The sequence below is a fragment of the Tumebacillus avium genome, assembly GCF_002162355.1.
GTDB classification, from domain to species: domain Bacteria; phylum Bacillota; class Bacilli; order Tumebacillales; family Tumebacillaceae; genus Tumebacillus_A; species Tumebacillus_A avium.
The window spans coordinates 2,910,001-2,966,021 of the sequence record NZ_CP021434.1; the positions used below are offsets into that span (position 1 = coordinate 2,910,001).

58 protein-coding genes (2 of these 58 only partly in view) are annotated in these 56,021 nt (G+C 55.8%); 43 read left to right on the top strand and 15 right to left on the bottom strand.

The features are described from left to right. The 4 genes from CBW65_RS13915 to CBW65_RS24265 form a co-directional block, all read left to right on the top strand. Positions 1-204, top strand: the final stretch of a protein-coding gene (locus tag CBW65_RS13915; protein WP_087457339.1) for an ATP-grasp domain-containing protein. The gene continues 1,029 nt to the left of window position 1, outside the view; the window shows 204 of its 1,233 coding nt (coding positions 1,030-1,233); its start codon lies off the left edge, out of view; the stop codon is at positions 202-204. After that, the gene (locus CBW65_RS13920) at positions 201-1,226 is read left to right on the top strand and encodes a YheC/YheD family endospore coat-associated protein (protein WP_087457340.1); all 1,026 of its coding nucleotides are present in this window, start codon (positions 201-203) and stop codon (positions 1,224-1,226) included. The genes CBW65_RS13915 and CBW65_RS13920 overlap by 4 nt, the downstream gene beginning before the upstream one ends. Next, positions 1,223-1,792, top strand: coding sequence for a GNAT family N-acetyltransferase (locus CBW65_RS13925; RefSeq protein WP_087457341.1), 570 nt, complete (start codon positions 1,223-1,225; stop codon positions 1,790-1,792). The genes CBW65_RS13920 and CBW65_RS13925 overlap by 4 nt, the downstream gene beginning before the upstream one ends. A 106-nt stretch (positions 1,793-1,898) precedes the next feature. Continuing rightward, a complete protein-coding gene (locus tag CBW65_RS24265; protein WP_157721945.1) occupies positions 1,899-2,063 on the top strand; it encodes a hypothetical protein in 165 nt (54 codons plus the stop codon). 62 nt (positions 2,064-2,125) lie between these two features. Here CBW65_RS24265 and CBW65_RS13930 read toward each other — a convergent pair whose 3' ends face one another. Then, positions 2,126-2,734: a sterol desaturase family protein gene (locus CBW65_RS13930; RefSeq protein ID WP_087457342.1), complete on the bottom strand. Its 609-nt coding sequence runs from the start codon at positions 2,732-2,734 to the stop codon at positions 2,126-2,128. Between the two features lie 76 nt (positions 2,735-2,810). Here CBW65_RS13930 and CBW65_RS13935 point away from each other — a divergent pair, with 76 nt between their 5' ends. After that, positions 2,811-3,518: an NUDIX hydrolase gene (locus tag CBW65_RS13935; protein WP_087457343.1), complete on the top strand. Its 708-nt coding sequence runs from the start codon at positions 2,811-2,813 to the stop codon at positions 3,516-3,518. Positions 3,519-3,572: 54 nt separating this feature from the next. On the opposite strand, the gene CBW65_RS13940 is transcribed toward CBW65_RS13935, so the two are convergent. Next, entirely contained in the window at positions 3,573-4,400 is an 828-nt protein-coding gene (locus tag CBW65_RS13940) for an MBL fold metallo-hydrolase (protein ID WP_087457344.1), read from the bottom strand. 101 nt (positions 4,401-4,501) lie between these two features. On the opposite strand from CBW65_RS13940, the gene CBW65_RS13945 reads away from it, so the two are divergent. Both CBW65_RS13945 and CBW65_RS13950 read left to right on the top strand, forming a co-directional pair. Continuing rightward, the gene (locus CBW65_RS13945; RefSeq protein WP_087457345.1) at positions 4,502-5,062 is read left to right on the top strand and encodes a cob(I)yrinic acid a,c-diamide adenosyltransferase; all 561 of its coding nucleotides are present in this window, start codon (positions 4,502-4,504) and stop codon (positions 5,060-5,062) included. Continuing rightward, positions 5,059-5,853: a TIGR01457 family HAD-type hydrolase gene (locus CBW65_RS13950; RefSeq protein ID WP_087457346.1), complete on the top strand. Its 795-nt coding sequence runs from the start codon at positions 5,059-5,061 to the stop codon at positions 5,851-5,853. The genes CBW65_RS13945 and CBW65_RS13950 overlap by 4 nt, the downstream gene beginning before the upstream one ends. A gap of 36 nt (positions 5,854-5,889) precedes the next feature. Here the strand turns inward: CBW65_RS13950 and CBW65_RS13955 are convergent, their stop codons facing one another. Next, complete coding sequence (locus CBW65_RS13955) at positions 5,890-6,495, bottom strand: hypothetical protein (RefSeq protein ID WP_087457347.1); 606 nt, start codon at positions 6,493-6,495, stop codon at positions 5,890-5,892. Between the two features lie 102 nt (positions 6,496-6,597). On the opposite strand from CBW65_RS13955, the gene CBW65_RS13960 reads away from it, so the two are divergent. From CBW65_RS13960 to CBW65_RS13975, 4 genes are all read left to right on the top strand, one after another. Beyond that, positions 6,598-7,863: an acetylornithine deacetylase gene (locus CBW65_RS13960; protein WP_087457348.1), complete on the top strand. Its 1,266-nt coding sequence runs from the start codon at positions 6,598-6,600 to the stop codon at positions 7,861-7,863. Positions 7,864-8,207: 344 nt separating this feature from the next. After that, the gene (nrdR, locus tag CBW65_RS13965) at positions 8,208-8,666 is read left to right on the top strand and encodes a transcriptional regulator NrdR (protein WP_087457349.1); all 459 of its coding nucleotides are present in this window, start codon (positions 8,208-8,210) and stop codon (positions 8,664-8,666) included. A 20-nt stretch (positions 8,667-8,686) separates the two neighbouring features. After that, complete coding sequence (locus CBW65_RS13970) at positions 8,687-11,881, top strand: adenosylcobalamin-dependent ribonucleoside-diphosphate reductase (RefSeq protein WP_087457350.1); 3,195 nt, start codon at positions 8,687-8,689, stop codon at positions 11,879-11,881. Positions 11,882-11,979: 98 nt separating this feature from the next. Further along, positions 11,980-12,474, top strand: a complete 495-nt coding sequence (locus tag CBW65_RS13975) for a DUF1643 domain-containing protein (protein ID WP_087457351.1) — start codon at positions 11,980-11,982, stop codon at positions 12,472-12,474. A 129-nt stretch (positions 12,475-12,603) separates the two neighbouring features. Here the strand turns inward: CBW65_RS13975 and CBW65_RS13980 are convergent, their stop codons facing one another. The 5 genes from CBW65_RS13980 to CBW65_RS14000 form a co-directional block, all read right to left on the bottom strand. Then, positions 12,604-13,182, bottom strand: coding sequence for an HNH endonuclease (locus CBW65_RS13980; RefSeq protein ID WP_198299620.1), 579 nt, complete (start codon positions 13,180-13,182; stop codon positions 12,604-12,606). A 110-nt stretch (positions 13,183-13,292) separates the two neighbouring features. Next, a complete protein-coding gene (locus CBW65_RS13985; protein ID WP_087455883.1) occupies positions 13,293-14,093 on the bottom strand; it encodes an ExeA family protein in 801 nt (266 codons plus the stop codon). Next, on the bottom strand, positions 14,086-15,441 hold the full coding sequence (locus CBW65_RS13990) for a DDE-type integrase/transposase/recombinase (RefSeq protein ID WP_087455884.1): 1,356 nt from the start codon (positions 15,439-15,441) through the stop codon (positions 14,086-14,088). The genes CBW65_RS13985 and CBW65_RS13990 overlap by 8 nt, the downstream gene beginning before the upstream one ends. Before the next feature lie 44 nt (positions 15,442-15,485). Continuing rightward, positions 15,486-16,022, bottom strand: a complete 537-nt coding sequence (locus tag CBW65_RS24875; RefSeq protein ID WP_232463330.1) for a DUF6431 domain-containing protein — start codon at positions 16,020-16,022, stop codon at positions 15,486-15,488. 144 nt (positions 16,023-16,166) lie between these two features. After that, entirely contained in the window at positions 16,167-16,808 is a 642-nt protein-coding gene (locus CBW65_RS14000; RefSeq protein WP_087457352.1) for a hypothetical protein, read from the bottom strand. 503 nt (positions 16,809-17,311) lie between these two features. Here CBW65_RS14000 and CBW65_RS14005 point away from each other — a divergent pair. The 3 genes from CBW65_RS14005 (at position 17,312) to CBW65_RS14015 (ending at position 20,087) form a co-directional block, all read left to right on the top strand. Continuing rightward, positions 17,312-18,055, top strand: a complete 744-nt coding sequence (locus CBW65_RS14005) for a GTP cyclohydrolase II (protein WP_087457353.1) — start codon at positions 17,312-17,314, stop codon at positions 18,053-18,055. Between the two features lie 177 nt (positions 18,056-18,232). After that, positions 18,233-18,997: a GIY-YIG nuclease family protein gene (locus CBW65_RS14010; protein ID WP_232463538.1), complete on the top strand. Its 765-nt coding sequence runs from the start codon at positions 18,233-18,235 to the stop codon at positions 18,995-18,997. A gap of 118 nt (positions 18,998-19,115) precedes the next feature. Continuing rightward, complete coding sequence (locus tag CBW65_RS14015; protein ID WP_087457355.1) at positions 19,116-20,087, top strand: DUF3231 family protein; 972 nt, start codon at positions 19,116-19,118, stop codon at positions 20,085-20,087. A gap of 18 nt (positions 20,088-20,105) precedes the next feature. Here CBW65_RS14015 and CBW65_RS14020 read toward each other — a convergent pair whose 3' ends face one another. Together CBW65_RS14020 and CBW65_RS14025 are read right to left on the bottom strand one after the other, a co-directional pair. Then, positions 20,106-20,747: an SdpI family protein gene (locus tag CBW65_RS14020; RefSeq protein ID WP_198299621.1), complete on the bottom strand. Its 642-nt coding sequence runs from the start codon at positions 20,745-20,747 to the stop codon at positions 20,106-20,108. A 5-nt stretch (positions 20,748-20,752) separates the two neighbouring features. Further along, a complete protein-coding gene (locus CBW65_RS14025) occupies positions 20,753-21,022 on the bottom strand; it encodes an autorepressor SdpR family transcription factor (RefSeq protein ID WP_087457357.1) in 270 nt (89 codons plus the stop codon). A 137-nt stretch (positions 21,023-21,159) separates the two neighbouring features. Here CBW65_RS14025 and CBW65_RS14030 point away from each other — a divergent pair, with 137 nt between their 5' ends. Then, positions 21,160-22,722 carry a cation:proton antiporter gene (locus tag CBW65_RS14030; RefSeq protein ID WP_087457358.1) on the top strand — a complete coding sequence of 521 codons (1,563 nt, stop codon included), beginning with the start codon at positions 21,160-21,162 and terminating at the stop codon, positions 22,720-22,722. A 513-nt stretch (positions 22,723-23,235) separates the two neighbouring features. Beyond that, a complete protein-coding gene (locus CBW65_RS14035; RefSeq protein WP_157721948.1) occupies positions 23,236-24,180 on the top strand; it encodes a cation diffusion facilitator family transporter in 945 nt (314 codons plus the stop codon). 134 nt (positions 24,181-24,314) lie between these two features. Here the strand turns inward: CBW65_RS14035 and uvsE are convergent, their stop codons facing one another. Beyond that, on the bottom strand, positions 24,315-25,283 hold the full coding sequence (gene uvsE, locus CBW65_RS14040; protein WP_087457360.1) for a UV DNA damage repair endonuclease UvsE: 969 nt from the start codon (positions 25,281-25,283) through the stop codon (positions 24,315-24,317). A 159-nt stretch (positions 25,284-25,442) separates the two neighbouring features. On the opposite strand from uvsE, the gene CBW65_RS14045 reads away from it, so the two are divergent. From CBW65_RS14045 to CBW65_RS14060, 4 genes are all read left to right on the top strand, one after another. Next, entirely contained in the window at positions 25,443-26,630 is a 1,188-nt protein-coding gene (locus tag CBW65_RS14045) for an NAD(P)/FAD-dependent oxidoreductase (protein ID WP_087457361.1), read from the top strand. A 151-nt stretch (positions 26,631-26,781) separates the two neighbouring features. Beyond that, positions 26,782-28,212 (top strand): phosphoglucomutase/phosphomannomutase family protein, encoded by a 1,431-nt coding sequence (locus CBW65_RS14050; RefSeq protein ID WP_087457362.1) that lies wholly within the window; start codon positions 26,782-26,784, stop codon positions 28,210-28,212. Between the two features lie 74 nt (positions 28,213-28,286). Continuing rightward, complete coding sequence (gene holA / locus CBW65_RS14055; protein ID WP_087457363.1) at positions 28,287-29,321, top strand: DNA polymerase III subunit delta; 1,035 nt, start codon at positions 28,287-28,289, stop codon at positions 29,319-29,321. Positions 29,322-29,362: 41 nt separating this feature from the next. Beyond that, positions 29,363-29,650 carry an alpha/beta-type small acid-soluble spore protein gene (locus CBW65_RS14060; protein WP_087457364.1) on the top strand — a complete coding sequence of 96 codons (288 nt, stop codon included), beginning with the start codon at positions 29,363-29,365 and terminating at the stop codon, positions 29,648-29,650. Positions 29,651-29,749: 99 nt separating this feature from the next. On the opposite strand, the gene rpsT is transcribed toward CBW65_RS14060, so the two are convergent. Next, positions 29,750-30,016, bottom strand: a complete 267-nt coding sequence (gene rpsT / locus CBW65_RS14065; RefSeq protein WP_087457365.1) for a 30S ribosomal protein S20 — start codon at positions 30,014-30,016, stop codon at positions 29,750-29,752. Between the two features lie 174 nt (positions 30,017-30,190). Here rpsT and gpr point away from each other — a divergent pair, with 174 nt between their 5' ends. The 5 genes from gpr (at position 30,191) to CBW65_RS14090 (ending at position 34,110) form a co-directional block, all read left to right on the top strand. Beyond that, the gene (gpr, locus tag CBW65_RS14070; RefSeq protein WP_232463331.1) at positions 30,191-31,249 is read left to right on the top strand and encodes a GPR endopeptidase; all 1,059 of its coding nucleotides are present in this window, start codon (positions 30,191-30,193) and stop codon (positions 31,247-31,249) included. A 60-nt stretch (positions 31,250-31,309) separates the two neighbouring features. Then, positions 31,310-31,762 (top strand): DUF4871 domain-containing protein, encoded by a 453-nt coding sequence (locus CBW65_RS14075; protein WP_087457366.1) that lies wholly within the window; start codon positions 31,310-31,312, stop codon positions 31,760-31,762. Positions 31,763-31,870: 108 nt separating this feature from the next. Further along, positions 31,871-33,043 carry a stage II sporulation protein P gene (gene spoIIP / locus CBW65_RS14080; protein ID WP_087457367.1) on the top strand — a complete coding sequence of 391 codons (1,173 nt, stop codon included), beginning with the start codon at positions 31,871-31,873 and terminating at the stop codon, positions 33,041-33,043. 64 nt (positions 33,044-33,107) lie between these two features. After that, positions 33,108-33,467, top strand: a complete 360-nt coding sequence (locus CBW65_RS14085) for a DUF3679 domain-containing protein (protein ID WP_087457368.1) — start codon at positions 33,108-33,110, stop codon at positions 33,465-33,467. 124 nt (positions 33,468-33,591) lie between these two features. Further along, the gene (locus tag CBW65_RS14090) at positions 33,592-34,110 is read left to right on the top strand and encodes a hypothetical protein (RefSeq protein WP_087457369.1); all 519 of its coding nucleotides are present in this window, start codon (positions 33,592-33,594) and stop codon (positions 34,108-34,110) included. 1 nt (position 34,111) lies between these two features. Here CBW65_RS14090 and CBW65_RS14095 read toward each other — a convergent pair whose 3' ends face one another. After that, positions 34,112-34,525, bottom strand: a complete 414-nt coding sequence (locus CBW65_RS14095) for an Lrp/AsnC family transcriptional regulator (protein WP_087457370.1) — start codon at positions 34,523-34,525, stop codon at positions 34,112-34,114. Positions 34,526-34,650: 125 nt separating this feature from the next. Here CBW65_RS14095 and CBW65_RS14100 point away from each other — a divergent pair, with 125 nt between their 5' ends. The 5 genes from CBW65_RS14100 (at position 34,651) to CBW65_RS14120 (ending at position 40,827) form a co-directional block, all read left to right on the top strand. Beyond that, positions 34,651-35,406 carry an MBL fold metallo-hydrolase gene (locus CBW65_RS14100; protein ID WP_087457371.1) on the top strand — a complete coding sequence of 252 codons (756 nt, stop codon included), beginning with the start codon at positions 34,651-34,653 and terminating at the stop codon, positions 35,404-35,406. A 77-nt stretch (positions 35,407-35,483) separates the two neighbouring features. Then, the gene (gene lepA / locus CBW65_RS14105) at positions 35,484-37,292 is read left to right on the top strand and encodes a translation elongation factor 4 (RefSeq protein WP_087457372.1); all 1,809 of its coding nucleotides are present in this window, start codon (positions 35,484-35,486) and stop codon (positions 37,290-37,292) included. Between the two features lie 96 nt (positions 37,293-37,388). Then, on the top strand, positions 37,389-38,708 hold the full coding sequence (locus tag CBW65_RS14110) for a tetratricopeptide repeat protein (protein ID WP_087457373.1): 1,320 nt from the start codon (positions 37,389-37,391) through the stop codon (positions 38,706-38,708). A gap of 13 nt (positions 38,709-38,721) precedes the next feature. Continuing rightward, on the top strand, positions 38,722-39,858 hold the full coding sequence (gene hemW / locus CBW65_RS14115; protein ID WP_087457374.1) for a radical SAM family heme chaperone HemW: 1,137 nt from the start codon (positions 38,722-38,724) through the stop codon (positions 39,856-39,858). 36 nt (positions 39,859-39,894) lie between these two features. After that, complete coding sequence (locus CBW65_RS14120; protein WP_087457375.1) at positions 39,895-40,827, top strand: PD-(D/E)XK nuclease family protein; 933 nt, start codon at positions 39,895-39,897, stop codon at positions 40,825-40,827. 29 nt (positions 40,828-40,856) lie between these two features. Here the strand turns inward: CBW65_RS14120 and CBW65_RS14125 are convergent, their stop codons facing one another. Further along, positions 40,857-41,954, bottom strand: coding sequence for an AbrB family transcriptional regulator (locus CBW65_RS14125; protein ID WP_157721949.1), 1,098 nt, complete (start codon positions 41,952-41,954; stop codon positions 40,857-40,859). 163 nt (positions 41,955-42,117) lie between these two features. Between CBW65_RS14125 and hrcA the strand changes: the two genes are divergently transcribed. The 9 genes from hrcA to deoC all read left to right on the top strand — a co-directional run bounded on the left by hrcA (position 42,118) and on the right by deoC (position 52,492). Next, the gene (gene hrcA, locus CBW65_RS14130; protein ID WP_087457377.1) at positions 42,118-43,158 is read left to right on the top strand and encodes a heat-inducible transcriptional repressor HrcA; all 1,041 of its coding nucleotides are present in this window, start codon (positions 42,118-42,120) and stop codon (positions 43,156-43,158) included. Between the two features lie 104 nt (positions 43,159-43,262). Beyond that, positions 43,263-44,813, top strand: a complete 1,551-nt coding sequence (locus CBW65_RS14135) for a TCP-1/cpn60 chaperonin family protein (RefSeq protein ID WP_087457378.1) — start codon at positions 43,263-43,265, stop codon at positions 44,811-44,813. Positions 44,814-44,845: 32 nt separating this feature from the next. After that, positions 44,846-45,406, top strand: coding sequence for a nucleotide exchange factor GrpE (gene grpE / locus CBW65_RS14140; protein ID WP_232463332.1), 561 nt, complete (start codon positions 44,846-44,848; stop codon positions 45,404-45,406). An 86-nt stretch (positions 45,407-45,492) separates the two neighbouring features. Next, positions 45,493-47,319, top strand: a complete 1,827-nt coding sequence (dnaK, locus tag CBW65_RS14145; protein WP_087457380.1) for a molecular chaperone DnaK — start codon at positions 45,493-45,495, stop codon at positions 47,317-47,319. 10 nt (positions 47,320-47,329) lie between these two features. Further along, positions 47,330-48,451, top strand: a complete 1,122-nt coding sequence (gene dnaJ, locus CBW65_RS14150) for a molecular chaperone DnaJ (protein WP_087457381.1) — start codon at positions 47,330-47,332, stop codon at positions 48,449-48,451. 83 nt (positions 48,452-48,534) lie between these two features. Then, on the top strand, positions 48,535-49,479 hold the full coding sequence (gene prmA, locus CBW65_RS14155) for a 50S ribosomal protein L11 methyltransferase (protein WP_087457382.1): 945 nt from the start codon (positions 48,535-48,537) through the stop codon (positions 49,477-49,479). Between the two features lie 6 nt (positions 49,480-49,485). Next, entirely contained in the window at positions 49,486-50,229 is a 744-nt protein-coding gene (locus CBW65_RS14160; protein WP_087457383.1) for a 16S rRNA (uracil(1498)-N(3))-methyltransferase, read from the top strand. Positions 50,230-50,232: 3 nt separating this feature from the next. After that, the gene (mtaB, locus tag CBW65_RS14165) at positions 50,233-51,612 is read left to right on the top strand and encodes a tRNA (N(6)-L-threonylcarbamoyladenosine(37)-C(2))-methylthiotransferase MtaB (RefSeq protein ID WP_087457384.1); all 1,380 of its coding nucleotides are present in this window, start codon (positions 50,233-50,235) and stop codon (positions 51,610-51,612) included. A 226-nt stretch (positions 51,613-51,838) separates the two neighbouring features. Further along, the gene (gene deoC / locus CBW65_RS14170) at positions 51,839-52,492 is read left to right on the top strand and encodes a deoxyribose-phosphate aldolase (protein ID WP_232463539.1); all 654 of its coding nucleotides are present in this window, start codon (positions 51,839-51,841) and stop codon (positions 52,490-52,492) included. Positions 52,493-52,502: 10 nt separating this feature from the next. Here the strand turns inward: deoC and CBW65_RS14175 are convergent, their stop codons facing one another. Beyond that, entirely contained in the window at positions 52,503-53,444 is a 942-nt protein-coding gene (locus tag CBW65_RS14175) for a Na/Pi cotransporter family protein (RefSeq protein WP_087457386.1), read from the bottom strand. A gap of 99 nt (positions 53,445-53,543) precedes the next feature. Between CBW65_RS14175 and CBW65_RS14180 the strand changes: the two genes are divergently transcribed. From CBW65_RS14180 to CBW65_RS14195, 4 genes are all read left to right on the top strand, one after another. After that, positions 53,544-54,755: a class I SAM-dependent rRNA methyltransferase gene (locus tag CBW65_RS14180; protein ID WP_087457387.1), complete on the top strand. Its 1,212-nt coding sequence runs from the start codon at positions 53,544-53,546 to the stop codon at positions 54,753-54,755. Positions 54,756-54,926: 171 nt separating this feature from the next. After that, positions 54,927-55,103: a 30S ribosomal protein S21 gene (gene rpsU, locus CBW65_RS14185; RefSeq protein ID WP_038086206.1), complete on the top strand. Its 177-nt coding sequence runs from the start codon at positions 54,927-54,929 to the stop codon at positions 55,101-55,103. 15 nt (positions 55,104-55,118) lie between these two features. Then, on the top strand, positions 55,119-55,562 hold the full coding sequence (locus CBW65_RS14190; protein ID WP_087457388.1) for a GatB/YqeY domain-containing protein: 444 nt from the start codon (positions 55,119-55,121) through the stop codon (positions 55,560-55,562). Between the two features lie 121 nt (positions 55,563-55,683). Continuing rightward, positions 55,684-56,021: the beginning of an NfeD family protein gene (locus CBW65_RS14195; RefSeq protein WP_087457389.1), read on the top strand. Its footprint extends 1,027 nt past the window's final position; the window shows 338 of its 1,365 coding nt (coding positions 1-338); its start codon is at positions 55,684-55,686; the stop codon falls past the right edge of the window.

The window sequence follows — 56,021 nt, forward strand, 5'->3', positions numbered from 1 at the left end:
AAAAAACGGGCAGCCCGCATCGACGGGGTGCGCGAGGTCTTCGTCAAGCCGCGCAAAGGGCAGAAGCTCTACGTGCCGGAATCGATGGGCCACCGTTACGCCTATATCATCGCGATCGGGGAGACCAAAGAAGAAGCCAAGTCAGCAGCCAAACGCGCGGGTGATGAGATCAAGTTCACGCTGACAAGGAGGTGGAACGGATGACGCTGGTCGGATTTTTACACACGCGCAAAGACCCGCGGAAGATCTTAAAACTCTACGCCTTTGCCGCTGCTGCCAAGGCGGAAGGGGTCGAATTTTTCTACTTTACCGCAGGCCGGGTCAATCTGAATGAACGGACGATCCGCGGGCTCGTTTTGGAAAACGGCAGCTGGGTCGAGCAGAACTTTCCGTTTCCCGATGTCGTGTACAACGACAGCTCTCCCAGCGGTCCGGGCGAGGAAGTCATCGACGAACTGCGCGAGATCATTCCGTTCACCGCCCGTTCCGTCGGCGACAAGATGACCGTCTACGAGCGCATCGAAGAGGGCAGGAGATTCGACCAGTATCTGATCCCTTCGCTGGAAGTGCGCGATCCTCAGGAGGTGCTGCGCTACCTGAAAAAGCATGAAATGGTGATCTTCAAGCCAGTCTGGGGGCACCAAGGGATTGGTGTTGTGCGCTTGGAGAAAAAGGACGGGGACTATACGTGCCTGGAGAAGGGCGTTTCTGTCACTTATAACAAGCAGGAGCTCTCGCAGTTTCTGCAAGAGCGGCTCGATGAGGTCGTACACCTCGTACAGCCGTTTATCATCACGAAAACACGGGCAGGCCAGGCTTACGATTTTCGCCTGCACGTGCAGAAAAACGGCTCGGGCGACTGGGTGATCACCTCGATCTATCCCCGGGTCGCGCCGTCGGGCAGCATCATCGCCAACTTGAGCAGCGGCGGTTATGCGGCGATCTTGCGCTCGTTTTTGGAGCATGAGTTCGCAGAGCAGGCGTATGACATTCAACGCGACTTGGAGCAGTTCGCGCTGGGAATGGCGGCGCACATGGATGAGATCTATGACGAGTCGTTTGACGAGCTTGGCATCGACGTAGGACTCGATGAAAAGGGGAAGATCTGGCTGTTCGAGGTCAACTGGAAGCCCGGTGTGCCGCCCGTGTTTTATCTGGAGCTCGATGTAGCGAAAAACTCGATCGGCTATGCGGCTTACCTTGCCGGAAGGAAGGGACGCAAATGAAAAAACGCCAGCAAAAACAGGCCAATTCCCCGCGCGCTTCAGCAAAATCGCCAAAAACAGCAAAGCACGCCAAACGCACAACAAAACCCGCTGCCCCATCCACAGCCCCCGCTACGACACCAAGCCTTACCTTTCGCCCGCGCACCGACAGCGACGACAGCTTTATCTCCAGCGTCACGCTGCTCACCTTAAAAGACGTCTTCGAAGCCTCCACCAGCCAGCCGCTCACCGAACAGATCATCCTCCACCTCGTCAACCAAACGGACACCTGCGTCATCATCGAGCAGCGCGGCAAACCGATCGGCTACTACTGCTATGACCGCACCTCCTCGGACCGCATCTACTGGGGGTCGCTTGTCATCATGCCCGGCAAACAGGCGCGCGGCCACGGCAAACAAGTCGTCGAGCACTTTGTCGCCGAAGCCAAAAAACAAGGCGTGCGCCGCATCGACGGGCACGTGCAGGTCAAAAACGAAGACGCCTACCATTTTTGGATGGGCAACGGCTTCCAAGTCGCCGGACGAGAACAGAACGGCTCGGTGCCAATCCAGCTCCAGCTCGACTAAAATGCAGGCGAAAACGCGGGCTGGAAGAAAATAAAGCAAGATACACTATTGTCCTTTTCGAAGCCATCCTTTAAAATCTTCTATAGATATAAGGGGGTGGCTTCACATGGCACAAATCGGCAACCCGAATCCGGTAACCGATAACAACGCGAAGCAAAAAGGTCTGCTGGACGTTGTCCTCGCACCGCTGCTCGTAGTTGGCGTATCGATCGGCCTCATCGCGATCTTCGCGCAAAACGTTTCGCACGTGACGACGACTGTCGGTCATTAATTCAAAAATCCCTGGTGGCAGATTGACAGATACGTGCCAATTTGCCGCCAGGGATTTTTTTATTACCCTTGCAGTTTGCGGGCGGTCGGGCTGAGCTCGACGCCTTTTTCTTCTTTGAACGTGCCGATCAGATAGTCCATCGACGGATTGCTCACGCCAAACCAATAATTCTCGTTCTTATAATGGTGCCAGAGATGCACCTTCTTCATCCAACGCCCCCACGTCGTCAGCGGCTTGATCGGACGGTGCGCCACGAAATGCACCCACTCATAATACAGCAGCGCCCCGATCGCTCCGGTCACCACCGCAAAGGCGGTCAACACATCCCACGTCAGCAGATAGGTGATCAGCCCCAGCAGTCCATAGTTCGGGATGCTGTACCAGACCGGCAAAAACAGCAGATCCAGATCATTTGGCACCTCATGATGATCGTAATGCAGCTTCTTCATCATTTTCAAAAGAGTCGGATTTTTAGGCGGCTTCATATGGAACAAAAAGCGGTGCGTCGTATATTCGCTGACAAAAAACAGCCCGGCGCCAAGCGCAATCACCAGCCAGACCGAACCGACGGCCAGCCCGCCGCTTACTGTCACAACAGCCAGACAGGAGAGAAAAATAAGTCCCATGATCCAAACGCTCCGATGGCTGATAAAGTCACGTAGATGTTTCATCTGCGAAGTCCCCCTTTGCTTTCATTATATTTGACCCTATATTAAAATGGGAAGAGACAAAGGAGCGTGAAGGACGGTGCAAGAGCAGGAAGTGATCGTGCAAGCTGCGACGACGATTTTTGTGCGGGACAAAAAGGGCGGCGGCGTGGAGACGTATTTGACCAAGCGACCGGAGACGATGCGGTTTTTGCCAGGGCATTATGTGTTTCCCGGCGGCACGATGGACGAGAGCGACAACGACCCGCGCTTTGCAGCGCTTGCGGCCCCGGTCGCGTTGGAGCACAACCCGGTCGGGCTGCCCCTCGGCTATTGGATCACCGCCTTGCGCGAGTCGTTTGAAGAAGCCGGGATCTTGTTGGCGCGCGATCCCAACGGCCGGCTGGTCACACCGGAAGAGCTGGCCGCAGAGCGCGAGCAGCTGCTGAAGGGCGAAGTCGCTTTTTACGACGTGGTCGAAGGGGCCGGGCTTACGCTGGCGACCGATCTCTTGCGCTATTTCGGCCATCGCATCACCCCGCGCCGTCTGTCCAAGCGGCGTTTTGAGACGCGCTTTTTCCTGCTGGTGCTGCCGGATGGAATGGAGCCAATTCCGCATGCAGGCGAAATCGCCGAAGCCGGATGGACCGATGCGGCCGCCGCTTTGGAAAAATACGACGCGGGCGACTACGACATGGTGCCGCCGACGGTGAAAGCGTTGCAGACGATCGGCAGTTATCCGGACGCAGCGAGCCTGTGGCACTCCACGGAAGGCGTCGGCACCCCGACGGCGATGGAACTGGAATAAGAAAAGGAACCGTGTGTGCGCAAAGCACCCGGTTCCTTTTTCGTTCCTTTTCATTTAGACCACTTCGTACCGATTCCCATCCGCTTTCCGCACGCGGCCGTCTCCGGCGAGCTTCAACAGGTGCCCTTGAATCGTCCGCTCCGCCACCCAGATCACGCTCGGATGCACCGTGTCGCGATAGACGGCCTGCACCAGCTCATCCACCGTCCGTGGACGCTCGGCGACCAGGCTGTAAATCTGCTCTTCCCGCTCCAAGCGCCGTCCGATAAAGAAGTCGATCTTCTCCTGCACATCGGCGATCATCTCGCCATGCCCCGGCGCGATCCAGCGGGCCGGGTAGCTTTTCAACCGTTGCAGCGTGTGCAAATACGCCCGCAGATCTCCGTCGGGCGGCCCGATCCAGGTCGTTCCGGCACCGACGATGTTGTCGGCGGTAAACAGCACTTCATCCTCCGGCAGCCAGAAGTTCAGACAGCCGTGCGTATGCCCCGGCGCATGCAGCACGTGCAGGTTTAGACGGCCGACCTGCACCACATCGCCGTCGAGCAGTGTATGTTCTACGCGCACAGGCGCGATCTCTCCTTCAATAAAAGCCGCTTCGGCCGGATGTGCGTACACGGGGCAGTCAAAATGCGCCGTGAAAAATTTGGCCCCCGGCGAGTGGTCGCGGTGGTAATGGGTGAGCAAAATTGCTTCGACGTTTGGCGATCCGATTTTTTCCAAGTATTCAACCACCGTTTGGTGCGCACCCTCATGCTCGTAGCCTGCGTCGATCAAAACGGCCGAATTCCCTTCGGTCACCACATAAATGTTGGTGGTGGTCGCCGGGAACAGGGTTGGCGTCGTCACCGGCAGTTGGTGCACGTGCTGGGTCACTTTCATCTGGAGCAGCCCCTTTCGAAACCCGATTTCTGTTTTCCATTATATCGAAAAGGTTCCATTTTCGTATATGATAAAGGGAGATGGAAGGAGAGTGGCAGTTTATGAAAATCTACACCCGCTCCGGCGATAAAGGGGAAACCAGCCTCATTTACGGGCACCGCATCCCGAAAGACTCGATTCGCGTGGAAACGTACGGCACGATCGACGAAGCCAACTCGATGATTGGACTTGGCGTTTCGTACCTTCGCGACGCCAGCTTTAAAACGGATGACCTGATCGATCAACTGCTGATCATCCAACGCGAGCTGTTCGACCTCGGCCGCGACCTGGCGACGCCGGTCGAAAAAGTGCAGGCGAGCGGCTATCATGTCGGCGGCGACAAGACGGCGCGTCTGGAGACGTTTATCGACTCGTTTGACGCAGAAGTGCCGCCCTTGACCAAGTTCATCTTGCCGGGCGGCCACACCGCTGCATCCGCCTTGCAGACGGCCAGAACGATCACCCGCCGTGCCGAGCGCATCGCGGTGTCGCTGGGCAAGGAAGAGCAGGTCAATCCGGAGATTCAGCGCTATCTCAACCGCCTGTCCGACTACCTGTTTGTCGCAGGCCGCGCGATCAACTATCGGGCAGGGGTACATGAACCGGAGGTTGATTTTTCTTGAGCGAAACATCTTGGTTGAAAGAAACGGAAGCGTTTCTGATCGACTTGGACGGGACGCTGTACCGGGGCAACGAAGTGATCCCCGACGCGCCCGCATTCATTCGCTGGCTGGAAGACACCGGCCGCAAGTACCTGTATGTCACCAACAACTCGTCCCGCCGTCCGGAGCAAGTGGCGGAACATCTGCGCGGGCTGGGGATTCCGGCGGAGACCCGGCACGTGTTCACGTCGAGCATGGTCGCCGCGCAGTACATCAAAGAACATGGCGGCGCAGGCAAAAAGGCATTTGTCATCGGCGAAGAAGGTCTGTGTGACGCCTTGACCGACGTCGGGATCGAGCTGACCGAGGAGCGTCCCGACTACGTGGTGCAAGGCATCGACCGCTCGTTTTCGTATGACAAATTAAAGACAGCATCGCTGAGCATTCAAGCCGGTGCCGTCTATCTCGCCACCAACGTCGACAAAGCCCTGCCGACGGAAGAGGGCCTCTTGCCCGGCGCCGGGTCGCTGTTGGCTGCTGTGAAAACCGCGTCGGGCACCGACCCGGTCGTCATGGGCAAACCGGAGGCGCGGATGATCGACTATGCAGCCGAACTGCTCGGCGTTGCCAAAGACCGTGCGGTCGTCGTCGGCGACAACCTGGATACCGACATCCTAGCGGGCGTCAACGCAGGGGTGCGCACGGTGCTGGTCTTGTCCGGGTTTTCCAAACAGGAGCATGTAGAAGCGGCTGTTGGCCAGCCGACGGTGATCGTCGATTCCTTGACGAACTTGATGAAACTGGCAGAGTAACGAACAGAAAAAAACCGTTCCGATCGCATGTGCGAATCAGGGACGGTTTTTTCGTATTTCCACAGAACGGGGGTTGAGCGCATCGGCGTTGATGATTTGCAGGTAATAGGTCGGTCCTGTTTTTTCGTCCAACGTGAGAAAGATGCTGGTTACGCTTCGCGAATAGGTGCCGACTTTTTTCCCCGATTCGTCATACAGGTGCGTGTACAGGCTGTACAGCTCCTCTTCGTTCGTGAACTTCATTTCCAGTTGCATCGGGCTGTCGGCTGCAGCATGGATCGTAAAGCGCTTTTCTTCCCCGGGAACAAACGAGTGCGTGCCTTCGGTCAGTTCCTGTGCGGCAGAAAAATCAATATTTCGGCCCGGATGGGACGACTCGTACATAAAATACCCAAAACGCCCTGCACCGGCCAGCACCAGCGCTCCCAAGAGCAGCAGAAGCAGCTTGACCAGCTTTTTCCGATTCCGGGAGCGGTAGAGCAGATAGCCGATCAGGAAATACAGAGCAAAAAATCCGCCGCCGACGATCGCGACCAGATAAGCGAGCAGGATTTCCATCTCCTTAAATGTCACAAACGCAAACATCAGCCACAGCAACCAGAGTCCGAACAGCGCCAAGCCAATTTGAAAATATCGTCTCATCCGCAACACCCTCCTTGCTCTTCCTATTTTATGCGAGTATGCTGGCAAAAGGAAATGAATCAGCAATCTGTACTTGTGAAACTGGATTGGAGTGAACAGTACATGAAGGAGATCAATACGTTTATCGACCAGCATCAGGACGACCTGATCGAACTGGTCCGCACGCTCGTTCGCTTCCCGACGGTCAGCCCGCCAGCGCGCAACACAGCCGTAGCGCAGCAGTTTGTGGCGTCCTATCTGCAGGAACTGGGCTACGCAACTGACATGTGGGACGTCTATCCGGGCGACCCGAATGTCGTCGGGGTGAAAAAGGGAGACAGCGCCTACCGCTCGATCCTGCTGAACGGGCATATCGACGTCGCAGAAGTCGGTGATGACTCCGGGTGGACTTACCCGTCCTTTGATGTCACCCGCGTCGGGGACAAGCTCTACGGGCGCGGCACGGCCGATATGAAAGGCGGGCTGGCTGCCGCTTTGTTTGCGTTGAAGGCACTCCAGGCGTGCGGAGTGGACGTGCCGGGCGAAATCATCTTCGAGTCGGTGATCGGGGAAGAGGCAGGAGAAGCGGGCACGTATGACTGCATCGAGCGCGGGTATCGCGCCGACCTCGCCATCGTGCCTGATACGTCCAACCTGCGCATCGAAGGGCAGGGTGGAGTGATCACCGGCTGGATCGTCGTCAAATCGCCGCAGACGTTTCACGACGGCATGCGCGCCAAGATGATTCATGCGGGCGGCAGCGTGCACGGGGCGAGCGCGATCGAAAAGATGATGGTGCTGCTGCAGGGCTTGCAAAGCCTCGAACGCCACTGGGCGGTGACCAAGTCCTATCCGGGTTTTGCTCCCGGCTCAAACACGATCAACCCGGCGGTGATCGAAGGCGGCCGCCACGCCGCGTTTGTGGCCGATGAGTGCCGGCTGTGGGTCACGGTGCATTTCTACCCCAACGAGTCCTATGAAGGAGTTGTGGAGGAGATTGAGCGCCATCTGCACGGCGTCTGGATGGGCGATCCGTGGCTGCGCGACCATCCGCCACACTATATCTGGGGTGGCAAGTCGATGATCGAGGAACGGGGCGAGATCTTCCCGGCCTTGGAACTGCAGCAGGAGCATCCAGGGATTCAACTGCTGGCAACCATTCACGAAAAGGTGACCGGGGAACAGGCATCGTTTGGCATGTCGCCGACTGTGACCGATGCCGGATGGCTTGGGCGCGCAGGCATGGCAACGGCTCTGTACGGACCGGGACTTTTGAAGAATGCCCATGCGGTTGACGAGCATTGCGAGCTGCAGGAAATCATCAATATAGCTAAAGTTTTGGCGCAGACGATTTTACAGTGGTGTAATCAAAAACGAGACCCGGCCTGAATTGGCCGGGTTTTTGCGTGGAAAAAGGGGGAACGGGGGACTTTTTGACAGCGTCTAGGTCTTTTTTCCTGAATTGCAATGTCGAAAAACTTTTCCCATTTGTCGAAACTGAGCCCTGATGCGGTCTCCTCTCCGTCAATTTCCCCTATCAACCCTCACGGTCGAAATAGAGGATTCAGGGCGATTCTGGAACGAAAACTTCCAATCTAGCACTCTCTGAGACGTTATTTCGAGGTATTTGGTTATCTTGACCAGCTCAAAATCTAGTGGGTATAATCCTCTTTGTTGTCTGCTAAGACACTATATATAGTGTTTGCATGATTGAAAGGAGTTGTCGGGCACTTATGAACTGCCCCTACTGTTCGCATGACAGCACAAGGGTGATCGAATCCCGCTCGACAGACGAAGCGGTCAGACGACGACGCGAGTGCGACAATTCGGAGTGTCAGCGCCGCTTTACTACATACGAGAAAGTGGAGATGGCGCCGCTCCTGGTGGTAAAAAAGGACGGCAAGCGCGAGGAATTTTCCCGTGAGAAACTGCTGCGGGGCATCATTCGCGCTTGTGAGAAGCGCCCGATCGGAGTCGAAGAGATCGACAGTCTGGTCGATGCGGTCGAACGCGAAGTGCGCCGGGAATTTGAAAAAGAAGTTCCGGTCGACCGGATCGGTGAAAAAGCGATGGACAAGCTTCGCACCATCGACGGCGTCGCCTATGTGCGGTTTGCCAGTGTGTATCGGCAATTTAAAGATGTCGAGACTTTTGCACAAGAAGTGCTCGGCCTTTTAAATCATAAATCATAGAAGTCTAGGGGGATCGGCGAATGACAGCAGAGATTCAAGGCAGCATACTTCCGTTTAACGATGAGGACTACTTGGCGCCAACAGGGGAGCGGATCGTGTCGGACCGCTACTTGCTCAAAGACACCAAGAAAGAGACGCTTTCTGTCGGCTCTTTGGTGGTTGCAGTCATCGACAAGAAGCGCGCGTTCCACGAACTGGCACGCGTGATCGCAGTCGATGCGGCAGGCAAAGAGGTCAAAGTGGAACTGCGCGACGGCTTCCAGCTGGAGCTGCCGGTCGATCAGATCGACGTGCTGCAGGAGACGGCGCCGCGCCAGATGTGGCAGCGTATCGCACGCGGGGCGTCGGTGGTGACCAATGACCCGCAGCTGTGGGAAGAGCGTTTCTACAACCTGCAAGCCGGTTGGAAGTATGTGCCGGGCGGCCGGATCAACGCGTCGCTGGGTACGGGGGTGCAGACCACCTCGTACAACTGCTTTGTCATTCCGAACGTCGGGTCCGCGCCGCGCGACTATGCGAACTCGTTTGGCCAGACGCTGGAGATTCAAGCACGCTCCGGCGGGGTGGGCATGAACCTGTCGCAAGTACCGCCGCAAGGGTCTTTGACGCCGGTGCGCGATGTGCGCAAAGCGGATCTGCAATTGGTGCTGGACGTTTGGCATGCCGATCTGCTCGACTTTTTGAACGAACCTTATAAAAACTCGACCAAGGTCGTCCGCGTCTCCCGCGAGTTTTTGCGTGCGGTGGAAGAGGATGCGGAATGGACGTTCGTGTTCCCGGATACCAGTGTGGATCACTACGATGAGCTCTGGAACGGCAACCTGACCGAGTGGCAGGAAAACGGCTATGCGGTGCTGGTCGGCGAAACGGTCCGTGCGGAGTCGCTCTATGAGAAGATCTTGGAAAGCGGCGTGATGGTCGTGCAAGACGTGATCGGCATGACGCTGGTGCCGGGCGATCGCCGCGGCACGATCGCAGCGACGCTGGGCGACATGTGGGAAGCGATGGAGCGCGGCAAGCGCGTCTCGGTCATCCTCTCCTCGCTGCGCCCGCGCTACAGCTATGTGCGCGGCGTGAACGGGCGTTCGTCCGGGGCGTATTCCTGGGGCAACTTGTTTGACAAAGGGAACTATGTGTTTGCGAACGGTTTTGGCCCGGTCGGCGTGGGCGAGATCATGAGCGTTGGCTGCCAGCTGACCCTGCAGGGCGGTTCCCGCCGCGGGGCGCTGATGCTGATCCTGAACGACCGCCATGCGGACATCCGCAATTTCATCACCTGCAAGCAGGTGGACGGCGTGATCACCGGCGCGAATCTTTCGGTTGGCGTGTCAGAAGAGTTTATGGCAGCGAAAGCGAGCGGCGAGGCATGGCAGGTCGGCTACCCGCATTTGGAGGAAATGTCCGACTTCGACGGCGACTTCCACAAGTGGGAAGCGTACGGCCGCGAGCTGAACGTGAGCGAAGAGATGAAGGCGGAAGAGCTGTGGGATGAAATGATGGAATCGGCGTGGAAATCGGCCGAGCCGGGCGTTGTGTTCCTTGGACGTTACAATGCGATGTCCAACTCCAATTACTTCAACCCGATCATCGCGACCAACCCGTGCGGTGAGCAAGGGCTGCCGGCGTACGGCATCTGCAACTTGGGCGCGGTTGTGCTCTCGCGTTTTGCGGCGGGCTTTAAAGGCGCGTCGGAGCGCGTGGCGTTTGTCAACCCGATGCTGGAAGCGCAGATTCGCGATGAGCTGAAGAAGCAATTTGCCGAAGAGCAGGCTGAATTTTTGCTGCATCACATCAAGTGGGAAGAGCTGGAGACGGCGGTGAGAACCGGTCTGCGCTTCCAGGATGCTGTTATTGATGCGACCTACTATCCGTTTGAAGAGAACCGCCAGAACCAGATGGCGGAGCGCCGTGTCGGCCTTGGCATCATGGGTCTGCATGACCTGATGATCTTCAGCGGGATCACCTATGGTTCGGACGAGTCGACCCGCTTCATCGAGGTGCTGCTCGGCATGATCGCGGAGTGGACGTACCTGGAGTCGGTGGAACTGGCGAAAGAGAACGGGCCGTTCCCGATGTTTGATGCTGATCTGTACCTGCAGTCCGGCTACATGCAGCAACTGGCGAAAGAGAAGCCGCATGTGACCGATGCGATCCGCAAATACGGCGTGCGCAACGTCACCACGATGACGATCGCCCCGACCGGCACCACCGGCACGATGGTTGGCTGCTCGACCGGCTGTGAGCCGTACTATGCGTGGTCGTACTACCGCAACTCCCGTCTGGGGATGTTTGAGGAGAATGCGAAGATCGTCGATGATTTCTACAGCGCGTTCCAAGGCGTGGAAGAGCTGCCGGAGTATTTCGTGACGGCGATGGATCTGTCCCCGGTGGATCATGTTCGCGTGCAGGCGGCGTTGCAAAAGTGGATCGATTCGTCGATCTCGAAGACTTGTAATGCGCCGAACTCCTACTCGGTGGAAGATACGAAGAAGCTGTACGATCTCGCCTACGAGCTCGGCTGCAAAGGCGTGACCATCTACCGCGACGGTTCCCGTTCCGAGCAGGTGTTGTCGCTGAAGGAAGAAAAGGCGGAGGAGCAAGCGCAGGAAACGGTTGCGGAAGAGATGAAAGTGCTGACGCCGGCAGAAATCCTCGCGCTGGCGAACCAACCGTACAAGCGCAAGCCTCGTCCGGATGTCCTGTATGGGGCGACCTATAAGAAGGACACGCCGCTCGGTTCCGCGTACATCACGATCAACGACGACCCGGACATGGGTCTGGCGCGTGAGGTGTTCGTGAATATCGGCAAGGCAGGTTCGGATGTGTATGCGTCCAACGTGGCACTGGGCCGTGCGATCACCTTGTACCTCGCCGATTCTCAAAACCCGAACAAAGAAGCCGAACTGGTGAAAACCTTCTCCGGCATCGGCGGTTCCTCTTCGGTCGGTTTTGGCGAGCGCAGAATTACATCTGTCCCGGATGCGATCGCGAAGTCGCTGATCGAGCATTCCGAGACCTTCCCGTTGCGTCATATTGAGGAACTGCTGGCGGGGAAAGAAGTGGCGTGTGGGCACGAAGGCCATTCGAACGGCAATGGCAAGTCATTGCGTGAATACAACGTAGGTAAGGACTACTGCCCGCAGTGCCACCAGCATACGTTGGTGCGTCAGGGTGGTTGCAGCGAGTGCGAGGCGTGTGGGTTTAGTAAGTGTTAAGAATGCTTTAATAATTATGTTGACTATAAGGTTTTATGGCATATGCACTTTGCATATGCCTTTTTAAACCTTGATATTCTTTTGTATCAGGAGGAAGCATGAAAAAGAGAGCATGGTTTAATGACAATGATACCAAGGAGTATAGATACCTTCTTCGCTACAAATGGGACAGCCGAAAATTAAGGGTATTGTTCATCATGTTGAATCCAAGTTGGGCCGATGCGACAAGGTCAGACCAGACGGTTGATAATTGTATTGAATATGCCAAAAAATTGGGTGGAGGTACACTTGAAGTGGTTAATTTATTTGCGTATGTGTCACCTTCTCCAAAGGCAATGTTTAGGCTAAAGAATCATGATATCATTGGTAAAAGGACGGATGTATTCATTGCGAGAGCAATTAAGAGAGCTGAAAAAATTGTAGTTGCTTGGGGAGCAAAAGGACATGGGTTTCATCGAAACCATAAGGTGCTGAATATGTTGGAGGAGAGTGGGAAGGACTTGTTATGCCTAGGAATATCTAAGTATGGTCATCCGGTACATCCAGGATATATTCCTGGGGCAGACAAGAAAATCGTACCTTTTGTTTACTAAAGCAGATCAATATTCATAAAGTCTCCAAGAGAAAATGCTAAGGCGGATGAAGCATTATTGGTTACTGTCCGCCTCTTATTTTGTAGCATTTTAAATTTGAAGTTATTCCGTAGCGAGAGTTGTTCTTCATTAGGATTCTAGAATTTCACTAATTTCTATCAACAGATCTTCTCTATCAGCTATGTCTGAAGCAGAAATCTTTTCAAAAACACGAATTAATAATTTGTGCATGACTACACTTTTCTCAAACAAATCAAGTCTTTTACGAAACCGTTGAGGCGTGATGCCTGCATGGCGCAACGCATTTTTAGTGCAAATGCGTATTGCATGTCGCTCATTACGTGTTTCAACCGCACGATGACAGGAAGAGCATAGAGTAATAAGATTATCTTCGTTATGACTTCCACCAAATTGACGAGGCACGATATGATGTACTTCCAAATCTAGGTCGTTATAACATATTTGGCAAGCATAGTCGTCCCTAATTTTTGCCTCGTGTTTTACACTTTCAGGGAATGGGATATTCCAATAGTTTATTGATGTTGGCATTTGCAATCCGCGTTTTATTAGGCTTTTTACTATAGAATCAACGTGTTCGGATATAATTTTCTCATTTTTTGGGAGGGTTATTTCACGTTTCTCACGCTCGATCTCCTCTTTGCGACTCTTTTTCTCTTTAGCCTGTTCCCGTCGAAGTTCTGCCTGCATTGTTACTACTGCCCTATAATGTCCGTAAATTGACAGGCTCTGCTGTCCAAGAATTGACGAAAAAGATGACCGCGTGAGCGATGTTAAACCTGAAAGAAAAAACGGGAGAATCAAGTCAATTCTCCCGCGATTACCCGTTTCACCATGTGGTCGTCAATGATTCGATGCTTATTTGCTGCTCCATAGATCAGACTATGTGTGGCAGCCTTATTAACCAAGCGAATCGTACCACTTGAATAACGATAGATCTCATCGACCGCACCATCCGTGAAAATGTCACGGCTAACGCCCGCATATTCCAGATGACGAGCTATGTACGCCCCAACCTGTGCGCGGTCGTAGTGAACCAGTTTGCACTGTAGATCAATCCTTTGCCGAATGGCCGTAAACATCTGGAGTTGAAGGCGATCCCACAGTTCATTTTGTCCGACCAGGATCAGAGCCATTGGACTCTGGGCATCCATTTTGAAGTTCAGCAGAAACCGTACTTCTTCAAACATTTCTTTGTCTAGCAGATGCGCTTCATCGACCACCACGACTGGTTGCAGGCGATGAATCCCCCGCATCAGCTCAATTTCCCGATGCAGTTGTCTCTTGCTGTCCCCTCGATAAAACTTCGCTTCACACCCCAACTGTTCAAGCAATCCCTTGTAAAAATGGCGAGGCGTTAGCTTTGAATCGGATAGGTACAACAGTTTAAATCTCGATGTGTCGAGCACATCCGCGAATCGGCGGATGGTCGTTGTTTTACCAGTTCCGCAATCGCCGGTCACAACGGAGAACCATTGCCTTTCGGCCGTATATTCCAATCTCTCAAGCGTTTCTTCCAAAACATCCGACGCATACAGCTCATGGGTAGGCATATCACGAGAAAAAGGGGTTCTCGCCATTTCATAAAACGCCTCAAACATCTCGCTTCGCCTCCTCCCGAATTTTGCGGAATGAGACGGCGCGTGTTTGACGTTCTTTCCTGACTTGATTCTTCTTCTCCGCAGCGTCCAGTAACCGTGAACCTTCGACTATAAGCGGTTCAATTGTCGACGGGATAGAGGGGCGTCTTCCTGCCCATTCACCTATGATCAGTTCTTTCGCCTGCCACGGTGTATGGCTGCCATACTCAATTGTAATCGTCGAGATGTCACGCGGGTCGTAGACGACTTCAACCTTTTGTCCAATGAAAGAAAGCCCGACCTCGTATTTCTTCCCCATAAAACTAATACAGCCAGCCTTGTCCACTTTTCTCGTTTCGCTGTGTAAAAACGCATCCGCAATGAGAGATTCCTCGGCGAGCCGGAGCGGCGTCGAGCCGCTTCGAAATGCCACCTGCGGGCTAGAATTGTCATCGAGTGCGGAATGGGGTTTGGTCTGGTAACATTCGGTGAGCCAAACTTGGAACAACAGATTGAGCTGGTCGAGTGTCTGGGGCTTTTCAAGCGCAGCTTCCGTTAGGAAACTGTCTATGACCCGGTTGAAGCGCTCGATTTTCCCTTTGGATTCGGCTGCATATGGCCTAGTAAAGCGAAGACGTATGCCAAGTTTTGCACATGTACGAGTCATACTTTTGGTTCGAAATTGCTTGCCGTTATCAAAGTAGACAGAATCAGGTACGCCATTTGTTTGTATTGCGAAACGGAAGCAGTCTTCTACGATCGTTTGGTCGAGTGTTGGATAGAAAGCCGCATGCAACACATAACGAGTCGCATCGTCGATGAACGCAACGAGATAGACTTGCTTGTTGGCTCCGCCTTCACCAATCGGTAGATACGGCCCGAATTTTATGTCAGCTTGCCACAGTTGGTTACGCTGTTTGTGTTGAAAGCGTCTGGCCGCAAGGCCAGAGGTTGAGTATAGTCGCATGTGGCGAGTGCTGTAGCCGTTCTCCATCAATTTTTCCTGCAAGGTGCTGCGCTTGATCTCACCGGGCTTCGCTAAACCTTCCCACTCCAAGATCTGAATGATTTGTGCAACACTGCGGCTGGGTACTTCTCGGCGAAGCAGGATGGCTTGCTCAAGGAGATAGGGAGTAATTGCTTCGGCTGTTTGCCTTTGACCCTTCCCTTGAGGTCGAAGTCCGGCGAAACCTTCGGCCCGGTAGGCAGATAGATAACGACGGAGAGTTCTTTCGGATAAGCCGGTTTGTTCACAAATGGCTTTCTTCAGCTCTTTGGCTTTTCCAGGGTCAATACCATCGGCCAACAGAGGAGAGATCAACTGCATCCGTTCGACGGCGATCTCTTCTGCCTTTTTGTCGTTTTTCATAGGAATCTACAGTCCTTTCCAATAGGATGTAGATTCACGATACCTTAGGGAATCGCGGACAAGAAGGCGAAACGGGTATGTACCCATAATTGAGAATGAACGATGGGTCGGACAACTCTCGCCAGCCAACCTGCCTCTTGTCCAACGTAATGTCCGATCCTTTGGAGTGCAGACGGTGAAGGTACGGACAATGGCTCCACCGGATTTTCTTGACGCGCTGCAACCGTTGATAAACAATTAACCCAGTATTGCCAGCACACCTTGAACCAAATGTGCCAGCGATACAGGGTTGATTCATCAGCGGCTACGTCTGAGGTCTGCGCCTGAGACAAGACTGCTTCAAGGCATTCGGCTTCATAACGTTTATAAGGAACGAGCAGGTCCGGCAACTCATGATGGATCTTCCCGCACCCCTTGCAACGCAAACGACGAATGATATAGGTGACCCGTTCACTGGTTGGCTTACGCCCAATGCGACTCCTGCTACCGATCACGAACAGTTCATGCTCACAGACAGGGCAGATATGCTGCTCTGCACTCCTAACGAAAAACACCACGTTTTCTATTTTCTTCGAGCCCATAATTTGATAAAATGATCATGCGATTTTTTGGGACGACTCTGGTGCAACTGTTAGCGCAGCGGCACATCATACAGAGTCGTCTTTTTCCTTTTTTTAATTTGTACGTGGTCATTATATCCGTCAATTTTTGGACAGGCAATAGCGTCAGCTTTTGGTCAATTGGCATTGGCTGTAACACTGCATCTCTGCTTCCATTTCCCGTCGTGCGTCTTCTTCTGTAATTTTGGGGTTTCTAAAAGTATTTGGACGTGTTGTTGTACTTGAAAGTGTCTGATCAGTGTCTGTCTGCATTCCGATGTTTACCAGAGATGGGCTATCATTTTCATGTTCAGGAATATTCTCGTCCACATAGATGTGAAGACCACTTTTTTGATCAAATACAAGTTTTATATTATCACTAACTTGTTCTTGCTTTTTTATTTCAAAATTTTCTAGTGTAACAGGCTTACCTTCTGAACTTACTCCTCTTTGTTTGCGTCGCTGAGCAGTTCTCTGTAAAACCTCAAGATTATCATTGGCAAATACAGTGTCGATGTATGGTTCATTTTCAACGAAGAGTATATTGGATTGATTGACGATGAGTGCTACTATATTATGTTTGCTAATTCTAACACGTTGGTTTGTCATGGGGTTAATAACGATTACATGTTCGTTACTAATCTCAACTACATGAGTACGCTTACCGTTAAGAGAACGAGAGATGTGACGATTCTGGTGAGATTTCATGACGATCTCATCGCCCGTAGTAAGTTTATGTACTTTTCCACCTTTCAGTTCAATCTCCATGATGGACCTCCTGACATACTGAACTCTATTTTCTCTTAATATTAGCTTATTACCAATATTATTTGTAGATAACTGAAACAAATCAAAGTATGAGTATTATTGCCATGAAATTAGTGTATTGGCGGTGGCTTGGATATTGGCTAGAGAGAGTTCGGTGGTGTCAGCAGCTCGGTACTTTTTGTCGTCGGGTAGCAGGACCGGGTTATGGACTTGTTCTAAGTTATGGAGACCAAGGTGGGCCAAAGGGCAAGAGTTCCAAACGGTTGCCAAGTGTCCCGTGGTCGGTTGACTCTTAAAGGAGATTGGTGCCATCTGGGGAAATCGTCATGTGCTAAATGATGTTAATAAGCCCCTGCTCATTGTCTGGTTTTGATGTTGGATAGTATTGACAAGTATCCGGTACCGGATAAGATACTGTATAAAAGTAACTTGGTTACATAAGTGAATCACAGGCATACGATATCCTATTCATGCAAAACTAAAGACAAAAAGGGGATCTTCTGATGATCGATCCGAAAGTGCTATCCATCCTTCAAGATAAAATCAAAGTGCTGGAATCGGCTGAACATATGACGTACCTTGTTGGGCCGATTCGGCTGCCGGTGAATTTGGGTGGGGAGACGGTGGTGTTTCAGTGGTATTGCTGGCTGAACTGCACGGAACTTACGCGGGACACGACGCGGATGATTGAAAAGCTGTCCGACGCGAAGCTGGCGGAGTTTCAGCAGTCGAGCGTTTTGGTCTACGGCGATTTTGAACATGACGAGGAAGCCTTGATCCGCTTCCACAGCATCTGCCACACAGGGGACATCTTTGGGAGCAAACGCTGTGACTGCGGATACCAGCTCACCCAGTCGATGAAGGAGATCGTGGAGCACGGCTGTGGGGCGCTGTTCTACCTCGCCAACCACGAAGGGCGGGGGATTGGGCTGTACAGCAAGGCGATGGCTTATATCCTCCAGGAAAACGGCTACGACACGGTCGATGCCAATCTGGCGCTGGGCTTTGTTGATGACGCACGGACGTATGATGACGCGATTCGCGTGCTGAAATCGTTGCGTCAGAAGCCGGTCACGCTGATGACGAACAACCCGCGCAAGCTGGACGCCCTAATCGGTGCGGGCTTGAACGTATCGGAACGCAAGCCTCTATGGGGCGATGTGTCGGAGTTTAATGAGAAGTATCTGCAGACGAAGGTCGAACGCTCCGGGCATCTTGGGGCGGCGGCACAAGACTTGGAGCAGTAACAGTAACGACTTCATAAGAAAAAAGAGACCGGGCCGCTTAGCAAAGCGCACAGCTCGGTCTCTTTTTGTTGACAAAAACAAACGACGACATATAATGTCTATATAAAACCAAACGAATTTGAGGTGCGTCTAGTGGATTCTGTTTCGGACCTGTTTTGGGAGGCCACGGTGGACGAAATGAAGCGGGGCTACCTGCACCGGGCGGAAGACGGGGAGTATGTGTGCCTGATGTGCGGGGAGACGTTTGAGGAAGGCGTGATCTACCCTGCGGACGGCAAACTTTATGAAGCGGGCAAATTCGCGGGGGTGCATGTGGAACGGGAGCACGGGTCGGTGTTTGAATTTTTGCTGGGACAAGGGAAGAAGCTGACCGGGCTCACCGACCTGCAACGCAAGCTCTTGCACTACTTTTACTACGGATACACCGACAGCGAGATCGTGGACGCGATGGACGGCGGGAGCACGTCGACGATTCGCAATCACCGCTTCTCGCTGCGGGAGAAGGAAAAGCAGGCCAAGGTCTTTCTGGCGATCATGGCCTCGATCGACGGGAAATCGCAAAAGGAGAGGAAGGTGGAACATATGTCTCGTGAACGTCGCGCACAATTGAAAGAGGAATATCTGAACACACCGAAACAGATGGGGATCTTCCAGATTCGCAACCTGGTGAACGGGAAAATTTTTCTCGGCAGCTCGCCGAACCTGCCGGGCAAGGAGAACTCGGTGTTGTTCCAACTGCGCATGGGCAGCCACTACAACAAAGCGTTGCAGCAGGAATACAAGGAGTTTGGTGTCGAGAATTTTGTCTTTGAAACGGTGGCCGAGATCAAGCACCGCGAGGAGGCAACATCGGAAGAGTACAAAAAAGAACTTGAAGAGATGCTGGAAATGTGGATGGAAGAACTCCAGCCCTATGGAGACCGCGGCTATCATAAAAAGTAAAATACTTACAAAAAGGCAGGTATTCCAAAGTGAATGCTTGTCTTTAATTTTGTGAATAAAGAGTGTTGCAAAGGGGAAGCTAGATGTAGTTGTGAAGGGGATTGGAGGTAAAAGCAGGATGGGACATACTCATGTGAGACTTACATCGGCTGAAATCTCGCTCCTCTGGGGCAGTTACATAAGTGACAGCATGGCCAAGCAGATGTTTGAATATTTTCTGGCGACCTCAGAAGATGATGATGTCTGCAAACTGCTGCAAGAGGCATACACCGCTTGTGAAGAAGATTGCTCCTCCGTAGCAGACATTTTTCACAGGGAAGGGATCTCCAAGCCGCTGGGGTTTACAGATTCGGATGTACGCCGGGATGCGCCGCGGTTGTATTCGGACATCACGTTGCTGTTCTATTTGAAAAACAGGACGATGATCGTCCAGAACATCAACTCGATGTCCGCTTCTTTGTCGGCACGGGAAGATGTGCGGCAGTTTTTTTCGAAGCGGTTGGTGCGGTTCAACGAGATGAACAACCGGCAGATCACGATGATGCTGGAAAAAGGCGTATACATTCGACCGCCTTTTATCTCCCTGCCGGAAAAAGTGGACATCGTGCATCAAGAAAGTTTTCTGAACGGATTGTGGAACAAGCGCCCGCTGCTGGCACAGGAAGCGGCGAATCTGTTTTTGAATCAAGAGATCAATTCGCTTGGCGCCACGGTGCTGAACGGCTTTCTCCAGACCGCTCAGGATGAGGATGTGCGCAAGTACATGCAGCGGGGCTATGAGCTGTCCAAGAAGTTTGCTTCGCTTTTTGCCGATGCATTAAATGAGGAAGGGGTCGTGTTCGCTGTCAATCCTTATCTTGAGGTCACCGACTCGCATGTGCCGCCGTTTTCGGACAAGCTGATGCTGGCACACGTCGATGCGCTGAACACAGCCGGGATCAGCAACTACGGGGTGGGGCTGTCCTCAGCGTTTCGCCGGGACCTCGGGGCTTTGTACACCAAGTGCATCGCGCAGACGTTAGAATACGCATCTGACGGCGCACAGCTGGTCATTAAAAAGGGATGGCTGGAGCAGCCGCCGCAAGTATGAAGCAAAAGGCAATGTACATTAATGTACATTGCCTTGTTTTTTGAAGAAGTAATAGGAACTGGCCATGATCAGCAGCGCACTGCCGATGAGGAGGAACAGCAGGATCGGAAGCATCCACGCGGTCGGCAGGAGCAGGCTGAGCAGAAGCAGCACGCCGGTGCTGACAAAGACTCGGCCGGCGAATAGGTGGGTCTTGCGCCAGACTTCCGGGTTGGTCAAGGTCCACGGCGTCTTGATGCCAAAGTAATAATTCTGCTGAAAGCGCGGCAGGTAGTTGCCGAGGATCAGGTAGATGATGCCGACAAGCCCCGGTGCAAAGCGCGACATGTTGAACTCATAGCCGAGCCATTGCGAGATGACGACAGCTTGAATGCCGAGGAAGACGAGCATGAGCAAGGTGTTGACGAGATACAGGCTGGATGCGAAGCGCGGGTAATTGGCGCGTTTCGGATCGATTTTCGGCATCAGGATCAGGACGGCGTAGACGATGACCATGATCGCCGGGCCCATCCAGACGGCCGTTTGTTTGGAGGAGTAGTCGTCGACTTCTCCGTTTGCTCCCCAGTGCGTGGGAATCTGGTCGGGCAGCTGCGGGTAGACCCAGATGCTGGCCACGATGGAGATGAGAATGATCAGAAGCGGAAGAATGTGTTTTTTCATCGGTATCAGTCCTTTTCTGCGGAGAATTGGAGCACCCATTTGAGCAGGTCTTGGAACACGGTGGTGTTTAAGGAGTAGTAAATATGCTGGCCGTGGCGTTCGTCCCAGACGAGGTCGGCTTGCTTGAGCAGGCTGAGATGATGGGAGATGCTCGGCTTGGTCATTTGAAACTGGTCGGCGATCTCGCCGGCCGTCATGTCCCGCTCTTTGAGCAGATCGAGGATCTTGCGGCGGGTGGGGTCGGACAGAGCCTTGAAGGCATGGTTTAAGGTCAATGGGTTCGCTTCCCTTCGAGATTTAGAAAAATGTCTAAATATCTAATTCCATAAAAACACATTCGTGGCAAGGTGTCAAGAAGGGTATGACTAAAAGGGGTCTGTATGGTAGGATTTGGGGTGAAGGAGGGTGTGTCATGCACGGGAATTTTGAACTGATCTTATTATTGATGGCGTTGGCAATCGGAATCACGGCGGTGGCAAAAAAGCTGAATCAGCCGTATCCGATCGCGCTGGTGATCGTTGGCGCGGTGATCGGACTGGTGCCGATTCCGGGCTTGGAGGAACTGAAGCATTTTGTGGCGGAAGATGAAGTGTTCCGCTTTGCGATCATCTCGCTGTTTTTGCCGGCATTGCTGGGGGATGCGGCGTTTAAAATGCCCTGGTCGCATCTGCAGGCCAATCGTCAGCCGGTGCTGTTGCTGGCGTTTTTGACGACGCTGTTGTCGTTTGTGATCGTAGGAGTCACAGCAAATCTGTGGCTGGGGCTGAGTTTGCAGGTGGCGTTTGTGTTTGCGGCTTTGATGGCGGCGACCGACCCGGTGAGCGTGATTTCGATCTTTAAAAGCCAGCGGGTGGATCATCGGCTGGCGACGGTGATTGAAGGGGAAAGTTTGCTTAATGACGGGATTGCGGTGGTGCTGTTCCAGATTTCCGCGTATTATCTCGTGGAATATATGGCGCAGGGGGCGCTTGGATTTGCGCTCGGCGGCTGGATGTTTGTCAAAGTGGCGCTTGGCGGCGCGGCGATCGGCGCGGTGCTGGGGTATGTGTTCTCGCAGCTGACGAGGCTGTTTGATGATTATCCGCTGGAGATCTTGTTTTCGATGCTGCTGTTCTATGGGGCGTTTTTCCTCGCGGAGTCGATCCACGTGTCGGGCGTGATCGCGGTGGTGGTCGCAGCGATCATTTTTGGGAATTACGGGGCGGCGATCGGGATGTCCCCAACGACGAAGCTGAACATTCGAAGCTTCTGGGATGTGACGGCGCAGTTGGCCAACTCGCTGGTGTTCTTGATGGTGGGGCTGGAGATCACGCGGATCGATGTGCTGGACCGCTGGTGGCTGATCGTGGCGGCGATTCTTGCGGTGCTGGTCGCGCGGGCGGTCGGGGTCTATGTGGCGCTGGCGTTTGCGAAAAAGTTTCCGGGGAAATGGCAGCACATTTTGAATTGGGGCGGCCTGAAAGGGTCGCTGTCGATCGCGCTGGCGTTGTCTTTGCCGCTGTCGTTTGCAGGGCGGGAAGTGGTGCTGCTGCTGGCGTTTAGCGTGGTGTTGTTCTCGCTGGTCGTGCAAGGCTTGACGGTGAAACCGCTGATCGCCTGGCTGGGCGTGAGGGCGGAAGAGGCCGGGATGCCGGAGTATGAGCAGGCGATTTCGGAGATTCAGCGCTGCAAGGCGGGGCTCGCCCGGTTGAAGGGGATGAAGGAGGAAGCGTTGATCTCCGGGGTGGTCTATGAGCGGCTGAAGCAGGAGTATGAGGAACGGCTGCGCGGCTCCAAGGCGGAGCTGGAAGCGCTGTATGCACGCCATGGAGAGCTGCAGGAGGAGCAGTTGGAACTGGCGCGGGAGCAGGCGCTGTACTCGGAGTATGAAGCGGTACAGGAGCTGGCGAAGCGGCATGTGATCTCCGATGTGACCCTGGAGGAGGAGCAGGAGCGGATCAGCGACTTGCTTGAAGAGATGAGGAAAGAGCATTAGGAAGATGCATGAAAAAGGCACATGGGTAAATGGGGGCCGCTTCGATCGGGAGCGGCCTTTTCTGTTGCCTATTTTGCATGGACAGGGACAAGTGCCTTTCCGAATCGGCGGGAAGGTGCATTAGATAGGAGTGTGAAGTGAAACACAATATTTTTGAAGGAGTGTTGCAAAACATGTACGGTACTTTTGGCAGCTATACTCGTTGGGCGGTCGTGTTCCTGATTATCTTTGTTCTGTTCTTCCTGCTCGTTCCGAATTGCTACCCGGTTCAAACCACGCAAATGCGTTGCGACTAATCTATCCCTTATCCTTCAGGAGTCCTCGATTTTTCGGGGGCTCCTGTTGGTTTTTGTACTGATAAAGATTATCAATGTCAATTATCTGCCGAAAATGACGATGACAATCATTCTCGGTTGAAAATATAGGGTTTATCTTTTGTTTTTGTGGAATTTCGATGGTTATCGTGATAATATGATGGTAACAAGAAGTTGGGAAAAGGAGGTCGAGATTTCTATGCATCTGTCAGCAAAGTCGGAGAAATTGATTCGGTATGGGATGATTCTGACCTTCCTGGTATTTTTAATTAAGATTATTGGCGGCTATATGACGGGGTCGCTGGCCTTGATTTCGGATGGATGGCATCTGGCCGGGGATCTGGTGACGCTGGCGCTGTCGTGGTGGGGGCTGAAGCAGTCGGTGAAACCGGCGACCCGCAAGCAGTCGTTTGGGATGTACCGGGCGGAGATCGTGACGGCGTTTATGGCCAATCTGCTGCTGGTCGGCGTTGGGGTGTACATCGTGATTGAAGCGGTGCAGGCGTTTTTCCATCCGGTCGCGGTGGAAGGCGGCTGGGTATTTGGACTGACAGCTGTGGGCCTGGTGATTTATACGGCGCTGACGTGGCTGCTCGGTCAGGAGAAGGACAACATGAACGCGAAGTCGGCCTGGCTGCATTTTATGGGCGACGCGCTGGCATCGGTGGCGATTTTGATCGGCGCAGCGTTGATCTATTTTACCGGCTGGTATTGGGTCGACGCGGTGCTCGGCGGGCTGGTTGGCGTGGTGATCATCGCAGGCGCTGCCAAGATGGCGTGGGAAGGAGCGCACATTTTGCTGGAGTTTGCTCCGGAACACATTGAGCCGGAAGAGGTGGAGCAACAGCTGCTGGCGATTGATGATGTGACGGCGGTGACCGACTTGCACATTTGGAGTCTGACGCCGACGCAGCATTTTATGAGCGTGCATTTAGCAGTTGGCGTGGAGACGATCTCGGAAGGGGAAAAGGTGATTCGGGACGCGCAGAAGATGATGCTGGAGAAGTTTGGGGTGCATCATGTGACGGTGCAGTTGGAGACCGGGTCGTGCCGGACTTGTTTCCACACGGTGGTGGAGATGAACGGGCATTGTGTGGCTTGTCCGGAGATGAAGGGTGAGGGCGGGTTGATCATGGTGCAGTAGATGGCAGAGGATGGGGCCGGGTGCTCCTCCCTGCGGGGGACACCCCCTGTGCTTCTGGTCGGAAAAAGTCGCGCATGGGGTGTCTCCTTTGGTCGGAAACGCAGTTGGTGCCGGGATGGCGCTGAGTGCGTTTTTTATTTTTCGTAGGTGAAGGTGGCGCCGTCGTGTTGGGTCATGCCGGGGACTTGGGACAAGTCTTTGGCGAGACGCATGGCGGCGTCATCTTTTTGTTTGGCTTCGACCATGATGTCGAGATCGCTGCCGCCGAGCTCGTGGACGAGGTCGAGGAAGGGCAGGAGATCGTTCAGGTCGATGTAGTCGGCATGGTGGAGGGGCTTGGCCTCGTCTTTGGGGGACGAGACGTGGATTTTCGGCGGGAGGCCGGTGTCGTCCCAGAGGCGGAAGATGCGGGGCACAAGGTCGCGCAGCTCATCGCTTCCGGGGTTGCAGCGGTGATGGTGGATGTCAAGCACCATCGGGACGTTTAATTGCTCACAGAGCTGCAGCGTCTCCGCTGCGGTGTAGGTTTTGTCGTCGTTTTCGAGGGTGATGCGGGCTTGGACTTGCGGCGGGACGAGGTGCCAGTTGTCGGCGAAACGGGCGAGGGACTCGCCTTTGTCTTTGTAGCTGCCCCCGACGTGCATGACCAGCTTGGCCCGCTCGTCGAGGCCCATCATGTTGAACATGTGGACATGGCGCTCGAGGTCGCGGACGGAGTTTTCGACCACCTCTTGGGACTTGGAGTTGATCAAGGTGAAATGGTCAGGGTGGAAGGAGACGCGCATCGATTTAGCTTTGATGAAATCGCCGACTTCGCTGAACTCGGGGCCAAGCTTGCCCCAGAAATCCCAGTCGGCGGTCAGTTCATGCCCAAGTAACGGGACCAGCTTGGACGTGAAACGGTAGATGTGCAGGCCGTGGGCATGGGCGTGGCGCAGCACGCGCAGGGAGTTCTGGATGTTGGAAGCGGCGATGCGGGTCAGCTTGCGCAGGCCAACTTCGCGGTCGATGATCTTTTGGAAATTGGTCACGGTCATCGTTTGCGACGGTGACGCATTTTTCAGGTGCTGGGACATAGCGACGAAACCTAAGCGGATTTTCATAACGTTTCCCCCAATTTGGTTGTGAAAAAAGGAACATTCTGTGACAATGCTGTGTATACTGGTGATGGGTGAATAATTTCACAATGTTGGATAGCATGAGTTTTCTACTTCGATGCAACAATAGATGATAGAGAGTCTAAACGGATAGGAGTGGTGTGTATGGCGAACATCGTGATTCTGGGCGCCGGTTACGGCGGCATGGCAGCGGCGGTGGAACTGGAGAAGAGCGGGCTGCCGTTTACGCTGGTCAACAAGCATGACTATCACTATTTTACCACGTTACTGCACGAGCCCGCAGGCGGGCGCAATGAATTTGAACAATACTATGTAAATCTGCACGATGTGCTGCGCCGGGAGTCTTCCCTGGTGCAAAAGGGCATGGTCAAGGAACTGCGCCCAAAGGAAAACAAAGTGGTGACGGAACAAGGCGAGCTCTCGTACGACTATCTGGTCGTGGCGCTTGGCAACGCGCCGGAGTTCTTTGGGATTCCGGGCATGAAGGAGCACGCGCTGCTCTTGCGCTCGCTGGAGACGGCGCAGCAGATTCATGATCATGTGGAGCGGGCGTTTGCTTCGTATCATCAAGATCAGGATGAAAGCAAACTGCGCATTCTCGTCGGCGGCGCAGGCTTGACCGGCGTGGAGCTGTGCGGCGAACTGGCCGAATGGCTGCCGGAGCTGGCCGGGCAGTACGGGGTCCCTTTTTCCAAGATCGAGCTGATCAACATCGAAGCGGCTCCGACGATCCTGCCGATGCTGTCTGACGAACTGCGCGAGGCGGCGGAAAGCGCCCTGCGCAAAAAAGGCGTCAAGCTGCTGACCGGCGTGGCGATCACCAAGGTGAACCGGGATCAGGTGGAACTGAAGACCGGCGAGGTGATCGACGCCAAGACGATCATCTGGACGGGCGGCGTCCGCGCCAACCCGCTGATCGCCGAAGCCGGGCTGCAGACCGATCCGCGCGGGCGCGCTATGGTCAATGAATACCTGCAGTCGGTCGACTTCTCGAACGTGTTTGTGATCGGGGACTCCGCTTCGTTTACAGGTGAAGACGGCCGTCCGCTTCCGCCGACCGGGCAGGCTGCCGCACAGATGGGCGACCATGCCGCGCAGAACTTGACCCACATTTTGCAGGGCCGCCCGCTGGAGCCGTTCCGGTTTGTGAACATGGGGACGCTCGCTTCGATCGGGCATGAGTTTGGCGTCGGCAGCGTAAAAGGCCTGAACGCGGTGGGCGTTCCGGCGTCGTTGATGAAGGAGGCGTCGAAAGTAAAATACCTCTGGAGCCTCGGCGGGCTGCGCATGGTGTCGCTGAAGCGCGGACAGTTGAAACGCAAAGGATCGTAGCTCGATGGAAAAGCTCTCTTCTATAGGAAGAGGGCTTTTTTTCTGCTGTTCTTTAGTTTGCTCATCTGTCGCAATTTTTTACGCATGCTGTCGGACATTGTCCACTATACATTTGACAGAAGGCTGGGAAGTCAGTGAGGGGGAGCAGAAGATGTCTGTGATTAAATTTGGCACCGACGGTTGGCGCGGTGTCATTGCGAAGGAGTTTACATTTGCCAATACTGCGATCGTGACACAGGCGGTCGCTTGCTATATCAAGGCGCACGGACTGGACGGCAAGCCGGTCGTCATCGGTTTTGACAACCGCTTCCTCGGCAATCTGTTTGCGGAGCGGGTGGCAGAAGTGCTGGCCGGAAACGGGATCTCCGTTTTGCTGTGCGACGCGCCTGCGCCGACGCCTGCGGTGGCGTCGATGATCGTCTCCCACGGCTTGGCCGGAGCGGTGATGGTGACGGCGAGCCACAACCCGCCGGAGTATAACGGCATCAAGTTCATTCCGGAGTATGCCGGACCTGCGACGCCGGAGATCACCGATGAGATCACCCGTTATGTGCGGGAGGTCGAATCGGGTCGAATCCACGTGCATGTAACACCTTATGCACGGGCGTCGCGGGCGGGTACGATTTTGGCCGTATCTCCACGTGAAAGTTACGGCAAGATGCTGAAAAAAGTGGTCGATGGCGAGCTGATTCGCAAGGCCGGCCTGAAAGTGGTGCTCGATCTCATGCACGGGGCGGGGATCGGGTATCTGGAGCCGATTTTGCAGGAGCTGGGCGTGGAAGTGCTGGCCTGTCTGCGCAATACGCCCGACCCGATGTTTGGCGGCAGCTTGCCGGAACCGTCGGCCGAGCGGTTGAAAGAGCTGGCCCGGCTGACCAAGGAGAAGGGCGCAGACCTTGGGCTGGCCTTGGACGGGGATGCGGACCGCTTTGGCATTTTGGACGGGAGCGGGGAGTATGTGACGCCCAATGAAGTGCTGGCGCTGTTGACCCATGCGCTTTTGCAGCGCAAGGGCGGGATGAAAAAGGTGGCGCGGACGGTGGCGACGACACATTTGATCGACCGGATCGCGGCGGCCCACGGGGTGCCGGTGGCGGAGACGCCGGTCGGATTTAAATATATCGGGCAGGAGATTTTGAGCGGCGCGGGCATCGGCGGCGAAGAGAGCGGCGGGCTGTCGGTGGCGGAGCATTTTCCGGAGAAGGACGGACTGCTGGTCGCCTTGCTGATGCTGGAGCTGGTGGCAGGCTCTGGGCGGTCGCCTAAGGCGCTGCTGGCCGAACTGGGTGCCGTGTATGGGTCGGTGGTCAATGAGCGCGTAGACGTCCACCTGACGCCGGAGCAGAAGGATCTGGTGTTGCAGGTGATGCAGGACTGGAGCGATACGCGGCTCGGGCTGTGGGATGTGACCGGCAAGACGGCGATCGACGGGGTGAAGCTGACGTTCGCCTCGGGAGCGTGGCTTTTGGTGCGCCCGTCGGGGACGGAGCCTTTGGTGCGGATTTATTTGGAGGCGCAGGATGCAAAGGAACTCGAAGGGCTGAAAAGGGCGTTGCTGGAGGCGCTGGGGCTGTCCTTGTAAGGAGAGGGCTGGTTTGACGGGGGTGGCTCCATCTCTTACAATTCTTCTATTGGAGTTGTGATAGGAGGAGAGAGATGGGCGCGCTCAGTTTTCGCGATGTGATGGGGGAACTCAAGAAGGGTGTCCTGCGCGGGGTGTATCTGCTGTACGGCACCGAGGCGCTTTTGATCGATGATCTGGTGCAGAGGATCCAGCAGCAGGCCTTGCCGGGCGGGGTCGATGACTTTAACTATACGCGGATTCATTATGATGAAACGCCGATCCAGATGGCGGTGCAGGAAGCGGAGACGATTCCGTTTATGTCGGAGCAAAAAGTGGTACATGTGCAGAACTGCCTGGCTTTTACGGCCGGCAAGTCGCCGCGCGTCGATCACGACCCGGACGCGCTGCAGCGCTATATTGAGAATCCGGCTCCGTACACGACGCTGATTCTGACCGTGAATGCGGAAAAGCTCGACGAGCGGAAAAAGCTGACCAAGGCGGCGCAGAAAAGCGCTTGTGTGGTGCAGTTCACGGCCTTGAAGGAGAATGAGTGCCGGGACTGGATCGCAGCCGAGGTGCGCCGCCAGGGCGTCGGGATCACGCCGGACGGGATCGCGCGGCTGATCTTATCGGTCGGAACGAACCTGCGGCTGCTGCGCAGCGAGATCGAGAAGCTCGCCTTGTATGCGGGCGAAGGCGGCACGATCGACGAAGCATCGGTCGATGCGCTGGCGACACGGACGATGGAGCAGAATATTTTTGTGTTCATCGACGAAGTGGTGCGCGTGCGGATCGACAAGGCGATGCGGATGATGTACGACTTGCTGAAGAATAAGGAAGAGCCGATCAAACTGCTCTTCATGATCACGCGCCAGGTGCGGATCATGCATCAGGTCAAGGTGCAGAGCGGGCGCGGCTATTCGCTGCAGCAGATCGCGCAGCAGGTCGGGGCCCATCCGTATGCGACAAAAGTGGCGAAGGAGCAGGGCAACCGCTTTTCGGCGAAGGTGTTGGAACGCTTGCTGCAGGATTTGGCGGAGATCGACTATAAGATCAAGACGGGGCAGTTGAATGACCGGACGGCCTTGGAGATGTTTTTACTGTCTTTGCCGCAAAAGGTGAGTTAAAGGGAAAAAATCGGGGACACTACGGGTGGAGGTGACGGTGGATGGCACGTCGCAAACGCAGACGGCTTCTCGTTCCGGAAGCCCGCAGTGCGCTCGATCAGTTGAAGGCGGATGTGATGAACACGATCACGCCGGAGCAGGCCAAGTTTGAATCGGCGCAGCGTCAGCAGATCCCGTTGCAGCGTGATGGCGATAACGGGGAACTCACCGCGCGCGAAGCCGGCAAGGTCGGCGGACCGATCGGCGGGCAGATGGTGAAGAAGCTGATCGCCAGGGCACAAATGCAAATGATGAACGAACAGCAAGAGCGTGATCGTTCGAACCAATAAAAAAACGACCCTTCCTCATGAAAGGGTCGTTTTCCCGTTACAGTAAAAGCCTCACTGCTTTGGCGCCAAAGCGATAAAGCCATCACTATCATTACGCCATTACGCGATGTTCGACTTGTTGAACTTCTTGGTCAGGCGGGATTTCTTGCGAGCTGCAGTGTTCTTGTGAACCAGGCCTTTGGTTACAGCCTTGTCCAGGGAACGCATTGCTTGCTTCAAGAACTCAGCAGAGTTCGCATCGTTGGAAGCCAGAGCTGCTTCGAACTTCTTGATGGAAGTGCGGAGAGCAGATTTAGCAGCAGCGTTGCGCAGCGTGCGGATGTTAGTGGTCTTTACGCGCTTTACAGCGGACTTAATGTTCGGCATCTATTTTCACCTCCATATCGAGTGCAATATCCACAAAAAGGACAAGTGATATTTTATCATGGGCATCGCTATAATGCAACCTTTCTGCCGATATGCATATTTTTGCAGGAGATTTGTAACTCTACTGGATAAGTCTGTTGCATCGAATCTACGTTGATAAATGAGGTGGAAGCTGTGGGAAGAGAGTATCGTTTTCCGAACAAAAAGCACAAGCAGCGCTACGATCTGCATGCAGGGCAAACGGAGATTGACTGGAATTCGTACAGTGTGAATACAGACCTGGCGCTGGAAGCGCATCAGATTTTTTCGCCGCAGCATGGCGGCTCGATTCCGGGCGTGAAGACGTCGACAGAAGAGCTGGACGGGGTCACGATCACCCGGCTGTCGATCGAGGATGAGGTCGGGTCGAAGATCATGGGCAAGATGGTGGGGAATTATTTGACGTTTGAAGTGCCGGGGCTGCGCTATAAAGACCCGGATCTGCAAAAGCGGGTCGCGGAACAATTTGCTGAGGAACTGAAAAAATTTGTTGCGCTGCCAGAAGACGCGACCGTGCTGGTGATCGGGCTTGGCAATCGCAAAGTGACGCCCGACTCGCTGGGGCCGCTGGTGTGTGATAATTTATTTGTCACGCGCCATCTGTTTGACCACATGCCGGAGCTGGTCGAACAGGGCGGCTATCGTCCTGTCGCGGCGGTGGCGCCGGGCGTCTTGGGCATCACCGGGATTGAGACCAGTGAGATCGTACACGGGATCGTGAAGAAGATCAAGCCGGATCTGGTGATCGCGGTCGACGCGCTGGCCGCCCGTTCGCTGGAGCGGGTGAATACGACGATTCAAGTCGCCGACGTGGGCATTTCGCCGGGGGCCGGGGTTGGGAACAAGCGCAAAGGCCTCAATAAGAAGTCGCTGGGCGTGCCGGTCGTCGCGGTCGGGGTGCCGACGGTGGTCGATGCGGTGACGATCACTTCGGACGCGATGGACCTGCTGGTGCAGCGTCTGGAACAGGATGTGCCGGGCAATGGCATGACGAAATTGATCGGCGGCTTCGATGAAGGGGAGAAGAAGCAGCTGATCTTTGAACTCCTGCAGCCGCTTGGGCAGAACCTGATGGTCACCCCGAAGGAAGTGGACACGTTTGTCGAGGACATCGCAAACGTCTTGGCCAACGGGTTAAACGTGGCGCTGCATGATGCGATCACGATGGAGGATGCCAGTCTCTTCACGCATTAGAATATTTTTGTAACCTCCTGCCGGTGTTGTGCGTCAGATGAGGCAGGAGGTGTGAAGGCAATGAAAAAGATGGTTGTGGCGCTGGCGTTTGCCGTGGTGCTGAGCGGATGCTTCGATGAAGAATTGGGGCTGACCGAACCGCAGGCTGCTGTGACCGACAGTGATGGATGGACGGAGAGCCCTGTCTTTACGGCAGGGAATTATAGAATGCGTGGCATCGAAGGCAAGGTCGCCTTCATCGATGCGACGATGACGTCGAATGGACAGAAGCTGATGTGGCATTTCTGGGGCGACCCCCAGGTGCTGCAGGGGTCGTTTCGCGTCGTCGCGGTGAGCAAGGAGGCGGGCGAGCAGGTCGAAGTCTACCAGGGGCCGCTTGGCGGGGAACTGAACGGGGCGACGGCTCATGCTCCGTCCTTGGTGAAATTGCCGGCGCGTGGGATCTGGAGGCTCGACGTGTATGTCGGGGAGAATGCCGATACGCATTATGGAAGCATTGTGATTCATGCATAGGCAGGGACAAGGTGAGGGCAAATGCCCTCACCTTTTTATTTGCTGTCATATCTAGCAATCAAAGTTCATAGAGTAGGGATATGAACAAGCCAGAGGAGGTCGGACGGTATGAAACGTGATGAAGACCGAAAGCGGCGCTTTCGCTACTATACGCTGAATTTTTCCGGGCATAAGGCCCGCACGACGATCGTGACGATGACGCTGGCGGTGGCCGCGTTTGCGATCATCACCGGGATTCTCTCGGTGCAACTGATCGCAGGCGCCGGGCAAAAAGGCATCGCCGGCCGAATTCTGCACAGCATCTCCGGGCAGTCGCTGGGGACGATGCTGTCCCAGGAGATCCCGATGTTTGCCTCCTCGGTGCCGGCGGCAAAGACGGCCGAAGCCAACCCGTATCCGAAAGGCATTGCCAACATGCTGCTCTATGTGTTTACCGACATTGATACAACCAATCCGCTGACCTTGCTCGGCTATCAGATTCCCGGCATGGCGGTCGCAGATTTTAAACTTTTGACGCCCGACCCGGCGTATGACACGCCGCCATCCGATCATGACTTCGGCGAACTGCCGCCGAACTTAAACCCCAAACCGCGTGAAAAAGTAGAACCTGTGAAAAGCGACAAGCCGCAGGTCTATGTGTACCATTCGCACAACCGGGAGTCGTTCTTGCCGGACATCGGGAAGACCAATCCCAGCCTCGCCTATGACGGCAAAAAGAACATCGAGCAGGCCGGCAAATGGCTGCTCGGCGAGTTGCAGACCGCCGGGATTCAAGGGATGCAGACGACGGAGGACTACTGGCAGTTCCCGTTTGAAGATGCGTATGACTTCTCGCGCAAGACGGTGGAAAAAGTGCTTGGCGAACAGCAGGATCTCAAGCTGGTCTATGACATTCACCGCGATGCCGGGGAGCGTGAAGCGACAACGCGCAAAGTGAACGGCGAAGATTATGCGGCCGTGTACTGGATCGTCGGCGGAGGCAACCCGAACTACAAGAAAAACGCCGAAGTGGCGACCAAGCTGGACGGCTATTTGAAACAGATGTATCCGGGGCTGTCCCGCGGGGTGTGGGCGCGGCCGTACAATGCGAATTTTGACACGCGCTACAACCAGGACCTCAGCCCGAACATGGTGCTGATCGAGATCGGCGGCCCGTACAACACGCTGGCCGAAGTCGAGCGCACGTCAAAAGCGCTGGCCAAAGTGACGGAAGCGTATCTGAAAGAGCTGGCCCAAGCGGACTCCGGCGTGAAGGTCGAGGAAGTTCCGGCACAAAAGTAGGGTATAGAGGAAGCTTTTGGCTGGGGATACTGATGTACCAAGGGATGAGAGAGGAGTTGAGCGTATGTTGAAAAACGCAATCGAACAAACCGCTCTGTACGGCGTGTTGCTGGTGCTCCTGGCGCTGATGGTGCTGTTTGGCATCGCGACGGCGGAAAAAGGCGTAAACTCGCTCGTCGGTACGGACGATCCTCAGGCGCTGGCCGTGCAAAGCACCAAGAGCGGAGAAGTCGACCTGAAGATCCTCGGCAAAAATGTCCCCGGCACCAAAGTGCCGTGGGCAGATGAGCTGAGCAACTCGCTGGAGGGCCGTGAAAGTGCGGTCGCCGACACGCTGGACGAAGTGTCGATGGACATCGGCACCTGGATGCAGGCCGGGGCGCAATCGGTGCTTGGGAAGTTGGAAGAGTGGGTGTTGAAGTAAACTGTGAAGCAAACCCTTGAAGTAAACATCACAAAGCTCTGCAGATCGCTGCAGGGCTTTTTTCTTGTCTTCAAAAGTTCCCAACATTGTGCTGGTAAAGTAGGGGGCAAAGGAGGCGGATGAAATGGCAAAAAAACTTACGCTCAAGCAGAAAAACTGGCTGTTGTCGCTGCATCTCTTGTTTATCGTCGCGTGGATGGGCGGCGCGATGTGCATGCTGGTGCTGGGAATCTACGGCTTGAATGTGGAAGCAGGCGAACGATTGGCTTTTACGTATGAGATCATGCATGTGGTGGATGAAGCGATGCTGAAATATTCGGCGCTGGGGACGCTGTTCACCGGCGTGCTCTTGTCGGTGAAAACGCATTGGGGCCTGACGAAGCATTATTGGATCATCGTCAAGGAAGTGGTGACGGCGGGGCTGATCATGCTTGGGATTTTCGGGCTTTCGAACTGGCTTGGCGAATCGGTGTTGATCGCGGGGGCAGAAAAAGCGGCGGCGCTGCAAAACGATGACTTCGTGCTGAACAGCAGGCGGCTGGTCGGCGGAGCGGCGATCAACATCATCTGGATGTTTGTGCTGATCGCCATCTCGTACTTTAAACCGTGGGGCAAGCGGAAAGAGCGGAAGAAGCAGGCGTAGGCTACTTGATCTGGTTCATCGACATGTTGACGCGGCAGTTGCCGAACTGCAGCAACTCGTCTAAGAAACGGACCACGTCGTCTTGCGAAGGGACGTTGATCTTCAGCCAGTAGCAGCCTTCGCCGCTGATCAGGTGCGCTTCGCTCACAAAGGTCTTGGTTTTCAGAAACGTGTGGAACGACTTGTGATTGGTGCAGGTCATGAACATGGTGATCAGCGCGGTGACGGAGTTGCCCAGTTTCGCCTCGTCGGTGGAGATGGTAAATCCTTTGATGATGCCGGCGTCTTCCATCTTGCGGATGCGGGCGGAGACGGCCTGGCCGGTCAAGTGCACGAGTTCGCCGATCTCTTTCCATTGCCGGCGGGAGTCTTCTTTTAAAAAGTGCAGAATCTGCAGATCCAGTTCATCGATCATTGGCTGGCACCATCCTTTTCATCGTGAAAGCGATTGGCGGCGAACGCTTACGCCGCAATATGGAATCGTTCTGTTTTTCCCGATATGCTTGAAGAAACGAAAACAGTATAGAGGGGAAGTTGTTTATGAACATTCAATTGATTCGCCACGCCACCTTGCTGATCACGGTGAACGGACGCAACATTTTGGTCGACCCGATGCTGGGCGAGGTCGGCAGCATGCCGCCGATTCCGAAGACGGCCAACCAGGTGCCGAATCCGACGGTGCAGTTGCCGGAGAGCTTTGATCTGCAGCAGTTGCAACAGTTGGACGCGGTGCTGATCACACATACGCACGCCGACCATTTTGACGAAGCGGCCGTTCAGCTTTTGCCAAAAGGGCTGCCGGTGTTTTGCCAAAGAGAAGATGTGCAGAAGCTGCAAGAGGCAGGGTTTACGGACGTTCGGCCGGTCGCTGAGTCTGTGGTTTGGGAAAACATTACCATGCACAGAACAAACGGGCAACATGGAACTGGTGAAATCGGCAAACTGATGGGCATCGTCTCCGGGTTTGTCCTGCAGACGGACGAGGAGCCATCGCTTTACATTGCCGGGGATACGATCTGGTGCTCCGATGTCGAGGAGGCGCTCGACGCGTATCGTCCGGACATCACCGTCCTGTTTGCAGGCGGCGCACAGTTCCTGCAAGGCGGCCCGATCACCATGACCAAGGAAGATGTCGAAAAGGTCTGCCTGCATGCCCCGTACACCCGCGTCCTGCCGGTGCATCTGGAAGCGATCAACCATTGCGGGCTGACGCGAGAGGAACTGCGCGGCTATCTCGCGGGAAAAGGGCTGGAATCGCAAGTTGTGATCCTGCAGGACGGCGAAACGGCGCTCTAACTTTGCCCAGTGGTACTCCCCTGACTTATCGTGTATAATGATGGGCAGTATGCTTGACGAATGAAGGAGTGCACTTGATGGACGCCAAGAAACGCCAGGAGAAGATCCGCAATTTCTCGATTATTGCACATATCGACCACGGGAAGTCCACGCTGGCTGACCGTATTTTGGAATATACCGGCGCGATTACCTCTCGCGAAATGCAAGACCAGTTGCTCGATAACATGGATATTGAGCGGGAGCGCGGGATCACGATCAAATTGCAATCGGTCCGCTTGAACTACAAGGCCAAAGACGGGGAAGAGTACATCCTGCACCTGATCGACACGCCGGGACACGTCGACTTCACTTATGAAGTATCGCGTTCCCTCGCGGCTTGCGAAGGCGCGCTGCTCGTCGTCGACGCGGCGCAGGGCATCGAAGCGCAGACGCTGGCGAACGTCTATCTGGCGCTGGACAACGATCTGGAGATCGTGCCGGTCGTCAACAAGATCGACTTGCCGTCCGCTGAGCCGGAGCGCGTGAAACAAGAGATCGAAGATGTGATCGGCCTCGACGCATCGGACGCGGTGCTGGCTTCTGCGAAGTCGGGCATCGGCATTCAGGACATCCTGGAGCAGATCGTGGAGAAAGTTCCGGCTCCGCAAGGCGACCCGAACGCTCCGCTGCAGGCGCTGATCTTCGACTCGCACTTTGACCCGTACAAAGGCGTTATCGTCCAGATTCGGATCATCAACGGCACCTTGAAAGCGGGCATGAAAGTCCGCATGATGGCGACTGGCGCAGAGTACGAAGTGGTGGAGTGCGGCATGCTGTCGCCGCGAGCAACTCCGGTTAACGCACTGATGGTCGGCGATGTCGGCTACTTCCACGCTTCGATCAAGAACGTGCGTGACACTCGTGTCGGCGACACGGTCACGCTGGTTGAAGATCCGGCGCAAGAAGCCTTGCCGGGCTATCGCGGGATCAACCCGATGGTGTTCTGCGGACTCTATCCGGTCGACACCGGTGATTACAACGACCTGCGCGACGCGCTGGAGAAGATGGAGCTGAACGACGCGGCGCTGAAATACGAGCCGGAAACGTCGACGGCGCTGGGCTTCGGCTTCCGCTGCGGATTCCTCGGCCTCCTGCACATGGAGGTTATCCAAGAGCGTTTGGAGCGCGAGTTCGACCTGACGCTGATCACGACCGCACCGTCCGTTGTCTACCACGTGTACACGACGAACGGCGAGAAGATCGAGATCGACAACCCGTCGAAAATGCCGGACGTGCAGCGCATCGAGCGCATCGAAGAGCCGTACGTGAAGGCATCGGTCATCGTACCGAAAGACTTTGTCGGCACCGTCATGGAGCTTTGCCAGGAGAAGCGCGGCAACTTCATCGACATGACTTACCTCGACGCGAACCGCGTCACGCTGGTCTACGAAGTGCCGCTGACCGAGATCGTCTATGATTTCTTCGACCGCTTGAAGTCGAGCACGAAAGGCTACGCGTCGTTCGACTACGAGCTGATCGGCTACCGCGCTTCGCAACTGGTCAAGATGGACGTGCTCCTGAACAACGAATCGATCGACGCCTTGTCGATCATCGTCCACAGAGACAAAGCATACGGCCGCGGCCGCTCCTTGTGCGAGAAGCTGAAAGAGCTGATCCCGCGCCAGATGTTCGAAGTGCCGATCCAAGCGGCGATCGGACAGAAGGTCATTGCCCGGGAAACGATCAAAGCGATTCGCAAGAACGTTCTCGCCAAATGTTACGGCGGTGACATCTCGCGGAAACGCAAGCTGCTCGACAAGCAAAAAGAAGGTAAAAAGCGCATGAAGCAAGTCGGTTCTGTCGAAGTGCCGCAGGAAGCGTTTATGGCGGTGCTGAAGATCGAGTAGGCTTTTGTCAGAAAATTTAAGACGTCCTTTGCGGGACGTCTTTTTTTCATGGTACAATAGCAGGAACCAATTGGGTTAGGAAAAGGGGTACACGGGATGGCTGAACGAGAAAAACGCGAAATGGACAAGCAACAGGTAGATGAGATGTTGCGTTACATAGAAGACTTGATGGCAGAAGAGAACTACGAAAAGGCACAGGACGTGCTGCACACGGCGATGCGTTCCGATCTGTTTGACATCCGCATCTACGAGCGCTATTCGTTTGTTCTGCGCATGATGGATCTGGACAAAGGCGCAGAAGTGTTCGAGAACTGCGTGATGAATCAAGGCGACCCGGAAGTGTTTTACAAAGCGGCGCACACGCTGATGGCCGACAAGCAGTTTGGCCCGGCGCTCAACCCGCTGTCCCGCGTCATCGAGCTGGTGCCGATGGCGGCGAACGCGGTGTTTGAGCTGGGCTACTGCCTGATGAAAGAGTTCCATCTGCAAGAGGCATTGGAAAACTTCAAGCACGCGCATGAGATGGCTCCGTCGCCGAACACGGCGTTTTACGTCGGCTATCTGAGCATGCTGCTCGGCGACCTCGACGCGACGAAAGGCGTTGTGCCGTTTATCGAGGAAGAATACCAAAAGGCAGCGCAGGAGCCGGTCACGCTGAACATTCTCAAAGGCATGATCGAGCGCTATGAAGCGTTCCCGCCGCGCGAGAACAATGTGCGCGACTGGCATTTCGTGCAGTACGGCACACCGCTCTTGCGCCTGTCCGATGAGGATCTGGAGAAGCCGACCGAGCTGAACGGCCGTTATGTGTTTATCAACTACGGCTTCCTGAACGTGGCGATCGTGCTGGAAACGTTCCGCCGCATGGTGCAGGAAGTGCCGGGCTTTACGAAATTCGACTACATCGTGCCGACTTCGATGACCGCAGCGCCGATCGCGTTTGCTCTGTCGGAGATGCTGGGCGTGCAACTCGCCAACCCGCAGGCGCTGGAATCGCCGATGAAAGGGCTGGTCGTGGCCTCCTGGACAAACGAAGTGGACATGATCGCGCCGCGCATCGCCAACAACCCCAACGTCACGCTGTTCTCGTTTGCCCTCGGCTTCACCCAGCAGGCCGCGCTCTGCCCGGAACTGGTCGGCTATCTCGACCAGGCGCACCGCATGCCGTGGGAAGAGACGATGCAAGTGACGGAGACGGGCGAACGCAAGCTGCGCCCGGCGATGACCGCGCCGCCGGAAGTGATTGGACATGCGATTCTCGACCGTCTGCAAGCGGTCAATCAGGAAGAGCTCGACCGCGTCATCGAGTACTACAAAGAGCGGGCCAGCCTGCTGAAGGTCGGCGATAACATCAACTCGCCGCGCCTCGGCTTCCAGATCGAATCGCCGGTACAGTCCCTGCGGATGTTTGTGTAAGGAGCAGATGAGGATGCGCGTTTCTTCTTTGTATGTACACATTCCGTTTTGCGCGTCGAAATGCTACTACTGCGATTTCAACTCCTATGTTTCGACGTCCGATGTGATGGACCGCTATCTCGACGGGCTGGACCGCGAGATGGAGCACGTCGCGGCCGACTATGAACATGACCCGCTGAAGACGGTATTTTTCGGCGGGGGGACGCCAACGATGTTTGACGCTCGGCAGACGGAGCGGATGATGAAGATGCTCCACCGCTATTTTCCGATGGATGATGGGGTGGAGATCTCCGTCGAAGCCAATCCGGGCACAGTCGATCTGGACAAGCTGCGCGTGCTGAAAGACCACGGGGCGAACCGGTTGAGCTTTGGTGTGCAGAGCTTTGAGAATGACCTTCTGGTCAAGCTCGGGAGGCTGCATGACCGCGATGCCGTTTATCAGTCGTGGGAGCTGGCGCGTCAGGCTGGATTCAACTCGATCAACCTCGACTTGATGTTTGGCTTGCCGGGCCAGACCTTGGAAGCGCTCGACCGCACACTGCGAGCGTTGATCGATCTGGGGCCGGAGCATGTGTCGTCGTATTCGCTCAAGGTCGAGGAAGGCACGCCGTTTTACACGTGGCACAACCGGGGGCAGCTGATCCTGCCGCCGGAAGAGGAAGAGACCCAGATGTACCAGATGGTGATCGACGGGTTCCACCGCGCAGGGTATGAGATGTATGAGATCTCCAACTTCGCCAAGCCGGGGCACCGTTCGCGCCACAATCAGGTCTACTGGCGCAACGAGCCGTACATGGCGGTGGGCTCCGGAGCGCACGGTTATGTTGGCGGCACGCGCTACATCAACCAGAAAAATGTGCCGGAGTACATCGAGACCACCGTGCAGGGCAACCGCCCCGTCGTCGAACAGGAGTCGATCACTGAGCGGATGCAGCAGGAGGACACGATGATCCTCGGCCTGCGCTTGATGGAAGGCGTGACGTTCGCCCGCTTCCGGGAGAAGCATGGCGTGGAGATGCAGGATGTGTTTGGGGAGATCATCTCCCGTTTTGAAAAATTCGGCCTGCTGCAGGTCGATCACACCGGCCTGCGCCTGACGCATCAGGGCATCTTTTTGGCGAACGAAGTGTTTGCGGCGTTTTTGGAATAGGCAGGGCTCGTTTGGTTTGGGAAGAGGGGAAACAGCATGGCAATCGGGAAGTTTCCGGAAAAATCGTGGTCGCACTCGCGCGATCAGTTTTTTCAGGAATGTCCGCGCAAGTATTACTACCACTACTACGGCTCGCACAACGGGTGGCGGGCCGATGCGCCGCAGGAAGCGCAGACGCTGTACCGGCTGAAAAATCTGCTCAACCTCTATCTCTACTTTGGCGAAACGCTGCATGGCGTCGCCGAGATGTACATCAATCATTGGGAACAAAAAGGCATCGGCTTCCTGCGCGACGACCTCTACCACCGCATCCGCAATCTGCTCAACCAGGCGTTTGTGGAATCGCGCGATGCTGCGCAGTGGTGGGAAGCGCCGAAGCGGCGGAAGATGTTTGCGGAGATGTACTACTCGGAGGACAAGCAGTTGCCGAAGCACACGGTCGGGGAGATCAAAAAGCGGATGGACATCTGCCTTGATCACTTTATGCAGTGTGAGAGCTTGCATGAGGTGATTCGCAACCCGGAGTACCGCCTGGTGGAGTCGGAGCGTCTGAACACCTTTTTTGTGCAGGGCCACAAAGTCTACGTCAAGCTCGATGCTCTGTACCGGCATGAAGCCGGGCAGTATGTGATCATCGACTGGAAGACGGGGCTGGAGGATGAGCGCATCGACGAGCAGTTGCAGCTCTATGCGTATTATCTGCACCATGAGCTGGGCGCGCCGCTGGAGAAGATCGAGATCCGCACCGAGTACTTGCTGTCGGGCAAGTGCCAAAAGGACACGGTCGAGGCGGCCGGGCTGGAAGCGATTGAGCAAAAGATCGTGGACAGCGCGGCGGAGATGGACTTGATGCTCGTCGACGCCTTGGCCAACCAGCCGCGGGCGGAGCAGGATTTCCGTCCGGCGGTGGAGGCGCGCATCTGCCGGTATTGCAACTATCGGCAGGTGTGCACGGTGCAGCACAAGTAATTTGGACAAAGAAAAAGCAGACAGGCTGTTTACGCGGCCTGTCTGCTTCTTTTTTTGCCGCGTCCGATCCACCATTTGAGCAGTGGCGGGACGGCAAACATGATGAAGAAAATGCGGAACAGTTGGTACGCCGTGACCATCGAGAGGTCGGCGTGCACAAGCGCTGCTGTGATGCCCATCTCGGCGATGCCGCCGGGGGCGGTAGAGAGGAAGCCGGTCGTCACGCCCATGCCGGTCAGCCCGGACAGCACGACGCCAAGCAGCAAGGAAAAGAGGACCAGCACAACCGACGAGAGGATGGTAAAAGTGGTCAGCCGCTTGATGTTGCCGAGGCTCTGCACTTTCATCTGCAGGCCGATATGTACGCCGATCAAGAGCTGGGCGACGGTGATCGCGCCGCTGGGCAACTGCGGGGCGGGCATCCCGATCAGGATGATGATGGCGGTGGCGATCAGCGGCCCGGTGAGGACGGCGGCAGGCAGTTTGATTTTTTTGCCCGCCCAGGCACCAAACAGGGCGATCAGCACATACAACGGATAGGCGTACCACGGAATGACGGGCAAGACTGGCAGCGTCTGGGTCAGCATGGCGTTCAGCGGTACATCCAGATCGTCAGACAGCCCGTGCACCGCGAGGAACGGCACGATAAAAATGACCCCAAGCAAGCGGATCATCTGCATGAACGTGACGACCGTCGCGTCCACGTCGTCGAGTTCTTCGGAGACGAGCACCATCTGGGTCAGCCCGCCCGGCACGTTGCCAAATACACCGCTGTACACGCCGATCCCGGCGCCTTTGGCGACCCAATAGCCGAGTGTACAGGAGAAAAAGACGGTCAATGCTGTTACGACAACCATTGAAGGCAGATGGTGCAGGATCTGCCAGCCTGTTTCCCGCGTGATTGAGGCGCCAAGCATGTAGCCAAGCACCAGCGAAGACAGATCGCGGAAAATGGCCGGCCAGTAAAGCGTTCGTTTCGTGGTCAGCTGCCAGGCCATCACGAAGGACAGCGGGCCGAGCATCCACGGCAAAGGAATTTGGATCAGCGTGAAAACCACGCCGCCGACCAGTGCGACCGCCAGCGTTTCGAAAAAGGAGACGGCCCGCGGCCGAGCAGAAGTTGTCAAACCTGGCACCTCCCCGGAGCTGAATTGTATCTTCTTACTGTACATGATCTCACAAAAAATTACACGGTCTCCGTTGACAACGGAAGCGCGTTTTTGCTACATTCATTATAGCAATTAGCACTCGGTCACTCTGAGTGCTAACAACAAAGGAGACTGGGCCATCATGTTGACGGACCGCCAGAAAATCATTTTACAAATCCTCGTAGATGATTACATTCTTACGGCTGAACCGGTTGGCTCCCGTACCATCTCCAAACGGCCGGATGTGTCGATTTCTCCTGCCACGATTCGCAATGAAATGGCAGACTTGGAGGAATTGGGGTACTTGGAACAGCCGCATACGTCAGCCGGGCGCATCCCTTCCCAAAAGGGCTACCGCTTTTATGTGGATCATCTGCTCAGACCTTCGGAGGAGCAGACCGCGTACAACCCAAACGATCTGCGCATGGAATTTTTGCAGAAGATCGATCAGATGGAACAAGTGGTGCAGCAGTCGGCCACGATCTTGTCGTCGCTGACCAACTATACGTCGATCGTGCTGGGCCCCAAGGTGATGACCGCCAAGCTGCGGCAGATCCAGCTGGTGCCTTTGCAGGACCGCAAGGCGGTCGCGATCATCGTCATGGATAACGGACATGTCGAGAACCGCATGGTCTCGATCCCCGACGGCATCGAAGTCGAATCGATCACCAACTACATCGGACTGCTCAACCGCAGACTGGTCGGCGTGCCGATGCCGGAGCTGAAAGCGCGCCTGCATACGGAGATCGCCCAGGAGCTGCAGCGCTACTCGCAGCAGTTTGAATCGGCGATGGCTTTGTTCGATCAGATGACCGAGGTGCAAGACACAGAGCAGTCCAAACTGTATCTGGGCGGCACCACGATGATCATGAACCAGCCGGAGTTTCGCACCGTGGAAAAATTAAAGCCGCTGCTCGACATGTTTGAGCAGACGCAAGACCTGGTCCGCCTCGTCGACCCGGCTTTGCACAAACCGGGGATACAGATCCGCATCGGTGCGGAAAATGACCACGAGACATTCCACAGCTGTTCCTTGATCACCGCGGCGTACACACTCGATGGCAAACCGGTCGGCACGATCGGAGTTGTCGGACCGACGCGGATGGACTACGCGCGCACGATTGTTGTGATGCAGGGGTTGGCGAACAATCTCTCCGCCTTGCTCACCCATCTGTATAAATAGAAGCCGCGTGTCCATACTTGATACGTGCCGTTTTGCTAATTGTTGCTGCAAATCAATAGGGAAGGCACAGCGCTTTCCCTTCTTTTAAATAAGGAGATGTCCCGATGAGTCAGACCCCTGGCAGTCCGAAAGCAAGCGAACAAGACGAGCGATACTCCGCACTCTATTCGAACACCACGGCTGTTCGGGCGATTGCATCGGCTGTCGAAGGCACGATCGGCCCCAAAGGGCTCGATACGATGCTCGTCGACACGCAAGGCAACGTGATCATCACCAACGATGGCGTGACCATCTTAAACAAGATGGAAGTCGTCCACCCTGCTGCGAAAATGCTGATCAACGTCGCGTCTGCTCAGCAGGAGGAGATCGGCGACGGAACGACCACGGCGACGCTGCTGGCTGCGGCGCTTTTGCAAGAAGGCGTTTCGCAGGTCGAGCGCGGCGTGCCGGTGACGAGGGTGATCGAAGGCATTCAGGACGGTGTCGCATACGCGCTGGAACGGATGCAGAGCCGGGCCCGCCCATTGGAAGAGCTGGACGGGGACGTGCTGTATCAGGTGGCGATGGTGGCAGGGCGCGAGCATCAGGATATCGCGCGGCTGGTCACCGAATCGGCCAGACTGATCGGGTATGACAAACTGCGCCGCAGTGAATTTCGCCTCGCCGACACGGTGATGGCGGCCGTCGGCGCGCAGTCGCAAGTGTTTCAAGGCGCGGTGATCGACAAGCAGCGCATGTCGCCGCAGATGCCCGACCGCGTGGAAGCGGCGAAGATCCTGATCGTCGACGATGAGCTGGAAGCGGAAGAGCTGGACAGCGAGGCGCTCGGCACCGAAGCCGGTTTTCTGCTCTACCGGCAATACAAAGAACAGTTCAAAGCCAACTTAGAGCGGCTGGTTACAGCGGGCGTTACCGCTGTGTTTACCGACCGGGGAGTTTCCCCTGTCGCCGAAGAAGTGCTGGGCGAAGCGGGCGTGATGATCGTGCAGCGCGTGGCCTCGAAAGACCTGCGCAAGATCGCGGAACATACAGGCGCACGACCGGTCAAGCGCACGGGAATCGCCAAAGGGACAGAGGAACTACATAAGTTTTTAGGCTTTGCAGAAGAGATCTATGAAGATGAACGCATGGAGAACATCCGCATCGTTGGCGGCGCCGGCAAACCCTTGGCCACGATCCTGATCGGCGCTTCGACCGAAGAGGTGGTCGGCGAGCGGCTGCGCATCGCCAAAGACGCCGCGTCATCTGTGCAAGCGGCTGTGTGCGGCGGCGTCGTGCCGGGCGGCGGTGCGCTGGAGCTGTGGGCGTCGCGCGAAGTCGAGAAACGGCGCGAGACGGTGCGCGGCATGACCGGATTTGGCGTGGAAGCGGTGGCGCGCGCCTTGCGCCGCCCGATGACGCAGATCGTGCTTAACGCCGGATTCAACCCGCTGGAAAAAGTGGAAGAGGCGAGCGTGGCGCAGATCGAGCAGGATACGGACGCGCTGGCGATCGACTGTGAAGACGGCTCGGTGGCCGACATGATGGCGGGCGGCGTCTACGACCCGACGCCGGTCAAACTGCATGCCTTGCAGGCGGCCAGCGAAGTGACGGTGGCGATCATGCGCATTCATACGATCATCCGCATGAAGGATGAAACGTTGCAAGAAGACTAAGCGCCGTGTTTACCACGTGAAGGAGGATGAAGATGGAGCAAGAGAACCAGAACCTGCAGGAAGAAGCGGTGGAAACCGAAACTTCCGAGACCGCACAAGCACAAGACAACGCAGCAGCACCCGATGAGCGCACCCGCGAAGAGCTGATCGCCGAAGTGGCGCGGCTGACAGCGGAAGCGGAAGACTACAAGACCCGCTACCTGCGTGCCCAGGCTGATTTTGACAACTTCCGCCGCAGAAGCCGTCAGGAAAAAGACGAGTTTGCCGCCTACGCCAACGTGAAGCTGATCGAGGAGCTGCTCCCCGTGCTCGACACGTTTGAGATGGCGATGAAATCGACCGCCGAGACCGACGTGAAAACGCTGCTCACCGGCATCGAGATGGTCTACCGCCAACTGACCGGCGCGCTGGAAAAAGAAGGCCTGACCGCGATTGAAGCGGTTGGTCAGCCGTTTGACCCGAACTTGCACGAAGGCATCATGCAGGTCGCGTCTGACGAGCATCCGGCGAACACCGTCGTCCAAGAGCTGCGCAAAGGCTACAAAGTCAAAGACAAAGTCGTGCGCCCGTCGATGGTGCAAGTCAGCCAATAACACTGCGCACCAATTCCTTTTCATATATGTCAACCCCAGCAATTCACACAAACAAACGAACTTAGCTCACAGGAGGTCTTTTGAACATGAGTAAAGTAATCGGTATTGACCTTGGCACCACCAACTCTTGCGTTGCAGTAATGGAAGGCGGCGAACCGGTCGTCATCCCGAACGCGGAAGGCAACCGCACCACCCCGTCCGTTCTCTCGATGAAAAACGGCGAGCGCATGGTCGGCGACGTAGCAAAACGCCAAGCGGTAACCAACCCGGACACCGTGATGTCGGTAAAGCGCCACATGGGTTCCGCGCACAAAGAAACGGTAGAAGGCAAAGAGTACACCCCGCAAGAAATCTCTGCGATGATCCTGCAAAAGCTGAAGTCTGATGCAGAAGCATACCTCGGCGAAAAAGTGACCCAAGCGGTGATCACCGTTCCGGCCTACTTCAACGATGCTCAGCGCCAAGCGACCAAAGACGCGGGCAAGATCGCCGGCCTCGATGTTCTGCGTATCGTCAACGAACCGACGGCAGCAGCGCTGGCATATGGTTTGGATAAAGAAGACGATCAGACGATCCTGATCTACGACCTTGGCGGCGGCACGTTCGACGTGTCGATCCTCGAACTGGGCGACGGCGTCTTCGAAGTAAAAGCCACTTCCGGTAACAACCGTCTGGGCGGCGACGACTTTGACCAAAAGATCATCGACTTCCTGGTTGACGGCTTCAAGAAGGAACACGGCATCGATCTCTCGAAAGACAAGATGGCGCTGCAACGCCTGAAAGACGCAGCGGAAAAAGCGAAGAAAGACCTGTCCGGCGTGGCGCAAACCACGATCTCCCTGCCGTTCATCACCGCAGACGCGACCGGTCCGAAGCACTTGGAAGTCAACCTGACCCGCGCGAAGTTCGACGAACTGACCGCTGACCTCGTCGAAGCGACGATGGTTCCGACCCGTCAGGCACTGAAAGACTCCGGCCTGTCTGCGAACCAGATCGACAAGGTTGTTCTCGTCGGCGGTTCCACCCGCATCCCGGCGGTTGTTGAAGCGGTGAAGAAGTTCATCGGCAAAGACCCGTCCAAAGGCGTCAACCCGGACGAAGTGGTTGCGATCGGCGCAGCGATCCAAGGCGGCGTTCTGACCGGTGAAGTCAAAGACGTTGTCCTGCTCGACGTCACCCCGCTGTCGCTCGGCATCGAAACCCAAGGCGGCATCGCGACCCGCATGATCGATCGCAACACCACGATCCCGACCTCCAAGTCGCAAGTGTACTCCACGGCGGCCGACAACCAGACCTCCGTTGAAATCCACGTGCTGCAAGGCGAGCGCGAATTCGCACGCGACAACAAGACGCTGGGCCGCTTCATCTTGGGCGACATCCCGCCGGCTCCGCGCGGCATCCCGCAGATCGAAGTCACCTTCGACATCGACGCAAACGGTATCGTTAACGTGTCCGCGAAAGACCTCGGCACCGGCAAGAGCCAGAAGATCACCATCACCTCGAACACCGGCCTGTCCGATGACGAGATCGACCGCATGGTGAAAGAAGCGGAAGCAAACGCCGACGAAGACAAGAAGCGCCGCGAAGAAGTGGACATCCGCAACAACGCCGACTCCCTCGTCTACCAGACCGAAAAGACGCTCAAAGATCTGGAAGGCAAAGTTGACCAGGCGGACATCGACAACGCCAACGCTGCGAAAGACAAAGTCAAATCGGCGCTGGAAGGCACCGACACCGAAGCGATCAAATCCGCTTCCGAAGAGCTGAGCAACATCGTGCAGCAGCTGTCTGTGAAACTGTATGAGCAGGCGGCACAAGCACAGCAGGCACAAGGCGGCGACCAGGGCGGCGCTAACCAGAACGACAACGTGGTAGACGCTGACTACGAAGTTGTTGACGAAGACAAGAAATGAGTGAGTGCTCGTGAGTAAACGAGATTTTTATGAAGTGTTGGGCGTCGGCAAAGAATCGACGCCCGATGAGATCAAAAAAGCATACCGCAAAGCGGCACGCCAGTACCATCCGGACGTCAACAAAGACGATCCGGGTGCTGCTGACAAGTTCAAAGAAGTGACCGAAGCGTACGAAGTCCTGTCTGACAGCGACAAGCGCGCGCGCTATGACCGTTTTGGGCATCAAGACCCGAATGGATTTGGCGGCGGCGGTGCAGACGGCTTCGGCGGCGGCGGCTTTGGCGATATTTTTGACATGTTCTTTGGCGGCGGAGGCGGGCGGCAGCGCAATGGCCCGCAACGCGGCCAAGACCTGCAGTTCCAGATGCAGATCGACTTCAAAGAAGCGGCGTTTGGCGCCGATAAAGAAGTCGAGATCCCGCGCTGGGAAGAGTGCGACACCTGTCACGGGTCGGGCGCGAAACCTGGCACCAACGTTTCGCAGTGCGGCACCTGCCACGGCTCCGGCCAGCAGGAGCAAGTGATCTCCACGCCGCTTGGCCGGATGGTCAACCGCGCCACCTGCCGCACCTGCGGCGGTTCGGGGAAAAAGATCGAGCAGCGCTGCGGCACCTGCCACGGCGAAGGAAAAGTCCGCAAACGCCGCAAGATCAAAATCAACATCCCGGCCGGCGTCGATTCGGGCAACCGCATCCGCGTCCCGGGCGCAGGCGAGATGGGGCAAAAAGGCGGCCCGCAAGGCGATCTGTTCATCGTTTTTGTCGTGCGCGACCATGATTTCTTCGAGCGCGACGGCGAAGATGTGCACTGCCAGGTGCCGCTGACCTTCGTGCAGGCGGCGCTCGGCGATGAGATCGAAGTGCCGACGATCGACGGCAAGGTGAAGATGAAGATTCCGCCGGGCACCCAGTCCGGCAAAGTGTTCCGCCTGCGCGGGCACGGGATTCCGTATCTCAACCGCAACAACATGCGCGGCGATCAGCATGTGCATGTGGTCGTGGTCACGCCGACCAACTTGACCGACAATCAAAAAGAGCTGCTCCGCGAACTCGCGTCCTCGATGGGCGAAGAGACGCATGAGCAGGAACGCTCGTTGTTCGAACGGTTGAAATCGGCCTTTTTAGGCGACTGATCTTTCCATCCACAGGAGAGGAGGATGCTCCGATTTTGGGGCATCCTATCACCTGTGGATTTTCACTTGAGGAGGAACTTTTTATGAAGTGGGCTGAAGTGCAAGTCTCCACCACGCAAGAGGTGATCGAAGCGGTTTCGGCGATCCTGGAGCGGTACGGCGCAACGGGTGCCGTCATCGAGGACAGCAGCGACTTGACCCGCACGTGGGAAGATCGCTATGGCGAAATCTACGGGCTGAACCCGGCCGATTTTCCGGAATCGGGCGTGCGTGTGAAGGCGTATGTCTCGCTGGAGACGTGGCAGGATGAAATGCTGGGCGAGATTCGGGCGGAAGTGAACGGCTTGGCGGAGCTGGGGCTCGACCCGTCGCCAGGCGTTGTGACGTTTCGGATCGCCGATGAGGAAGAATGGGCGGACGAGTGGAAAAAATACTACCACCCGGTGCGCGTAACGGAGCGGCTGACGATCAAGCCGACCTGGGAGGAGTACACGCCGGAGCGCGAAGATGAGATCATCATCGAGCTTGATCCTGGCATGGCGTTTGGCACCGGCACGCATCCGACGACCGCTTTGTGCATGCGCACGCTGGAGCGCGTCCTCAAGCCGGGCGACACGGTGGTTGATGTCGGGGCAGGGACAGGCATCCTGTCGATCGCCTGCGCGAAGCTGGGTGCCGAGCAAGTGCTGGCGCTCGACCTCGATCCGGTGGCGGTGCAGGTGGCCGGTGAAAACATCGAGCTGAACGGCGAAAGCGAGAAAGTCACCGTCCGCGCCAACGACTTGCTGAAAGGCGTCACCGAACAATACGACGTGGTGGTCGCAAACATTTTGGCGGAGATCATCCTGCTGATGATCCCAAGCGCTGCCGGCGTGATGAAAGAAAACGCCACGCTGATCACGTCTGGCATCATCAAAGAGAAGGCAGAACTGGTGCGCACTGCATTGAAGGAGCACGGCTTTGAAATCATAGATACCATCACCGAAGAAGACTGGGTTGCGCTCGTGGCCAAACTCGAGAGGAGCTGACGTACCGTGCAGCGCTATTTTGTGGAGCCGGAAGCGATTCAACAGGAGACGGTGACGATCACCGGCGACGACGTCAAACACATCACCCGCGTGCTGCGGATGGAGGCGGAGGATGAAGTGATCGTCTGTGACGGGGTCGGCCATGCCTACCGCGTGGAGCTGACAGAGCTCGGCAGCGAGCAAGTCGCCGGCCGGATCATCGAAAAACTGGACACCACCTCGGAAGCCCGCGTAAAAATTACCTTGGCGCAAGGCTTGCCAAAAGGTGATAAAATGGATTTGATTGTCCAAAAAGGAACGGAAGTCGGGGTCTCCCGCTTTCTTCCCGTGGAGATGTCGCGCTGCATCGTGCAGTACGACCAGAAAAAGGAACAAAAGCGCCGTGAGCGCTGGCAGAAGATCGCCAAAGAAGCGGCAGAGCAGGCACACCGCACGATGATACCGTCGGTCGGGATCGGGATGACGTTTAAGCAGCTGTTGAACAATCTCGATGGATTTGACCTGGTGATTGTGCCGTATGAAGGGGAAAAAGCGCGGGGCTTGCGCGACGTGCTGCAGGAGCATGGGCAGCCGGAGCACATCTGCGTGGTGATCGGCCCGGAAGGCGGGATCGCCGACGGGGAGATTGAAGCAGCATTGGCGGCAGGAGCGATTCCTGTGACGCTGGGCTCGCGCATCATGCGCACCGAAACGGCCGGCCTCGTCGCCGCAGCTTGTATCTGCTATCAATTTGGCGAGATGGGAGGGTAAGCCATGAGCACAGTAGCTTTTCATACACTGGGATGCAAAGTAAACTCGTACGACACAGAAGCGATCTGGCATCTGTTCCGCGAGAAAGGATATGCGCAAGTCGATTTTGATGATATGGCAGATGTTTATATCATCAACACTTGCACCGTTACGAACACGGGGGACAAGAAGTCGCGTCAGATGATTCGCCGCGCGATCCGCAAGAATCCGGAGGCGACCGTCGTGGTCACCGGCTGTTATGCACAGGTGGCTCCGGACGAAATTTTGGAGATTCCGGGCGTGGACCTCGTCATCGGGACGCAGGGCCGCGAACAGATCATTGAATATGTGGAGCAGGCGCAGTCGGAGAAGAACCCGTTTAAAGTGGTATCCTCCGTCCGCAAGCAGCGCCATTTTGAGGAGCTCGATGTGCCGTCGTTCCATGACCGCACCCGGGCATCGCTGAAGATTCAGGAAGGATGTAACAATTTCTGCACCTTCTGTATTATCCCGTATTCCCGTGGCTTCATTCGTTCCCGCGATCCGCAAAACGTGATCCGTCAGGCGAAGAAACTGGTCGAGGCAGGCTACTATGAGATCGTCCTGACCGGGATTCACACCGGCGGCTACGGCGACGATCTGGAGAACTACAACCTGGCCGACTTGCTGGTCGATCTGGAGCGCGAGGTGCCGGAGGTGCGCCGCATCCGCATTTCCTCGATCGAGGCGTCGGAGCTGGATGACAAGATGATCAGCGTGCTGACCGCTTCGAAAAAAGTGGTTCGTCACCTGCACATTCCGCTGCAGTCCGGCTCGAACCGCGTGCTGGATCGCATGAACCGCAAGTACACCGTCGAGCAGTTTGCCGAGCGGTTGCAAGCGGTGCGCGTGGCGTTGCCGGACTTGGCGATCACGTCTGACGTCATCGTTGGCTTCCCGGGCGAGACGGTGGAGGACTTCGAGAACACCTACCACTTCATCAAAGACCAGCATTTTGCCGACCTGCACGTATTCCCGTATTCGGCGCGCAACTTCACGCCGGCGGCGAAATACAAAGACCAGGTGCCGGAGCGCGAGAAAGAGGCGCGGGTGAACCGTTTGATTCAGCTCGCCAACTCGCTGCAGGTGCTGTACTCGGCGAAGTTCATCGGGCAGAACCTGGAAGTGATTCCGGAAGAGCGCGACGAAACGGGCAAGCTGATCGGCTACACCGACAACTACATCAAAGTCCAGTTCGACGGCGACGATGAGCTGCTCGGCGAGATCTGCACGATCCGCCTCGATGCGGCCGGCCCGGAATTATCCCAAGGCACGTTCGTCGAGCGCCTGACCTTCACGGAGAAAGACGATCCGGAAGTTCCGGCCTCCCCGTTTGCGGGCGCGCTGGAACTGGAGATGATCTGAAGGAATCAAAACAACCCCCAACGCGATGTTGGGGGTTGTTTTTGTCGGAGAAAACTCAATAGGACAGGGCGAACTTGGAAATGATATAATAACGGTCGAGTTTGCCAGAGGAGGAAAATCAATGAACGAGATCATTTCCCAAGCAAAAGCAGCGGTTGAAGCTGCGATTGGTTCTGTACATATTGAAGAAGGGTCGTACACGCCCGTTGCGGCGTCGGAAGCGACGATGATCATCGACCACACGCTGCTCAAGGCGGACGCAACGCCGGAAGCGATCGACAAGCTGTGTGAGGAAGCGCGCACGCACAACTTCTTTTCGGTCTGCGTCAACCCGGTCTTCGTCCCGCAGGCAGCAAAAAACCTTGCCGGAAGCAAGGTCAAAGTCTGCACCGTGATCGGCTTCCCGCTCGGTGCCAACACGACAGAGGTCAAAGCGTTTGAAGCGCATGACGCCGTGGAAAAAGGCGCTCATGAAGTCGACATGGTCATCTCCGTTGGTCTGCTTAAAGCGGGCGAACTGAAAGCGGTCTACGAAGACATCAAGGGAGTTGTCGACGCGGTAGGCGACCGCGCGTTGACCAAAGTGATCATCGAAACGTCCCTGCTCACCCCTCTGGAAAAAGCGATCGCCTCGCTGTTGACGGCTGCTGCCGGAGCTGATTTTGTCAAAACTTCGACCGGCTTCTCCACCGGCGGCGCGACCCCGGAAGACGTGTCGCTGATGCGAGCGGCAGTTGGCCCGAACGTTGGCGTCAAAGCTTCCGGCGGCGTGCGCTCGCTTGAAGATGCGGTCAAAGTGATGGAAGCGGGCGCGAACCGCCTCGGCTGCTCAGCCGGCGTGTCCATCGCGCAGGGTCAGACGGCAAAGTCCGACTATTAATCACGTTTCGTCACGTTTTTGCTGTCTTGTCGGGCATCATCCAGATCACCAGGTCGGCGTACCATTTCGTAAACGGCCACACGGCCAGCGACGAGATCACGTTGAACAGCAGGTGAACGGTCGCGACCTGCACGCCGATGTTGTCGGAGAACATCCGGCTCAAGTCGGCGAGCCCGGAGATGAACGGCAGGAACACCAGCACCCCCAGCACGTTTAAGATCACATGGGCGAGCGCCACGCGCTTGGCATTAAGCGGCTGGCCGATCGCGGCGAGCACCGAGGTGATGCAGGTGCCGATGTTGTTGCCGAGGATGATCGCTGTGGCGCCTTCCAGGCCGATCAGCCCTTGTCCGGCCAAAACGATGGTCAGCATCGTCGTCGCTGTCGAGGACGTGATGATCGCCGTCAGCACGCAGCCGGCGAGGACGCCAAGCAGCGGGTGGTGCGACGATTCGGCGAGGATGTCTTTGAACCACGGCATCTGGCTGAGCGGCTGCAAGGCGCGCTCGATCAGTTCCAGCGCCAGGAAGATCGCCGCAAAGCCCAGCACGGCAAGGCCAATGTACTTGTATTTGCCGCGCAGCACCAGCGACAGGATGACGCCAATGATCACCGACGGGATGATCAGCGCGTCGAGGTCGAAGGACAGCATCTGCGTGGTAAAGGTTGTCCCGATGTTGGTGCCGAGGATGACGCCAAGCGAATCGGCAAACGTCATCACGCCGGCGGAGACGAGGCCGATTGAGATGATGCTGACCCCGGCGCTGGAATGGATCAGCGCCGTCAGCGCGGTGCCGGTGATCAAGCCCCGCGTCGGGGTTTTGACGAAGCGGGAGATGATCTGCGGCAGCCGGTCGATCGCCATGCGCTCCATCCCGGTGCGCATGATCCACATCCCCGCCAAAAAGCCGGACATGCCGAGCACAAACAGCAAAATAGACTTCCAAATCATATGAATTCCCTCCAAGGCGCAGACGTTCTACATGATGCTTATGCAGACTCGTCCACAGACTTGTACGAACTTGGACGATTTAAAAGGAGATCTGTCACTATGGCCAGCGTTTATCTGAACAAAAAGCGCAAAAAGCGCTTAGAAGCAGGACACCCCTGGGTGTTCAAAGGCGAGATCGCCCGCATCGAAGGCGAGCCGAATCCGGGGGACATCGTCACCGTCCACGCCAACAACGGCATGTTTTTGGCGAAAGGGTACTTCAACCCGCGCTCGCAGATTCAAGTGCGCGTGATGACGTACAATCCGGAAGAGGAGATCAACGAGGCGTATTTTGTCCGCCGCATCCAGGAAGCGTACGACTATCGCCAGCGCATGCTTCACGACACGGGCGGCTGCCGTCTGGTCTACGGGGAAGCCGACTTTTTGCCGGGCTTGGTCGTCGATAAATTTGGCGACACGCTTGTCGTGCAAATCCTCTCGCTGGGCATGGAGGTCCGCAAGCAGGAGATCATCAGCGCCCTGCTGGCGGTCGTGAAGCCGAAAGCGATCTATGAGCGCAGCGATGTCGGGGTGCGCGAACTGGAAGGCCTGGAGCAGACGACAGGGCTGTTACACGGCGAGTTGGACGAGACGATCGTGATTCAGGAAAACGGCCTGAAGATGATCGTCGACGTGGTGGGCGGGCAGAAGACCGGCTACTTTTTCGACCAGCAGGAGAACCGCGCCGCGATCAAAGATTATGTGCAGACTGGCGTGGACGGCAAGCCCGGCGCATCGGTGCTGGAATGCTTCTCGCACACCGGGTCGTTTACGGTGCATGCGGCGGCGTTTGGCGCGAAGCAGATCACCTGCCTCGACATCTCCGAGCACGCGATCGACACGGCGATTCGCAACGTGGAGATCAACGGGATGGAGGACGACGCCGATTTTGAATTTGTTGTCGCCGATGCGTTTGAGCAGCTGCGCGAGTGGGAGAAGGAAGGCAGACAGTGGGACGCGGTCATCCTCGACCCGCCGGCGTTTGCCAAGTCCAAGCATGCGGTGGCCGGTGCGGTGCGCGGGTACAAGGAGATCAACCTGCGCGGGATGAAGCTGGTCAAAGAGCGCGGCTTTTTGATCACCGCTTCCTGCTCCTATCACATGCACCCGGAACTGTTCCTGGAAACGATCCAGGAAGCGGCGATCGATGCGAAAAAAATTCTGCGCCTCGTGGAATTCCGCACCGCCGGACGCGACCATCCGAAAATCCACGGCATGGATGAAAATAATTATTTGAAATTCGCCGTATTCGAAGTGCGAAGCCGAAAATAGTTTACTAAAACGTGGCGATGCACTATAATTGTAGGGCAACGAGCTTGCCCGTCAGTTGACATTGTTTTTGCGGCTATACTATAATGTTTTTTGACGGACTATTGTCTGCTCTCTTGTCTACCGGATGTTAGATCCGGTATGTAGTTGCTTGGCGGAGGGAGGGAAATCAAGGTGTCAGAAGTCAAGGTTCGTAAGAATGAATCTTTGGATAGCGCACTTCGTAGATTTAAGCGTGCGACCGCTAAGGACGGTATCCTCGCGGAAGTCAAGAAGCGCAAACATTACGAAAAGCCCAGCGTAGCCCGCAAGAAAAAATCCGAGGCTGCTCGCAAGAAGAAGAAATACTAAGGAGGCAGTTTTACCATGAGTCTAACCGAACGCCTTACCAATGAGATGAAACAAGCGATGAAGGATAAAGACAAAGTCCGCTTGTCGGTTATTCGCATGGTTCGGACGGCTATCAAGAACGCTGAGATCGATAGTAAGACGACGCTTTCAGACGATGATGTGATCGCCGTATTGAATCGCGAACTCAAACAACGTCGTGATTCCCTCCAAGCATTTGAATCTGCAGGCCGCCAGGATTTGATTGATGATGTTAACCAGGAGATTGCAGTCCTGATGGATTATCTTCCGGCGCAATTGTCCGAAGATGAGGTCCGTGCTATCGTCAAGGAAGTCATCGCGGAGACCGGCGCTGCTGGAAAGAAGGACATGGGTAAGCTCATGTCCGCGCTGATGCCCAAGGTGAAGGGGCGTGCCGATGGCAAGCTCGTGAACCAAGTGGTGCAAGCAGAACTCCAATAATGATTCGAACAAAAGCCATGTGCCCAATTGGGCATATGGCTTTTTGCTTTTTTCAGCAACTTTTTGCCATATGGTTCGTATAGAAAGGTGCACATTCTAAAAGGGAAGGAGGCGCAATAAAATGAAGCGGCTATTCCTGAGTCTCATCATCTGTTTGCTGACGCTGATGTCCTGGGCAGGACTATCCTCGCCTGCTGCACAGGCAGCGGAGGAAGGAAGCGTTTACGTCATACCGGTGGAAAATGAGATCGAGACCGGCCTGACCGCCTCGCTGCGCCGGGCATTCCAACTCGCGGAGGAAGAATCGGCACGGGCGATCGTGCTCGACATCGACACGCTGGGCGGCCGGGTCGACGCGGCGATGGAGATCGGGGAACTGATCCGCGGCTCGGACATTCCGGTGATCGCCTACGTGCAGAGCAAAGCGATCTCGGCCGGCTCCTACATCGCGCTGAACGC

Bases quoted from the DNA above. Each gene is read 5' to 3' on its own strand.
- rpsT (WP_087457365.1), bottom strand. From the start codon at position 30,016: ATGCCGAACATTAAGTCCGCTGTAAAGCGCGTAAAGACCACTAACATC.
- CBW65_RS13975 (WP_087457351.1), top strand. From the start codon at position 11,980: ATGAAAAAGAGAGCATGGTTTAATGACAATGATACCAAGGAGTATAGA.
- CBW65_RS14180 (WP_087457387.1), top strand. From the start codon at position 53,544: ATGGCCAGCGTTTATCTGAACAAAAAGCGCAAAAAGCGCTTAGAAGCA.
- nrdR (WP_087457349.1), top strand. From the start codon at position 8,208: ATGAACTGCCCCTACTGTTCGCATGACAGCACAAGGGTGATCGAATCC.
- CBW65_RS14100 (WP_087457371.1), top strand. From the start codon at position 34,651: ATGAACATTCAATTGATTCGCCACGCCACCTTGCTGATCACGGTGAAC.
- CBW65_RS13940 (WP_087457344.1), bottom strand. From the start codon at position 4,400: ATGAAAGTGACCCAGCACGTGCACCAACTGCCGGTGACGACGCCAACC.
- CBW65_RS13970 (WP_087457350.1), top strand. From the start codon at position 8,687: ATGACAGCAGAGATTCAAGGCAGCATACTTCCGTTTAACGATGAGGAC.
- prmA (WP_087457382.1), top strand. From the start codon at position 48,535: ATGAAGTGGGCTGAAGTGCAAGTCTCCACCACGCAAGAGGTGATCGAA.
- CBW65_RS14020 (WP_198299621.1), bottom strand. From the start codon at position 20,747: ATGAAAAAACACATTCTTCCGCTTCTGATCATTCTCATCTCCATCGTG.
- CBW65_RS14135 (WP_087457378.1), top strand. From the start codon at position 43,263: ATGAGTCAGACCCCTGGCAGTCCGAAAGCAAGCGAACAAGACGAGCGA.
- CBW65_RS24265 (WP_157721945.1), top strand. From the start codon at position 1,899: ATGGCACAAATCGGCAACCCGAATCCGGTAACCGATAACAACGCGAAG.
- CBW65_RS14175 (WP_087457386.1), bottom strand. From the start codon at position 53,444: ATGATTTGGAAGTCTATTTTGCTGTTTGTGCTCGGCATGTCCGGCTTT.
- CBW65_RS14050 (WP_087457362.1), top strand. From the start codon at position 26,782: ATGTCTGTGATTAAATTTGGCACCGACGGTTGGCGCGGTGTCATTGCG.
- CBW65_RS14090 (WP_087457369.1), top strand. From the start codon at position 33,592: ATGGCAAAAAAACTTACGCTCAAGCAGAAAAACTGGCTGTTGTCGCTG.
- CBW65_RS24875 (WP_232463330.1), bottom strand. From the start codon at position 16,022: ATGGGCTCGAAGAAAATAGAAAACGTGGTGTTTTTCGTTAGGAGTGCA.
- CBW65_RS13945 (WP_087457345.1), top strand. From the start codon at position 4,502: ATGAAAATCTACACCCGCTCCGGCGATAAAGGGGAAACCAGCCTCATT.
- deoC (WP_232463539.1), top strand. From the start codon at position 51,839: ATGATCATCGACCACACGCTGCTCAAGGCGGACGCAACGCCGGAAGCG.
- CBW65_RS14120 (WP_087457375.1), top strand. From the start codon at position 39,895: ATGGCAATCGGGAAGTTTCCGGAAAAATCGTGGTCGCACTCGCGCGAT.
- CBW65_RS14110 (WP_087457373.1), top strand. From the start codon at position 37,389: ATGGCTGAACGAGAAAAACGCGAAATGGACAAGCAACAGGTAGATGAG.
- CBW65_RS13930 (WP_087457342.1), bottom strand. From the start codon at position 2,734: ATGAAACATCTACGTGACTTTATCAGCCATCGGAGCGTTTGGATCATG.
- CBW65_RS14010 (WP_232463538.1), top strand. From the start codon at position 18,233: ATGAAGCGGGGCTACCTGCACCGGGCGGAAGACGGGGAGTATGTGTGC.
- holA (WP_087457363.1), top strand. From the start codon at position 28,287: ATGGGCGCGCTCAGTTTTCGCGATGTGATGGGGGAACTCAAGAAGGGT.
- CBW65_RS13925 (WP_087457341.1), top strand. From the start codon at position 1,223: ATGAAAAAACGCCAGCAAAAACAGGCCAATTCCCCGCGCGCTTCAGCA.
- CBW65_RS13920 (WP_087457340.1), top strand. From the start codon at position 201: ATGACGCTGGTCGGATTTTTACACACGCGCAAAGACCCGCGGAAGATC.
- CBW65_RS13990 (WP_087455884.1), bottom strand. From the start codon at position 15,441: ATGAAAAACGACAAAAAGGCAGAAGAGATCGCCGTCGAACGGATGCAG.
- CBW65_RS14085 (WP_087457368.1), top strand. From the start codon at position 33,108: ATGTTGAAAAACGCAATCGAACAAACCGCTCTGTACGGCGTGTTGCTG.
- CBW65_RS14095 (WP_087457370.1), bottom strand. From the start codon at position 34,525: ATGATCGATGAACTGGATCTGCAGATTCTGCACTTTTTAAAAGAAGAC.
- spoIIP (WP_087457367.1), top strand. From the start codon at position 31,871: ATGAAACGTGATGAAGACCGAAAGCGGCGCTTTCGCTACTATACGCTG.
- CBW65_RS14045 (WP_087457361.1), top strand. From the start codon at position 25,443: ATGGCGAACATCGTGATTCTGGGCGCCGGTTACGGCGGCATGGCAGCG.
- CBW65_RS14060 (WP_087457364.1), top strand. From the start codon at position 29,363: ATGGCACGTCGCAAACGCAGACGGCTTCTCGTTCCGGAAGCCCGCAGT.
- lepA (WP_087457372.1), top strand. From the start codon at position 35,484: ATGGACGCCAAGAAACGCCAGGAGAAGATCCGCAATTTCTCGATTATT.
- grpE (WP_232463332.1), top strand. From the start codon at position 44,846: ATGGAGCAAGAGAACCAGAACCTGCAGGAAGAAGCGGTGGAAACCGAA.
- dnaK (WP_087457380.1), top strand. From the start codon at position 45,493: ATGAGTAAAGTAATCGGTATTGACCTTGGCACCACCAACTCTTGCGTT.
- CBW65_RS13960 (WP_087457348.1), top strand. From the start codon at position 6,598: ATGAAGGAGATCAATACGTTTATCGACCAGCATCAGGACGACCTGATC.
- CBW65_RS13980 (WP_198299620.1), bottom strand. From the start codon at position 13,182: ATGCAGGCAGAACTTCGACGGGAACAGGCTAAAGAGAAAAAGAGTCGC.
- CBW65_RS14030 (WP_087457358.1), top strand. From the start codon at position 21,160: ATGCACGGGAATTTTGAACTGATCTTATTATTGATGGCGTTGGCAATC.
- CBW65_RS13985 (WP_087455883.1), bottom strand. From the start codon at position 14,093: ATGTTTGAGGCGTTTTATGAAATGGCGAGAACCCCTTTTTCTCGTGAT.
- hemW (WP_087457374.1), top strand. From the start codon at position 38,722: ATGCGCGTTTCTTCTTTGTATGTACACATTCCGTTTTGCGCGTCGAAA.
- hrcA (WP_087457377.1), top strand. From the start codon at position 42,118: ATGTTGACGGACCGCCAGAAAATCATTTTACAAATCCTCGTAGATGAT.
- uvsE (WP_087457360.1), bottom strand. From the start codon at position 25,283: ATGAAAATCCGCTTAGGTTTCGTCGCTATGTCCCAGCACCTGAAAAAT.
- CBW65_RS14015 (WP_087457355.1), top strand. From the start codon at position 19,116: ATGGGACATACTCATGTGAGACTTACATCGGCTGAAATCTCGCTCCTC.
- CBW65_RS14075 (WP_087457366.1), top strand. From the start codon at position 31,310: ATGAAAAAGATGGTTGTGGCGCTGGCGTTTGCCGTGGTGCTGAGCGGA.
- mtaB (WP_087457384.1), top strand. From the start codon at position 50,233: ATGAGCACAGTAGCTTTTCATACACTGGGATGCAAAGTAAACTCGTAC.
- CBW65_RS14005 (WP_087457353.1), top strand. From the start codon at position 17,312: ATGATCGATCCGAAAGTGCTATCCATCCTTCAAGATAAAATCAAAGTG.
- CBW65_RS14000 (WP_087457352.1), bottom strand. From the start codon at position 16,808: ATGGAGATTGAACTGAAAGGTGGAAAAGTACATAAACTTACTACGGGC.
- CBW65_RS14190 (WP_087457388.1), top strand. From the start codon at position 55,119: ATGAGTCTAACCGAACGCCTTACCAATGAGATGAAACAAGCGATGAAG.
- CBW65_RS13955 (WP_087457347.1), bottom strand. From the start codon at position 6,495: ATGAGACGATATTTTCAAATTGGCTTGGCGCTGTTCGGACTCTGGTTG.
- CBW65_RS14035 (WP_157721948.1), top strand. From the start codon at position 23,236: ATGCATCTGTCAGCAAAGTCGGAGAAATTGATTCGGTATGGGATGATT.